Raw genomic sequence first — 57,671 nt, forward strand, 5'->3', positions numbered from 1 at the left:
CGGGGCGGAAGTGATTGCCTTGAGCGACGTCGACGAACGGCTGAAAGAAGCCGACATCATCATTAGTTCTACCGCCAGTCCGCTGCCGATTATTGGCAAAGGCATGGTCGAGCGCGCCCTGAAAGCACGACGTAACCAGCCGATGTTGCTGGTGGATATTGCCGTACCGCGCGACGTTGAACCGGAAGTCGGAAAGCTTGCTAACGCCTACCTGTACAGCGTTGACGACCTGCAAAACATTATTCAGCATAACCTGGCACAGCGAAAAGCTGCCGCAGTGCAGGCTGAAACGATAGTGGAGCAGGAAACCAGTGAATTCATGGCCTGGCTGCGCGCGCAAAGCGCCAGCGATACCATCCGTGAATATCGCTCTCAGGCTGAAACAGTGCGTGAAGAACTTACCGCGAAAGCGATTGCTGCGCTCGAAAACGGCGGCGATCCACAGATCATTATGCAAGATCTGGCGCGCAAGTTAACCAACCGCCTGATCCACACGCCAACCAAATCTCTTCAGCAGGCTGCCCGTGACGGGGATGATGAACGCCTGCATATTCTGCGCAACAGCCTCGGGCTGGAGTAGCACAACTCTATTTATTACAAGGTGCATTTACGCCAATGAAGCCTTCTATTGTTGCTAAACTGGAAGCTCTCTACGAGCGCCATGAAGAAGTTCAGGCGCTGCTTGGAGACGCGGCGACTATCGCCGATCAAGACCGTTTCCGGGCGCTGTCGCGTGAGTACGCGCAGTTGGGCGACGTTTCCCGTTGTTATACCGACTGGCGCCAGGTTCAGGAAGATATTGAAACCGCGCAGATGATGCTCGACGATCCTGAAATGCGCGAAATGGCGCAGGAAGAATTGCAGGAAGCGAAGGCCCGCGAAGAAGAGCTGGAACAACAGCTGCAGGTACTGTTGCTGCCGCGCGATCCGGACGATGAACGCAATGCCTTCGTGGAAGTCCGCGCCGGTACTGGCGGTGATGAAGCCGCGCTGTTTGCCGGCGACCTGTTCCGTATGTATAGCCGTTATGCCGAATCACGCCGCTGGCGTGTGGAAATTATGAGCGCTAACGATGGCGAACATGGTGGTTATAAAGAAGTGATTGCCAAAATCAGCGGCGAAGGTGTTTATGGCCGACTGAAGTTTGAGTCTGGCGGTCATCGCGTGCAGCGTGTTCCGGCTACCGAATCGCAGGGCCGTATCCATACCTCTGCCTGTACAGTCGCGGTACTGCCAGAAGTCCCTGAAGCGGAACTGCCGGATATCAATCCGGCGGATCTGCGCATTGATACCTTCCGCTCCTCGGGCGCGGGCGGTCAGCACGTTAACACCACCGACTCGGCGATTCGTATTACCCACTTGCCTACCGGCATCGTGGTGGAATGCCAGGACGAACGTTCACAGCATAAAAACAAAGCCAAAGCGATGTCGGTGCTGGGTTCGCGTATTCGTGCGGCTGAAATCGCCCGTCGCCAGCAGGCTGAAGCCTCTGAGCGTCGTAACCTGCTGGGCAGCGGCGACCGTAGCGACCGTAACCGTACCTATAACTTCCCGCAGGGGCGTGTTACCGATCACCGCATCAACGTGACGTTGTACCGTCTGGATGAAGTGATGGAAGGCAAGCTCGATATGCTGATCGAGCCTATCGTTCAGGAATATCAGGCCGATCAGCTGGCTGCGCTGTCCGACACGGAATGATGACTTTTCGACAGTGGCTACAGCAGGCAGTATCAGCGCTGGCATCGAGCGAAAGCCCGAAGCGCGATGCTGAAATCTTGCTGCAACATGTGACCGGCAAGGCGCGTACCTATATTCTGGCCTTTGATGAGACTCCTTTGAGTGTTTCACAGTTTGATACGCTGGCGGGGCTGTTAGCTCGCCGCGCCAACGGTGAACCGGTAGCTCATCTGGTGGGGACGCGTGAATTCTGGTCACTGCCGCTGTTTGTCTCTCCCGTGACGCTGATTCCACGTCCGGATACCGAATGCCTGGTTGAGCAGGCGCTGGCGCATTTGCCGTCAGCGCCTTGCCAGATCCTTGATTTAGGCACCGGTACGGGTGCCGTGGCGCTGGCGCTGGCGAGTGAACGTCCTGATTGCCAGCTCACCGCAGTCGATTTTATCGCCGATGCGGTGGTACTGGCTAAGCGCAACGCTGCGAATCTTGGCATCGCCAATATCACGATTTTGCAGAGCGACTGGTTCAGTGCGCTGAACGGGCAACGTTTTACGATGATTGTGAGTAATCCGCCGTATATCGACGAACAAGATGAACATCTCGCCCAGGGCGACGTGCGTTTTGAGCCGAAAACCGCATTGGTTGCGGCCGAGCAAGGTCTGGCTGACCTCGCGCATATCATCAAGTTTGGCCGTCAGCATCTGGAGACGGGGGGATTTATGCTGCTGGAGCACGGCTGGAAGCAGGGCGCTGCAGTGCGTGAATTGTTTCATGCCGCGGGCTATCAGTCTGCTGAAACCTGCCGTGACTACGGTGACAACGATCGCCTGACGCTGGCGCAATGGTTGGGCGAGCCAGAGGTTTGCCAATGAGTTTGTTTTTGTGGGTGCTCTATTTACATATTGGGTCAGCCATTTTTTCCGTGACCTTTTTTGCGTTACGCTTTTGGTGGAAACATCACCAGAATGTATTGCTTGATGCGCGCTGGGTGCGTGTATTACCGCACGCCGTTGACAGCGTTTTGCTGCTAAGCGGTGTCGCGCTGATGGTGATGACGCGCTATTTTCCCTTCACCGAAGGGGGGACATGGCTGACGGAGAAACTGTTTGGCGTTATCATTTACATCTTTTTGGGGTTTGTCGCGTTGGGACGTCGTCGTCCGCGCAGTCAGCAGAGCGGATTTATTGCCTTTCTGCTGGCGTTGGTGGTGTTGTGCATCATCGTTAAACTCGCCATCACTAAAGTTCCGTTGTTGGGGTAAGGTATGAAGTCACTGGCTGATTTTGAATTTAATAAAGCGCCGTTATGCGATGGCATGATCCTTATTTCTGAAATGATACGTGATGATTTCCCGTCGCAAAAGGTGCGTGAGCAGCTTGAGTGCCTGGTGGCACTGGCGCGTGAAGAGATAAGCCCTTCCTGGACGCTGACGCGTCAGATGGAGCGCCTGATTGAGTTGTTCTATCATGAGTGGAAATTTGGCGACTCCTCCGGGGTATACCGTTTATCGGACGCCTTATGGTTGGATCAGGTGCTGAAAAATCGTCAGGGCAGTGCGGTGGCGCTAGGGGCTGTCGTGCTGTGTATTGCCAGCCAACTCGATATTCCCGTCGTGCCGGTGATTTTCCCGACCCAGTTACTGCTGCGTGCCGATGTGGATGACGAAGAGCTGTGGCTCATTAACCCGTTTAATGGCGACACGCTTGACGAGCATACGCTGGAAGTCTGGCTCAAGGGCAACGTTAGCCCGATGGCTGAACTGTTCAATGAAGACCTCGATGAGGCGGATAACGCTGAGGTTATCCGCAAACTGCTCGATACATTGAAATCGGCGCTGATGGAAGAGCGTCAGATGGAGCTGGCGTTAGGTGCAAGCCAGACGCTGTTGCAGTTTAACCCGGAAGATCCGTATGAAATTCGCGATCGTGGGCTTATCTATGCACAGCTGGAATGTGAGCACATTGCCCTGAGTGATTTGAATTATTTCGTTGAACAATGTCCGGAAGATCCGATAAGCGAAATGATCCGTGCGCAAATTAACACTATCTCGCACAAGCAAATTACGCTTCACTAATTGGTCATTATTCCGGTTATAATCGCGGAAATACCTTAACAAGGCTCTCTTATGAAAGAAAAAGTGGTTAGCATTGGTGACATCAAAGTAGCAAACGATCTGCCGTTTGTTTTGTTTGGCGGCATGAACGTGCTGGAGTCTCGCGACCTGGCGATGCGTATTTGCGAGCACTACGTGACCGTGACCCAGAAACTGGGTATTCCATACGTATTCAAAGCTTCATTTGATAAAGCCAACCGTTCCTCTATCCACTCTTACCGTGGCCCAGGCCTGGAAGAAGGGATGAAAATTTTCCAGGAACTGAAGCAGACCTTCGGCGTGAAGATCATCACCGACGTTCACGAAGCAAGCCAGGCGCAGCCGGTTGCCGACGTGGTTGACGTTATCCAGCTTCCCGCGTTCCTGGCTCGCCAGACAGACCTGGTTGAAGCAATGGCGAAAACGGGCGCGGTCATTAACGTGAAGAAGCCGCAGTTTGTGAGCCCGGGCCAGATGGGTAATATCGTCGACAAGTTTATTGAAGGCGGTAACGACCAGATTATCCTGTGTGACCGCGGTGCGAACTTCGGTTATGACAACCTGGTAGTCGACATGCTGGGCTTTGGCGTGATGAAAAAATCCTCCAATAACTCCCCGGTTATCTTCGACGTGACCCACGCATTACAGTGCCGTGACCCGTTTGGCGCAGCGAGCGGCGGTCGTCGTGCGCAGGTGGCTGAATTGGCTCGTGCGGGTATGGCGGTCGGTATTGCCGGTCTGTTTATCGAAGCGCATCCCGATCCGGACAACGCGCGTTGCGATGGCCCGTCCGCGTTGCCGCTGAATAAGCTGGAACCTTTCCTGAAGCAAATGAAAGCTATCGACGACCTGGTTAAAGGCTTCGATGAGCTGGATACCAGCAAATAAGTTTTGCTGATGCGTAAAAAGCCGACCCTTGGGTCGGCTTTTTTGTATGGCGAGGTGACGATATAGCCCGGACGAGGTGCCCAGCACCGACTCCGGGCTACACTGCGAGTCACATCACCTGTACTTAGGCAAATATCGTCATCAGATACGCGGCAAACAGCGCCAGGTGCGCCGCGCCGTTTAGCACGTTGGTTCGTCCGGTCGAGAAGGAGATCTGGCACAGTAGCAGTGAGGCAACCATCACGATCATCTCCGGCATCCCCAGACCAAACATCAATTCATTACCGGTCATATAGGCAATCAGCGTAACCACCGGTACCGTCAGTGAAATGGTCGCCAGCACCGAACCAAAGAACAGGTTCATTGCGCGCTGTACCTGGTTATTCAGTACCGCTTTGAGTGCCCCAAGACCTTCCGGTGACAGAATCAGCAGCGCAACCAGGAAACCGGTAAAGGCCACCGGCGCGTTCATGCTGGTGAGCAACGTTTCTAATGGATTCGCGTTCATCTTGGTGACGGCGATAACTGCAATAAGATGGACAATCAACCACAATGCGTGCCAAAGACTGCTGTGAGCGGACGGTTTACCGTGATGCGGGTCATCATCGTCGCTGTCGTCTTCATGCTCGTAGATGAATAAACTCTGGTGTGTTTTAGTCTGAATCAGCAGGAATACGCCATACATGGCGGCTGAAATAAGGGCAACCAGCAGCGATTGGCCGATGGTAAAGTTTGCGCCCGGCAATGCGGTCGGGAACACCAGCACAATGATGGCCAGGGGAAACAGCGCAATTAAATATTGTTTGATACCGAACAGATTCATATATTGCGTGGCAAATTTACGGCCACCGAGCAATAACGAGAAACCCACTAAACCGCCAGTGACGATCATAATAATGGAGTAGAGCGTATCACGCATCAGGGTAGGGGCGGCATCACCCGTCGCCATTAATGCGGATATCAGGCTAACCTCAAGGATAACCACAGAAAGACTTAGAATTAGAGAACCGTAGGGTTCTCCCAGGCGGTGTGCTAATACATCCGCGTGTCGTACAACGCTAAAGGCACTGCTGAGAATACCGACGAGCGCCATTGCGTTTATCGCAATAACCACTGGCAATGACGCACTGTTCCCCCAGAAGAACAGGATTGCCAGGGCCACTATCGGGAAAATAAGCGACGACTCCTTATGGCGAGTTTTCACCGCCTCATGTGCGTGGGTCATGTTTGTCTCCATTAATGCAGGTATTTATAATTATAGAAAAAAAGAAGCAGTATAAATTAACAAATTTTTCCATGCACAAGGTAATCTTTTACTGAAATTTACCCATATCACCATTTTTTCTTTTAGATGGCTATAATAAAAATTATCAGGAAAATATTTTTTAAATAACAGCGTATTGTGGCAGTGGATTTATGCAGTTTTGTTGCAAGGCTGGGCGTGGAATATCGACGGTGGCGATTCAGACAAATTGCATCTTGCGGGATAAATCTGGATAATATTTCATCAATGACAGCTCCGGAGGTCACCATTCGTTCCCTTAAGGGCGTATGTGTTGCAGGGAAGAGAAGTGGTGGTGGAGGTTTAGAGTGTTAACGCGTGATTTCTTAATGAGGGCGGATTGTACAACGGCATTTGGTGCCATTGAAGAGTCGCTCCTCTGGTCTGCTGAACAACGTGCGGCGTCGCAGGCAGCCATGCTGGCCTGTCGGCCAGATAATGGCCCAGTGTGGATTTTTGGTTATGGTTCGCTGATGTGGAACCCGGCGCTTAATTTTTGCGAATCGGTGACCGGTACGCTGATGGGCTGGCATCGTGCCTTCTGTTTGCGTCTGACGGCCGGGCGCGGAAGCGCTTGCCAGCCAGGGCGAATGCTGGCGCTGAAAGAGGGCGGACGCACCACAGGGGTTGCCTACCGTCTTCCAGATGACGAAATCGAAAATGAGCTGTCGCTACTTTGGAAACGCGAGATGATCACCGGCTGCTACTTGCCGACCTGGTGCCAGTTGAGTCTGGACGATGGGCGCACGGTGACCGCGCTGGTGTTTATTATGGATCCGCGTCATCCCCTTTATGAATCCGATACCAGCGTGCAGGTGATTGCCCCACTTATTGCACGTGCCAGCGGCCCGTTGGGTACCAATGCGCAATACCTGTTCTCACTAGAGCAGGAGCTTGATAAGTTGGGAATGCCGGACGATGGGCTCAATGAACTGATTGGTAAAGTGCGTCATCTGGTGGGTGGAATAAATCCGCCGGGCGTAGCGTAAGCGATGGCTGAAAATCCCCGGAAGTGCGTGCTTCCGGGGGAGAACATTATGCAGCCACGTAGCTGATAGAATGTTCAAGAGACTGGCTGTGGCTATCAATCAACACGTTCCACGTCCCGCTGTAGGGTACGGTGAGATAGGCTTTTTCTTCGTTCTGAACGCTCAAAATATCGGTATTGTGACTCCCGGTGTTCTTTTGCGTACTCATTAAATGAATATGGCAACGCTCTGAGCAACGTACCACCACCGTATCCCCACCAAATAATGTCAAACTTGCCTTAACCATCGCCAATCTACCCCGCTGCCAATGAATCAACCCGCTCCCTGCGACCGAATCCTGATGTCTGCCTGTGATATTGTTCACAAATCACTCATGGCATAACACCAAACACTGTGATCGCGGATGCTGATTTTGATCAAAAAAAGCCGCAACGCTTCAACAAAAATGACAATATCCCTGAATCCATTCAGCGTTCGTGAGATTGCTGCGAAGAATGGCTTAAGGGTGAAACAATATCCTTAAAAGAGCGGGGGTTGCAGTTTGCTCGGCTAATACGGGTGAAATTAGAAGGTCAGCACCTTGTCTGCCGCCAGCGTCCACTGCGCCAGTTCAACCAGCGTGCCAATTTCCACACCTTCAATCAGCGGCAATGCGCTAATGCCGCGCCCATCGGTACAGGTTTTGCACAGTTTCACTGCAACGCCCTGGGCTACGAGTATCTCCAGCATCTGTTGAATGTTGTAGCCTTCGGCCGGTTTTTGCCCGCGTAGACCGGCGGTGACCGCGTCAGACATTAAAAAAAGCTGCAATTGAAGGTCGTCTTGTTGCTCCCGCAAAGCGATAGCCAACCGAAGGCTGTTAAACAGAGATTCGCTGCCGTAAGCAGCCCCGTTGGCGATAATGACGATACGTTGCATCTGAACTCCTTTAAGGCACGATTATTGCTAGACGTTAGGACTATCGGTAAGAAAATCCTATAACGGGGGAGCGCATGATAAACCGTGAAGATGAGACACCCGGCGCTATCGAGTGGTTTCGTTATGCGCGTCAGGTGCAGAAAGAGCAACTCAGGCAACTGGCGCAGCAGGGGCAACTGGTTAGCCAGTTAAGCCACATCGTGCATATGGTACAGTGTGAACGAGGTGCATCCAACATCTGGTTATGCTCGCAGGGGCGATTATATGCCGCAGAGCGTCGAGCCAGCGCGGCATTAGTGGATGAGCAGACGCGCAAATTGCTTGTCCGGCTCCTGCCTGAACATTTGCCCACGTCTGGTGGCCTGTGCCAGCGTATCGCCCGCGCGGTGTGGTCGCTGGAGCAATTGCCCGCGCTTCGTCAAAAGGTGATGGTGTGCCAGATGACGCCGGAAGCGGCAACCGATCAGTTCAGCCGCACTATCCGGCATCTGCTCGATATTATTCCCCAGCTTAATGACAGCATCGACGAACCCATGCTCGCCGGTCGACTGGTCGCGCTCTACAGCTTTATGCAGGGCAAAGAGCTGGTGGGCCAGGAGCGGGCGCTGGGCGCGCAGGGATTTGCGCAGGGTAATTTTAGCGATGAACTGCGCCAGCGGTTGGTTGACCGTATTGACGGTCAACAACCCTGTTTTGACAGCTTTTTATCACTCGCTCCAGGCCCATTAAAGATGTTGTTTTTGACCGAGTGTCAGGCCGGTATTGCCGTTGAACAGATGCGGCGTATTGCCTGTACTCGCCAGCCTTCTGAGGACGGCGGCGAGAGCGCGCTGCACTGGTTTACCCTGCAAACACAGCGGCTTGAGCCAATGCGTGGTCTCGAAGAGTTGTTAATTGCTGAACTGATGTCTGCGGTTGATGAACTCCTTTTGGGAGAAGATGCGCCTGAACCGACCTTTGACGATCCGGCAAGCGACAATCTGGTGCTACACCTCGACCGCCAGCTTTTACCACTGGTACGCCAACAAGCCCGCGAACTTGAGCAACTCTCCGGGCAGTTGGCTTCTCTGAAAGATACGTTATCCGAGCGTCAGATCATTGATAAAGCCAAAAGCGTGTTAATGACCCACCGGCAAATGAACGAGGAGCAGGCTTGGCACTGCTTGCGCAAAATGGCGATGGATAAGAACCAGCGAATGGTCGAGATCGCCCGTGCGCTGCTGGCGGTGAAGTCGCTTTGGCAGAGTGAAACGGAGGCAACGTTGCACAATCACCGGGCATGAGTGCATTTATCCGGTGCATAAACGCGCTCGCGTGTTGAGATATCCCCGGGAAATGCGCGATTTCATACCTGGCATCTGAATTGCATTATCTCTACAAACAGTCGGTTGTGCGCCAATGGCGGCGTGCAGACCACGAGGATAAAGGCGTCCTGCAATGCGTAAGCATTGCCGGGCGCTTTTTTTTTGCATTCGGGAGTGAGTCATGGGCGAGACGTTTTCACTATCACGGCGACGATTATTACAGGCGGGAGCGGCGCTGGGTGGCGCGATGTTGCTGCCGGGCATCATGCAATCGGCATGGGCGGCAGGTTCGGATAAGCCGGAGCTTCAGACAGTCAACGTGGGCTTTATCCCGCTGACCGACTGCGCGCCGCTGGCTATCGCCTCGCTTAAAGGGTTCGATAAAAAGTACGGTATCACGTTGGTGCCGAGTAAAGAGGCCAGCTGGGCGGCGGTACGCGACAAGCTGGTCAACGGTGAACTGGATGCCGCGCATATTCTTTATGGTCTGCTTTACGGGCTGGAACTGGGCATTGCCGGTAAACCGCAAGCGATGGCAAACCTGCTCACCCTGAACCGTAACGGGCAGGGGATCACCTTATCCGCCGATTTGCAGGAGAAAGGTGTCACTGACCTTGGTGGTTTAAAGACGCTGGTGGGTAACAGCGAACCGGGTGCCTACACCTTCGCGCATACCTTCCCAACCGGTACCCACGCCATGTGGCTCTATTACTGGCTGGCGAGCGGCGGTATCCATCCGTTTAACGATGTACGCACAGTGGTGGTGCCGCCGCCGCAAATGGTGATGAACATGCGCATTGGCAACATGGTCGGCTTCTGTGTCGGTGAGCCGTGGAATGCCCGCGCCATCAATGACCGCATTGGTTTTACCGCCGCGACCAGCCAGGAGATCTGGCCGGAGCACCCGGAGAAAGTTCTCGGTACCCGCCGCGACTGGGTTCAGCAAAACCCTAATACCAGCCGTGCTCTGGTGGCAGCGCTGATGGACGCCGCGCGCTGGATTGATGCTTCCGACGATAACAAACGCGAAACCGCCAGAATCCTTGCTCAGCGCGGCTGGCTAAATACCAAAGAACAGTATCTGACCGGTCGCATGCTCGGGGCTTATGACAACGGCATGGGTCGCCAGTGGCAGGATACGCATCCGATTCGCTTCTTCGACCAGGGCGAAGTGAGCTTCCCATGGTTGTCGGATGGCATGTGGTTCCTGACCCAATTCCGCCGCTGGGGGCTACTGAAAAACGATCCCGACTATCTGGCCATCGCCCAACGTATTAACCGCATTGATGTGTGGAAAGAGGCCGCTCAGGCGGTGGGTGGGATAAATGTCCCGACGCAAACCTTACGCAGCAGCAAATTGATGGATGGCTCTATCTGGAACGGGAGCGATCCCGCTGGATACGCCCGGAGTTTCGCTATTAATCGCCTGGGGGCATGAGATGAATACCAACACAAAAACGGTCGATAAGCCTGCACCCGCAGGGGAAGTGATTACGCTACCACCAGTACAGGTGCGCCGACAACTGCCTGCGTTCAGACGCCACCTGCGTGATTTGGCTGAGCGTACCATCCCGGCACTGTTAGGTCTGGGCTTGCTGGTACTGGTGTGGCAACTGGCGGCAGTCAACAGCAAAGGTTTCCCGACACCACTTAGTACGCTGGATTCTGCGCTGACGTTGTTTTCTGACCCGTTCTACAACAATGGCCCGAATGATGTTGGTGTCGGCTGGAACGTACTGGCCTCGTTGCAGCGCGTGGCGGTGGGCTTCGGCCTGGCTGCGCTGGCGGGGATCCCGCTGGGTTTCCTGATCGGACGTTTTACTTTTGCTTCACGCATGTTTACCCCGTTGATTGCGCTGCTGCGCCCGGTCAGCCCGCTGGCCTGGTTGCCGATTGGCCTGCTGTTGTTCCAGAAAGCGGAACCGGCTTCAAGCTGGACCATATTTATCTGTTCTATCTGGCCGATGGTGATTAACACCGCCGAAGGCGTGCGCCGCATTCCGCAGGACTACCTTAACGTGGCGCGCGTTTTACAACTCTCCGAATGGACGGTGATGCGCAAAATTCTCTTCCCGGCGGTCCTGCCCGCGGTGCTCACCGGTGTGAGGTTGTCTATTGGCATCGCCTGGCTGGTGATTGTGGCGGCGGAAATGCTCACCGGCGGGCTGGGTATTGGTTTTTGGATCTGGAATGAGTGGAACAACCTGAACGTCGAAAACATCCTCATCGCCATTGTCATTATCGGCGTGGTGGGTCTGCTGCTGGAGCAGGGATTGATGTTGATTGCGCGTCGTTTTAGCTGGCAAGAAAAGTGAGGAGAAAATCATGAGACCCTTAATTCAAGTACAGGCTGTGAGCCAGCGTTTTCATACCGCCAGCGGCGAGTTTCTGGCGCTGCAAAACGTCTCCTTTGACATTCACGAAGGGGAAACCGTCAGCCTGATAGGTCACTCCGGCTGCGGTAAATCCACGCTGCTGAACCTGATTGCTGGGATCACGCTGCCGACCGAAGGCGGGCTTATCTGTGACAACCGCGAAATCGCTGGCCCCGGCCCGGAACGCGCGGTGGTGTTTCAGAACCACTCGTTGCTGCCGTGGCTAACCTGCTTTGACAACGTCGCGCTGGCGGTGGACCACGTGTTCCGCCGCACCATGAGTAAAGCTGAACGGCGTGAGTGGATTGAGCACAACCTTGATCGCGTGCAGATGGGCCATGCCATGCACAAACGTCCGGGTGAAATCTCCGGCGGCATGAAACAGCGTGTTGGCATTGCCCGCGCGCTGGCGATGAAACCCAAAGTTCTGCTGATGGATGAACCGTTCGGCGCGCTGGATGCCTTGACCCGCGCCCATTTACAGGACTCGGTGATGAAGATTCAGCAAGCGCTGAACACCACCATTGTGCTGATTACCCACGACGTGGATGAGGCGGTGCTGCTCTCTGACCGGGTGATGATGATGACCAACGGCCCGGCGGCCACCGTCGGTGAGATTCTGGAGGTGAATTTGCCGCGCCCGCGCAATCGGGTGCAACTGGCGGATGACAGCCGTTATCACCATCTGCGTCAGCAGATCCTCCACTTCCTCTATGAAAAACAGCCGAAAGCGGCGTAAGGGGTAGGCGAATGCGGAAACTGGTAATGATCGGCAATGGGATGGCGGCAACCCGACTGGCACAAACGCTCGTTGCTGCCGCGCCTGGAGCATTTGCGATAACCATTATCGGCGATGAGCCGCATCCGGCCTATAACCGCATTCAGCTCTCTCCAGTGCTGAGCGGTGAGAAGAATTTTAGCCAGACGCTGCTGCAACCGGCGCAGTGGTACACCGACCACGGTATCGAATTATGTTGCGGCGAAACTGCGTTGTCGGTGGATACCGTGGCCCGCCAGGTCACAACGACCCACCGCGACCTAGCATGGGATGAACTGGTGTTTACTTGTGGTTCCTCGGCCTTTTTACCCCCGCTGCCGGGTATCAGTCTGCCGCATGTTTTTGCCTTTCGCACTGTGAAGGACGTAGAGGCTATCCTGGCGCTTCCCGGTGATGCGGTGGTGATTGGCGGCGGCGTGCTGGGCGTGGAAGCGGCGGCGGCATTATGTCATAGAGGTGACAACGTCACGTTAGTTCATCGCAGCGATCGTCTGATGGAGCAACAACTGGACGAACAGGCAGGAGCGCTTCTGGCGCAACGGTTGGCAGAACGCGGCATTCACTGCGAACTCAACGCCGGCATTGCCCGAATCACGCCTGACGCTGTGGTATTGAGCGACGGGCGAAAAATTGTCGCTAGCCGGGTGGTGATGGCGACCGGCGTGCGGCCGAATATTGCCTTAGCCCAGCGTTCAGGCATTGCCTGCCAGCGCGGTATCGTGGTCGACCGCCAGCTTGCCACCGCAATCTCTGGCGTCAGCGCGATTGGCGAATGTTGTGAAATCGACGGACAAACCTTTGGTCTGGTTGCGCCCTGTATGCAACAGGCTGACGTCCTGGCCGCAAGGCTCATTGGAAAGCCGGGCGCAGATTTTGACTGGCAGGACAGCGGTACGCGCCTGAAGGTCACCGGAATTGATCTGTTCAGCGCAGGTCTGGTTCAGGCCGAACCCCAGGATCAGCAATGGTGCTCCATTGACCCGCAGACCGGGCACTATCGTCGCCTGCTGGTCAGGGACGGTCAACTCATCGGCGTGCTGCTGCTTGGCGACTGTACCAGCGCCGCACGCTTCACCGATTTACTGCACACCAAGCAGCCCGCGCTTGCGGGTTGGATCTTCGACCCCTTCATGTCGCAGCCGTCGGCTGCAGGAACGCAAACAATGACGAAATTAACCTTAGCGGTGGTCGGGCACGGCATGGTCGGCCACCATTTTCTTGAGCAGTGTGTCAGCCGTAATTTGCATCAGCGTTACCAGATAGTGGTCTTTGGCGAAGAGCGTTATGCCGCTTACGACCGCGTACATTTATCCGAATATTTTGGCGGGCGTAGTGCAGAGTCACTGTCGCTGGTGGAAGGGGATTTTTTCGCTGACCACGGCATTGAACTGCGTTTGTCGCAGTCGGTGACAGAGATTGACACCGATGCGCACCTGATTCGGGATGCCAGAGGTCACGAACTGCATTGGGATAAACTGGTGCTGGCGACCGGTTCTTACCCGTTTGTCCCACCGATCCCCGGCAACGATTTACCTGGCTGCTTTGTTTACCGTACGCTCGATGATCTCGATGCTATTGCGGCGAGGGCGAAAACGGCGACGCGCGGCGTGGTGATTGGCGGCGGCCTGCTCGGGCTGGAAGCGGCCAATGCGCTGCGTCAGCTAGGGCTGGAAACGCACGTGGTCGAGTTCGCCCCAAACCTGATGGCGGTGCAACTGGATAACGGCGGCGCGGCGATGCTGCGCGAGAAAATCAGCGAACTGGGCGTCAGCGTCCACACCAGTAAAGCCACTACCGCTATTACGCCAGTGGAACATGGGTTGATGCTGAATTTTGCCGACGGTAGCAATTTGATGACTGATATGGTGGTCTTCTCCGCCGGAATCCGCCCGCAGGATGCACTGGCACGCACTAGCGGCATTGGTCTTGGCGAACGCGGCGGGATTGTCATTGATAACCAGTGTCGTACCTCGGCAAACGATATCTACGCTATCGGTGAATGCGCGCTGTGGGATAACAAAATTTACGGTCTGGTAGCGCCGGGCTACCAGATGGCACGCGTCACGGCAGCCGCGCTGGCAGGAGAAGCGAGTGAATTTAGCGGTGCGGACATGAGCACCAAACTCAAACTTCTGGGCGTGGATGTTGCTTCGTTTGGCGATGCGCAGGGCCGCACCCCGGGCAGTCAGAGCTATCAGTGGATCCACGGGCCGGAACAGGTCTATAAAAAAATCGTGGTCAGCGCTGACGGTAAAAAGCTGCTCGGCGGCGTATTGGTGGGAGATGCCAGCGATTACGCCACGCTGTTGCAGATGATGCTCAACGACATGGCCCTGCCTTCGCGCCCGGAATCGCTGATCTTGCCTGCAATGGAAGGCAGCGCGCCAAAAGCGCTCGGCGTGGCGGCGCTACCGGATAGCGCGCAAATTTGCTCATGCCACAACGTTAGCAAGGGCGATATTTGCCAGGCGGTCAGCGGTGGGGCGACCAGTATCGGTGCCATTAAGAGCTGCACCAAAGCGGCGACCGGCTGCGGTGGTTGTAGTGCACTGGTCAAACAGGTGATGGAGTATCAGTTAGAACAACAGGGCGTGGAGGTGAAAAAAGATATCTGTGAACACTTCGCCTATTCGCGTCAGGAAATTTATCACCTGGTACGCGTTAATCGCATCCACACTTTCGAGCAGTTGATTGCCCGTCACGGGCAGGGCGACGGCTGCGAAATCTGTAAACCGCTGGTTGGTTCGGTGCTGGCTTCCTGCTGGAATGAATATCTGCTAAAGCCTGCGCATCTTCCGCTACAGGACACCAACGATCGCTACTTTGCCAATATCCAGAAAGATGGGAGCTATTCGATTGTGCCGCGTATGCCAGCCGGTGAAGTGACACCGGACGGACTGATTGCTATCGGTCACATCGCCAAACGCTACGATCTGTACAGCAAAATTACCGGCGGCCAGCGTATCGACCTGTTTGGCGCAAGGCTCGAGCAGTTACCGGAAATTTGGCGTGAGCTGCTGGCTGCGGGCTTTGAAACCGGTCATGCCTATGGGAAATCGCTGCGTACGGTGAAATCCTGCGTCGGTTCGACCTGGTGTCGCTACGGCGTGCAGGACTCTACCGGGCTGGCGGTGACGCTGGAGCATCGTTACAAAGGGCTGCGCGCACCGCATAAAATCAAAATGGCGGTGTCAGGCTGTACCCGTGAATGTGCGGAAGCGCAGGGCAAGGACGTTGGGGTGATTGCCACCGATAAGGGCTGGAATCTGTATCTTTGCGGTAACGGTGGGATGAAACCGCGTCATGCCGATCTGTTCGCCAGCGACCTGGACGATGCCACACTGCTGCGTACCGTCGACCGTTTCCTGATGTTTTACATCCGTACCGCAGACCGCCTCCAGCGCACCAGCACCTGGATGGACAATCTGGAAGGGGGGATCGACTATCTGAGAAGCGTCATTCTTGACGATTCACTGGGTATTGGTGAGGAGTTGGAACAGGAGATGGCGCGGGTTATCGACAGCTACCAGTGCGAATGGCAAACCACCCTTAACGAACCGCAGCGGCTGGCGCTGTTCCGCTCATTTGTAAACAGCGATACGCCGGATGAAGCGCTGGTTCGCCAGTCGGTGCGCGGTCAATCGCAGCTGGCGGCGGTGACAGAACTGCCGATGCTAACGGGCAGCCGCAAGCCGTGGCAGGCGGTCTGCTCGCTTGATGAGATCCCACCGCAGGCCGGAATTGGCGCGCGTCTTGGCGAGATGCAAATTGCGTTGTTCCGTCTTAATGACAAAGTGTATGCGCTGGATAATCAGGAGCCGGGCAGCCAGGCCAACGTGCTGTCGCGCGGGTTGCTGGGCGATGCGAGCGGCGAACCGATGGTGATTTCTCCGCTGTATAAACAGCGCATTCGCCTACGCGATGGGCGTTCGTGTGAAAACGGCGAGCAGGTGGTGCGAGCGTGGCCGGTGAAAATTGAAGACGGCAAGGTATGGGTGGGTAACCAGGCGCTGGTGATGCGCGCGGAGGCCTCATGAGCGAAACAAAAACGACCTGTCCTTATTGCGGCGTGGGCTGCGGGGTGCTGGCGCGTGTTGAGGATGGCGTGGTCAGCGTGCAAGGCGATGAACAGCATCCGGCAAATTTTGGCCGATTGTGCGTGAAGGGGGCGTCGCTTGCGCAAACCACCGGGCTGGAAGAGCGGCTGTTATCGCCACAGCTTGATGGCGAGCAAGTCAGTTGGACGCAGGCGCTGACGGCAGCAGGCGAACGTCTGCAAACCATTATTGCTGAACATGGCCCGCAGGCCGTGGCCATTTACGCTTCTGGCCAACTGCTCACCGAGGATTATTACGCCGCCAATAAGCTGATGAAAGGCTTTATCGGCGCGGGTAATATCGATACCAACTCGCGGCTATGTATGTCGTCAGCGGTAACGGGCTATAAGCGAGCGCTGGGTGCCGACGTAGTGCCGTGTTGCTATGAAGATGTGGAGTCCAGCGATCTGGTCGTGCTGGTGGGATCGAATGCGGCGTGGGCGCACCCGGTGTTGTATCAGCGGCTGGTGCAGGCAAAGCAGAATAACCCGCAGATGAAGGTGGTGGTAATTGATCCAAGACAGACTGCCACTTGCGATATTGCTGATGCGCATTTAGCCATAGCTCCCGGTACCGACGCGGGACTGTTTGTCGGGCTATTGCATGTGATTCACCAGACGGGTGAAGCGGTGGTGGATTATGCTGATGCGTCCGCCGCATTCGCCATGGCGGCTGACTGGTCTGTGGCGAAGGTTGCTGATTTTTGCGGTCTTCAACAGGCAGATGTTCAGGCGTTTTATGATGACTTTATCGCCGCGCCGCGCGCCATCACCCTCTACACCATGGGAATTAACCAATCTTCCAGCGGCAGCGATAAATGCAACGCCATTATCAACGTCCACTTGGCCTGCGGCAAATTTGCCCGTACCGGCTGCGGGCCGTTTTCGCTGACCGGACAGCCAAATGCGATGGGTGGGCGTGAGGTCGGTGGACTGGCGACCATGTTGGCGGCGCATATGAATTTCGAACCTGCAGATCTCGCACGCGTCGCCCGTTTTTGGGGAACTGAACGGCTGGCGCAAACGCCGGGGTTGATGGCGGTGGATCTGTTTGCCGCTATCGGGCGCGGTGAGGTGAAGGCGGTGTGGATTATGGGGACTAACCCGGCGGTGTCGTTGCCGGACAGTCATGCGGTCAGCCAGGCGCTGGCAGCTTGTCCGCTGGTGATTATCTCGGAAGTGGCGGCGGATACCGAAACCTCTCGCTATGCGCACATCCGCTTTCCCGCACTGAGTTGGGGTGAGAAGAGCGGGACGGTCACCAACTCTGAACGGCGGATTTCACGCCAGCGGCCATTTTTACCACCCCCCGGTGAGGCTCGCGCCGACTGGTGGATTATCGCGCAGGTCGCAAAAGAGCTCGGGTTTGCACACGCATTCGCCTGGCAGCATCCGCACGAAGTCTTTAGTGAACATGCGGCGCTCTCCGGTTTTGAGAACGAGGGACAGCGAGCGTTCGATATCAGCGGGCTCGCCGATCTCAGCCGCGAGCAGTGGGACGTGCTAGAGCCGATTCGATGGCCGGTGAGCCGTAGCGGTAGCGCGCTGGACCTTCAGCGTGGCTGGCGTGCGGAAGGGCAGTTGCGCATGGTGCCGATAACGCCTGAGGTTATGCAGGCGCGTCGCCAGCCGCTCTATCCGTTGGTGTTGAACAGCGGACGTATTCGCGATCAGTGGCATACCATGACACGTACCGGCAGCGTACCGCGTCTGATGCAGCACATCGACCAGCCAATGGTTGAGATTGCGCCGCAGGATGCCGCGCATTTTGGCGTCGAGAACGGTGGCCTTGCTCGCATTAGCTCGCCGCGAGGTGTGATGGTGGCGCGCGTCGTGGTGACGGGATCCCAGCGTCCTGGCTCGTTGTTTACCCCGATGCACTGGAATGACTGCTTCGCCCGCCAGGGTAAAATTAACAGTCTGGTCGCGCCGGTGGTGGATCCTCATTCCGGTCAACCCGAAAGTAAGCAGACGGCGGTGCGCATTGCCCCCTGGCAACCGCAGTGGCAAGGCGAATTTTTTTCCCGCGCACCGGTTGAATTGCCGCGTCATTTGCACTGGTGGCGTAAAGCAGCGCCGGGTTTACACCATCTTACGCTGGCTGGTGACGGTACTATTCAGGCTGAACTGCTGGCCGTATGTCAACGCGGCAGCTGGCAGATTCAGGTTGCCAGTCTTGGAGAAACATGGCACTTGCTGGCGTGGGATAACGGGCGGCTGATGCTGGGATTCTGGAGCGCTCGCAGCCTGCCTGACATCGATAGCGGGCTGATTTTGCGCGCATTTGCCCAATCACCGCAAACGCTGGCAGATCGCCATGCGTTGCTGGGCGGTCAGGACCTCACGCGGCCATCGGTGGGGAAAATTGTTTGTAGCTGTTACAGCGTTGGTGAAAAAAACATCACTGAAGCCATTGAAAAACAAGGCTGTTCTACCACAGACGAACTCGGGCGGATGTTGAAATGCGGCACCAACTGCGGCTCTTGCCTTCCTGAACTGAAAGCGCTGCTGGGGTGTGCTGAACGTAAGGCGATGATTTTATAACCTATCAGTCTATTCCTGAAATCGCCCCGGATGGCTGAAGCCTGTGCCTAAAGACGTTAGACTAGTCATTCTGGGGCGGCAATTTCCGACCTTCTTGTTTTCGTTGGCTATGAGGTCGCAGGTGGTGTCTTCGAATTTTTACCGATTTTATGTGGTGCTGATCATACTGGTTGGCGGCAGTGCGCGCGCGCAGTCGTCGTTAATCGAAGAGGCGGAGCATCCTTTCGATAACTTACCGGATCTCGACATTGCACCGGAAAGTCATGATTCGGAAAAACACTTTGCTGAGATGGTGAAGTCGTTCGGTGAAGCCAGCATGACCGATAATGGCCTTGATACCGGTGAGCAGGCGCGGTTGTTTGCCCTGACGCAACTCCAGGATCGGCTGAACGGGCAAATGAACAGGCAGCTTGATAGCTGGTTTTCTCCGTGGGGCAATACCAATATCCAGTTCCTGGTGGACGGTGAAGGTAAATTCACCGGTAGCCACGGTAGCTGGTTTATCCCCCTAGAGGACAACACGGATTACCTCACCTGGAGTCAGTTGGGGGTTACCCAGCAAGACGAAGGTCTGGTGGGGAATCTGGGGGTTGGACAGCGCTGGGTCGCCGGGCATTGGTTATTGGGATATAACACGTTTTATGACAGCTTGCTGACCGACAATCTCAATCGTGGCGGACTCGGTGCGGAAGCCTGGGGCGAGAACTTACGTTTTTCTGCGAATTACTATCAGCCGCTTCACGACTGGAAAAACACCGGCACCACTCTACAACAGCGGATGGCGCGCGGTTACGATATTACTGCGCAGGCCTGGATCCCAGCCTATGACCATATCAACACCAGCCTGAGCGTTGAGCAGTATTTCGGTGAGAGTGTCGATCTGTTCCGCAGCGGTACTGGCTACCATAACCCGGTGGCGGTATCGCTGGGTCTCAATTACACCCCGGTGCCGTTGCTGACTTTTAGCGCTCAGCATAAGCAGGGCGAGAGCGGGGTAAACCAGAATAACCTTGGGATGAAGGTTAACTACCGTTTTGGGGTACCGTTGAAGAAACAGCTCGCGGCCGATGAAGTGGCCAGGACGCGCACTTTACGCGGTAGCCGTTATGATGCGCCGGAGCGTAATAATCTGCCGGTGATGGAGAAGCGACAACGTAAAAACCTGACGGTTTATCTGGCGACGCCACCGTGGGATTTGACCAGCAATGAAACGGTTGAGTTGAAAATCCAGGTGCGCGATGAGCACGGGGTGAAATCGATTAACTGGCAGGGGGATACGACGGCATTGAGCCTGACACCACCGTCATCTAACGACATGACGGAAGGCTGGAGCATCATCATGCCTGCCTGGGATTACAGTGAAGGGGCCAGCAATATGTGGCATTTGTCGGTCATTGTTGAAGATAAGAAAGGGCAGCGCGCCACTTCGAATGAGATAACTCTGGCGCTGACCGAGCCGGTCGTCAGCTTCGCGCCAAACCAATATGGATGGTCAGATCTTACGCCTTAATTGTGCGCGACGGCCCTGTCACGACAATTAAGTTTGGTCTATCAGAAAATACGATCCTGATGTACCCATACCGCCGCTTCGACGCGGGATTTCAGCTTCATTTTCTTAAGCATGTGTTTAACGTGAACTTTCACCGTGCTTTCAGTGATGTCGAGACGGCGAGCGATCATTTTGTTCGGCAGACCTTGCGCAATCAGTTTCAGAATATCGCGCTCACGCGGCGTTAACTGATTGATATCACGGTCGGAGGTCGCACGGTTAGCACGTAGACTGGCGGCCAGAACCGGCGTTAATGCCTCACTCAGTACCATTTCACCGGCTGCGGCTTGTTGCAGTGCTTTCAGCAGATCTTCTGGCTCCATATCCTTTAACAGATAGCCGTCAGCCCCGCGCTTAAGCGCCGTGACCACATCTTCTTCATGATTAGAAACGCTAAAGACCACCACGCGCCCGGAGAGGGATTTTTCACGCAGTTTGTCCAGCGTTTCCAGGCCGTTCATACCGGGCATATTGAGGTCAAGCAGGATCAGGTCGGGATCGAGCGATTCTGCTAGCTCAATACCTTGCTCACCGTTGCTGGCTTCGCCCACGACCTGAATATCCGATGCCATGCTAACCAGCTGTTTGACGCCAGTGCGTAGCATAGGATGATCGTCAATTAGCAGGATAGTAGCCCGTTCCTGATTACTCATGGATTTCTCCTTGGGGAGTTGAAAGCGATTTTTCGGGGACAAACGTAACCACGACTTCAGTACCGCCGACTTCACGGCGTCGAACCTGGCAATCGCCACGCAGGCTCTGCGCGCGGTCACGCATAATAATAAGACCATAGTGGTTGCTGCGTTCAGCATGCTGCGGTACGCCACAACCGTTATCCGCCACCACCATTTTTACCTGGCTACCCTGTTGGGTCACGCTCACCTTCACTTCGGTTGCCTGGGAATGTTTTAAGGCATTGCTTAACGCTTCCCGGGCAATTTGCAGGACATGAATCGCCTGATGCGAGGGTACATGGCGTGGCGGCAACTGATAATCCAGTTGAACCGGGAAGCCAAAGTGGCTGCTGTATTCCTGACAGCTTGACTCCAGTGCCGGACGCAGCCCGGATTCGGTCAACCGCAGGCGGAACGTGGTGAGAAGCTCACGCAGTTGCGCCCACGAAGTGTTTAATTCATTACGTACCTGACCCAACAGTTCGCGGCTTTCCGCTGAAGAGTGCTCATTTTGCATCATCTGCAAGCAACTGACCTGCATCTTCATGCATGACAGCGACTGAGCTATGGAGTCGTGTAGCTCGCGGGCAATGGTGGCGCGTTCCTCCATCACGATAAGCTGCTGCTGACGCTCTAGCTGTTTGTCTAGCGCCAGCGTTGAGGTGAGCTGTTCGAGCAGCGTGTCGACCAATTGTTGCTGGTCATGGCTTAACTCCCGACCCAGCGGCAGCGTCGCGAGCAGAATGCCATATTGGTTACGCGGATCGGTCAGGCGCCATTTCAGGGTTACGCCGTCTGGCGCGCTCATATCGATATCGCGCGGGCAAAGATAGCAGCCCTTATCATCGCATTCCCAACCGGAATGGCAGCTAAATTCCTGATGATTATCTTCATCTTCGATGTCGTACACCCGTACTTCAATTTCACGCAGTGGGGTAAGTTCTTGCAGTCCATTTAGTACCGGGGAGATGCGCTCACACAATGGTGCGCTGGAATGCAGGCGACGGTTGGCTTGCCACAAGAAGGAGAGGATGGCATTTTTTTGCTCTAATCCGGCGGTTTTTTCCTGCACCCGACGCTCAAGCGAAGCGTAGCTTTCCGCTAATTCGGCAGACATATTGTTCAGTGCCATACCCAGCGTCGCCATTTCGTTACGGCCGCTGATTTGCGCCCGGTAGGTGAAATCACGATGACTAATGGCTTCCGCCATTCTCAGCAGTTGTCGCCAGGGGTGCAGCAGACGGGTGCGTAGCCAGAATACGGTGAAGATAAACAGCAGTGCCATGAACACGGCCATCAGCCTGTGCATCCACACAACATGAGAGATACGTTCTTCCGTTGTGTGATCGAAAACGGTCACAAGCTGATTAATGCGGCTAACAAAACCGGTAAGATCATTGACGACGGCATTCTGATTCTGCGCGTTGTGAATGTCGGGGGCCAGATGCGTCAGCCAATACTGTTGCAACGAGGCGAGCTGCTTAACCTGTCCGTCGCGTTCAGCAGCAAGTTGCAATTCGGGGCTGAAGACGGTTTCCTGCATTTCATCAAACAACGGTTGGTCGCTTTCTTTCACCGGAATGGCCGCCAGCAAACGGTAGCTTTGCATTCGCAGTGAACCTGCCTGGTTAATGGCGTGCGCGCTCCCCTGGACACCGTTAATCAGGCGTGCAGAAATCATCATACTTGCCACCCCGATGAGGGTAGACAGTAGTACGATCAGCGCCAGTTGATTCACCAGCGTCAGTGGTGTAAAAAAACGTCTAAACATTATTCGATGTGGCTCCTGGCGGAGGACTCTCCGGTGAGTGGCGTTATTTTCGGCTATCGTCTGGAGTATACCCATACCCCTAAAGGGTTGCTCCTTTATTTCCATAATAGTAAAGTGGTAGGGAGTAGAGGGGTAGCATCGTAACAGCCACGTGATAAAACAGGTTTTTTTATAGATAAAAGTCTACCCACAAAGAGTCATGATGTTTTTTTAAACAAGATATAGCCGACTTTTCCTTTGATTTATATCAACTTACTACGCTGTGTAAACCCTACTGTGGCAGGGTTAATATCAATAATCAGAGGTGTCTATGAGTCACTCCACTGCCCCCGAAAGGGCAACCGGCGCTGTCATTACTGACTGGCGTCCGGAAGATCCGGCATTCTGGCAGGAGCGCGGTCATCACGTTGCAAGCCGGAACCTGTGGATTTCAGTACCGTGTTTGCTGCTGGCATTCTGCGTTTGGATGCTGTTCAGCGCCGTAGCGGTCAACTTACCAAAAGTGGGCTTCCAGTTTACTACCGATCAACTCTTTATGCTGACCGCATTGCCGTCGGTATCAGGGGCTCTGTTGCGCGTACCGTATTCCTTTATGGTGCCATTGGTTGGCGGTCGTCGTTGGACGGCGTTCAGCACCGGGATCCTCATCATTCCGTGCGTCTGGTTAGGTTTTGCCGTTCAGGACACCACCACGCCGTTTAGCACCTTCATCATTATTTCACTGCTGTGCGGCTTTGCCGGTGCGAACTTTGCCTCCAGCATGGCGAACATCAGCTTCTTCTTCCCAAAACAGAAGCAGGGCGGTGCACTGGGCTTAAACGGTGGCCTGGGTAACATGGGCGTGAGCGTGATGCAGCTGGTGGCTCCACTGGCTGTGTCGCTGTCTATTTTCGCGGTCTTCGGTAGCCATGGCGTGACTCAGCCAGACGGTACTGAACTGTATCTGGCAAACGCTGCGTGGATTTGGGTGCCGTTCCTGGCTATCTTCACTGTCGCTGCCTGGTTTGGTATGAACGAGCTGGCAACCTCTAAAGCTTCATTAAAAGAGCAGCTGCCGGTCCTTAAACGTGGTCACCTGTGGATCATGAGCCTGCTGTATCTGGCAACGTTCGGTTCGTTTATCGGTTTCTCTGCCGGTTTTGCAATGCTGTCGAAAACCCAGTTCCCGGATATTCAGATCCTGCATTACGCTTTCTTCGGGCCGTTTGTCGGCGCACTGGCGCGTTCTGCGGGCGGTGCGATTTCCGACCGTCTGGGTGGGACCCGCGTCACGCTGGTTAACTTCATTCTGATGGCGCTGTTTAGCGCACTGCTGTTCATGACCCTGCCAACCAATGGCGTAGGCGGCAGCTTTATCGCTTTCTACGTGGTCTTCCTGGCACTGTTCATGACGGCCGGTTTGGGTAGCGGTTCAACCTTCCAGATGATCTCGGTGATTTTCCGTAAATTAACCATGGATCGTGTGAAAGCCGAAGGCGGTACTGAAGAGAAAGCGATGCGTGAAGCGGCAACCGATACGGCAGCGGCGCTGGGCTTTATTTCAGCGATCGGTGCTATTGGCGGCTTCTTCATTCCGAAAGCATTCGGGACATCCCTGGAATTAACCGGTTCTCCGGCTGGGGCAATGAAAGTGTTCCTCGTGTTCTATATTGTCTGCGTGGTAGTGACGTGGGTGGTATACGGACGTAAAGCGAAAAAATAACGCAGGTCGTTATTTCTAAAATAAAGGCGCGAGGGTTTGCGCCTTTATTTTTTCATTCTCTTAGTTACAACATACTTTAGGAGCTGCGACACCCTGCTGGCAGCGAGCACGTAGGGGCTTAGTAGTAGAAGAAAAATCTCTACCCCTTAATACCGTCAGCGGTTTTTTTTACAGTTTGAAATATGAAATTTAATATAAAAACCTTTTATTTACAGTGAGTTAAAAAATAAAAAATACTACCACTAAGTGGGTAGTGTGATTTTTAGAAGTGATTTTTAAGACCGACCATCTTGATCGTTATCAATTCCCCCCATCTTTCAGCGCGTTACCTTCTGTGCAAATTCAGCAATGTCGATTTATCAGAGAGCCGTAAGGCTCCAAACAGGAGAGACCCGATGAGTAAATTCCTGGACCGGTTTCGCTACTTTAAACAAAAGGGTGAAACATTTGCCGATGGGCACGGACAGATTCTAGATACCAACCGGGATTGGGAAGATGGATACCGCCAACGCTGGCAGCACGATAAAGTCGTGCGTTCTACGCACGGCGTTAACTGCACCGGTTCTTGCAGCTGGAAGATTTATGTCAAAAATGGTCTGGTCACCTGGGAAACCCAGCAGACTGACTACCCGCGTACCCGCCCGGATCTACCAAACCACGAACCACGTGGCTGCCCACGCGGCGCAAGCTATTCCTGGTACCTCTATAGCGCCAACCGTCTGAAATATCCGCTGATGCGCAAACGCCTGATGAAAATGTGGCGTGAAGCGAAAAAACTGCACAGCGATCCGGTTGATGCCTGGGCCTCTATTATTGAAGACGCTGACAAAGCCAAGAGCTTCAAACAAGCTCGTGGTCGCGGCGGCTTCGTTCGTTCTTCCTGGCAGGAAGTGAACGAACTGATTGCAGCCTCTAACGTCTATACCGTTAAAACCTACGGCCCTGACCGTGTCGCTGGCTTCTCGCCAATTCCGGCAATGTCGATGGTTTCTTACGCATCCGGCGCACGTTATCTGTCGCTGATTGGCGGCACTTGCCTGAGCTTCTACGATTGGTACTGTGACTTACCTCCTGCGTCTCCGCAGACCTGGGGTGAGCAGACCGACGTTCCAGAATCCGCTGACTGGTACAACTCCAGCTACATCATCGCCTGGGGCTCTAACGTTCCACAGACCCGTACGCCAGATGCGCACTTCTTTACTGAAGTTCGTTATAAAGGCACCAAAACCGTTGCAATCACCCCGGACTACGCCGAAATCGCCAAACTGTGCGATCTGTGGCTGGCACCGAAACAGGGTACCGATGCGGCAATGGCGCTGGCAATGGGTCACGTGATGTTGCGTGAATTCCACCTCGACAAACCAAGCCAGTACTTCACCGACTACGTGCGTCGCTACACCGACTTCCCGATGCTGGTCATGCTCGAAGAGCGCGAAGGTTATTACGCTGCGGGCCGTATGCTGCGTGCTGCTGACTTGGTTGACTCTCTGGGTCAGGAAAATAATCCAGAATGGAAAACCGTCGCGGTCAATACCGATGGCGATATGGTGGCACCGAACGGTTCTATCGGTTTCCGTTGGGGCGAAAAAGGCAAATGGAACCTTGAGCAACGCGACGGCAAATCCGGTGATGAAACCGAACTGCAGCTGAGCCTGCTGGGCAGCCAGGATGAGATTGCTCAGGTTGGTTTCCCGTACTTTGGCGGCGAAGGCACCGAGCACTTCACAAGCGTAGAGCTGGAAAACATCCTGCTGCACAAACTGCCGGTAAAACGCCTGCAATTGGCAGACGGGACGACCGCGCTGGTTACCACCGTTTACGATCTGACCATGGCCAACTACGGCCTGGAACGCGGTCTGAACGATGAAAACTGTGCAACCAGCTACGATGACATGAAGGCGTATACGCCAGCGTGGGCTGAGAAAATTACCGGTGTTCCACGTGCGCAGATGATTCGTACCGCGCGTGAATTTGCCGATAACGCGGATAAAACGCACGGTCGCTCGATGATTATCGTCGGTGCCGGTCTGAACCACTGGTATCACCTCGATATGAACTATCGTGGTCTTATCAATATGCTGGTGTTCTGCGGTTGTATCGGTCAGAGCGGCGGCGGCTGGGCACACTATGTCGGCCAGGAAAAACTGCGTCCACAGACCGGTTGGCAGCCACTGGCGTTCGGCCTTGACTGGCAGCGTCCAGCACGTCACATGAACAGTACGTCCTACTTCTATAACCACTCAAGCCAATGGCGTTATGAGTCGGTTACCGCGCAGGAACTGCTGTCACCGATGGCGGATAAATCCCGCTACACCGGTCACCTGCTGGACTTTAACGTCCGCGCAGAACGTATGGGCTGGCTGCCATCTGCACCGCAGTTAGGTACTAACCCACTGCGTATTGCTGATGACGCGAAGAAAGCCGGGATGGATCCGGTTGACTATACCGTTAAGGCGCTGAAAGAAGGCACCATTCGTTTCGCGGCTGAACAGCCGGAAAACGGCAAAAACCATCCACGTAACCTGTTCATCTGGCGTTCTAACCTGCTGGGTTCTTCCGGTAAAGGCCATGAATACATGCTCAAATATCTGCTGGGTACCGAACACGGTATTCAGGGGATGGATCTGGGCAAGCAGGGCGGTCTGAAGCCTGAAGAAGTGGAATGGCAGGATAACGGTCTCGACGGTAAGTTGGATCTGGTGGTCACGCTGGACTTCCGTCTGTCGAGCACCTGTCTGTATTCCGATATCGTGCTGCCAACGGCAACCTGGTATGAAAAAGACGACATGAATACTTCGGATATGCATCCGTTTATTCACCCGCTGTCTGCTGCTGTTGACCCAGCATGGGAATCGAAAAGCGACTGGGAAATTTACAAAGGCATCGCGAAGAAATTCTCTGAAGTCTGCGTGGGCCACCTTGGTCAGGAAACGGACATTGTTACGCTGCCAATCCAGCACGACTCTGCGGCCGAACTGGCACAGCCGTTAGACGTGAAGGACTGGAAAAAAGGCGAATGTGATCTGATCCCAGGTAAAACCGCACCGCACATTATTCCGGTTCAACGTGATTATCCGGCAACCTATGAACGCTTTACCTCCATCGGACCATTGATGGAAAAAATCGGTAACGGTGGTAAAGGGATTGCCTGGAATACACAGAGCGAAATGGACCTGCTGCGTAAGCTCAACTACACCAAGGCAGAAGGCCCTGCGAAAGGCCAGCCGATGCTGGATACCGCGATTGACGCAGCCGAGATGATCCTCACCCTGGCACCGGAAACCAACGGTCAGGTGGCGGTGAAAGCTTGGGCGGCACTGAGCGAGTTTACCGGTCGTGACCACACGCACCTGGCGCTCAATAAAGAAGACGAGAAAATTCGCTTCCGTGATATTCAGGCGCAGCCGCGCAAGATTATCTCAAGCCCAACCTGGTCAGGCCTGGAAGATGAACATGTCTCTTACAACGCCGGTTATACCAACGTTCACGAGCTGATCCCTTGGCGTACGCTGTCTGGTCGTCAGTCCTTGTATCAGGACCACCAGTGGATGCGTGATTTTGGTGAAAGCCTGCTGGTCTACCGTCCGCCGATCGATACCCGTTCGGTGAAAGAGGTGATGGGCAAGAAATCAAACGGCAACCCAGAGAAGGCGCTGAACTTCCTGACGCCGCACCAGAAATGGGGTATTCACTCAACCTACAGCGACAACCTGCTGATGCTGACCTTAGGTCGCGGTGGTCCGGTGGTGTGGATGAGCGAAGAAGATGCCAAAGACATCGGTATTGAAGATAACGACTGGATTGAAGTCTTCAACAACAACGGTGCTCTGACCGCGCGTGCGGTCGTGAGCCAGCGTGTACCGGCTGGGATGACCATGATGTACCACGCGCAGGAACGTATTGTTAACCTGCCGGGTTCAGAAATTACCGGTCAACGCGGCGGTATCCATAACTCGGTGACCCGCATCACGCCAAAACCGACTCATATGATCGGCGGCTATGCGCACCTGGCTTACAGCTTTAACTACTACGGTACCGTGGGTTCGAACCGTGATGAGTTTGTGGTGGTACGTAAGATGAAGAACATTGACTGGTTGGACGGCGAAGGTAATGACCAGGTACAGGAGAGCGTAAAATGAAAATTCGTTCACAAGTCGGCATGGTGCTGAATCTCGATAAATGCATCGGTTGCCACACCTGCTCGGTCACCTGTAAAAACGTCTGGACTAGCCGTGAAGGCACCGAGTACGCATGGTTCAACAACGTTGAAACCAAGCCGGGTACCGGTTTCCCGACCGATTGGGAAAACCAGGAAAAATACAAAGGCGGTTGGATCCGTAAGATCAACGGCAAACTGGTGCCGCGCATGGGTAACAAAGCGCTGCTGCTGGGTAAAATCTTCGCTAACCCGCATCTGCCGGGTCTGGATGATTATTACGAGCCGTTTGACTTTGACTATCAGACGTTGCACAACGCACCGGCTGATAGCAAAGCACAGCCGATTGCCCGTCCACGCTCGCTGATTACCGGCAAGCGTATGGACAAAATCACCAAGGGCCCGAACTGGGAAGATGACCTTGGCGGCGAGTTCGAGAAGCTGTCAAAAGACAAAAACTTCGAGAACATGCAGAAGGCGATGTACGGCCAGTTCGAGAACACCTTCATGATGTACCTGCCGCGCCTTTGCGAGCACTGTCTGAACCCGGCGTGCGTTGCAACGTGCCCGAGCGGTGCCATCTACAAGCGTGAAGAAGACGGTATTGTGCTGATCGACCAGGACAAATGTCGTGGCTGGCGTATGTGTATTACCGGTTGCCCGTACAAAAAAATCTACTTCAACTGGAAGAGCGGCAAGTCTGAAAAATGCATCTTCTGCTATCCGCGTATTGAAGCGGGTCAGCCGACCGTGTGTTCCGAGACCTGCGTAGGTCGTATCCGTTACCTCGGCGTGCTGCTGTATGACGCAGATGCGATTGAAACCGCAGCAAGCACTGAGAACGAGAAAGATCTGTATCAGCGCCAACTGGACGTATTCCTCGATCCAAACGATCCGAAAGTGATTGAGCAGGCGCAGAAAGACGGTATTCCGTTGAGTGTCATTGACGCCGCCCAGAAATCGCCGGTCTACAAAATGGCGATGGACTGGAAGCTGGCGCTGCCGTTGCACCCGGAATATCGTACGCTGCCAATGGTCTGGTACGTGCCACCGCTGTCTCCAATTCAGTCCGCAGCCGATGCGGGTGAACTGGGCAGCAACGGTATCCTGCCTGACGTTGAAAGCCTGCGTATCCCGGTTCAGTACCTGGCGAACCTGCTGACCGCGGGTGACACTCAGCCGGTACTGCTGGCGCTGAAACGTATGCTGGCAATGCGTCACTTTAAACGTACGGAAACCGTAGATGGCGTTATCGATACCCGTGCGCTGGAAGAAGTTGGTCTGACTGAAGCGCAGGCACAGGAAATGTATCGCTATCTGGCGATTGCCAACTACGAAGATCGTTTCGTCGTGCCAAGCAGCCACCGCGAACAGGCTCGTGATGCGTTCCCGGAGAAAAACGGTTGTGGCTTTAGCTTCGGCGATGGCTGCCACGGTTCTGACACCAAGTTTAATCTGTTCAACAGCCGCCGTATTGATTCTGTGGATGTGAGCAGCAAAACGGAGCCGCACGCATGATTGAACTCGTGATTGTGTCACGTCTGCTCGAGTACCCGGATGCTGCCTTATGGCAGCATCAGGACGAACTCTTCGACGTTCTGGCCTCATCAGAGAAACTGGATAAAGGGGATGCCCAGATGCTGGGCATGTTCCTGCGCGAGTTAACCGCGCAGGATCCGTTGGATGCGCAGGCCGCTTACAGCGAACTGTTTGACCGTGGCCGCGCAACCTCGCTGCTGTTGTTCGAACACGTTCACGGCGAGTCTCGTGACCGTGGCCAGGCGATGGTGGATCTGCTGAATCAGTATGAGCAGCACGGTCTGGTGCTTGATAGCCGCGAGCTGCCGGATCACCTGCCGCTATATCTGGAATATCTGGCGCAGCTGCCAGAGAGCGAAGCGATTGGAGGTTTGCAGGATATCGCACCGATTCTGGCGCTGCTCTGCGCCCGTCTTCAGCAGCGTGAAAGCCGTTATGCGGTGCTGTTCGAACAGTTGTTGAAACTGGCAAACAGTGCGGTAGATGAAGCGAAAGTGGCGGAAAAAATTGCGGATGAAGCCCGTGATGATACGCCACAAGCGCTTGATGCGGTCTGGGAAGAAGAGCAGGTCAAATTCTTTGCTGACCAGGGCTGCGGTGAGTCGGAGATTTCCAATCACCAGCGTCGTTTTGCCGGAGCCGTTGCCCCGCAATATTTGAATATCTCTAACGGAGGACAGCAATAATGCACTTCCTGAATATGTTCTTCTTCGACATCTATCCGTATATTGCGGGTGCTGTCTTCCTGATTGGCAGCTGGTTGCGTTACGACTACGGTCAGTACACCTGGCGCGCGGCATCCAGCCAGATGCTGGATCGTAAGGGGATGAACCTGGCGTCTAACCTGTTCCACATTGGGATTCTGGGGATTTTTGCCGGTCACTTCCTGGGTATGCTTACACCACACTGGATGTATGAAGCGTGGCTGCCGTTGGAAGTGAAACAGAAGATGGCGATGTTTGCTGGTGGCGCATCCGGCGTGATGTGTCTGGTAGGCGGTGTATTGTTGCTGAAACGCCGTCTGTTCAGCCCACGCGTGCGTGCGACCACGACCGGTGCCGATATTCTGGTGCTGTCGATTCTGGTTATCCAGTGTGCTCTGGGTCTGTTGACTATTCCGTTCTCTGCCCAGCATATGGACGGTAGCGAGATGATGAAACTGGTGAACTGGGCGCAGTCCGTGGTGACCTTCCACGGCGGTGCTTCTCAATACCTGGACGGTGTAGCGTTTATTTTCCGTATGCACCTGGTGCTGGGGATGACGTTGTTCCTGCTGTTCCCGTTCTCGCGCCTGGTACACATTTGGAGCGTGCCGGTGGAGTATCTGACCCGCAAGTATCAGATTGTCCGTGCTCGTCACTAAAACAGCGCTGTAACGCACTAAACCCTGCTTCGGCGGGGTTTTTTTATATCTGAGTATTGGTGCTTTCCCGGCGGCGCTGCGCTTGGCCGGGCTACAATCGTGCGTTATCTGTAGCCCGGCCAAGCGCAGCGCCGCCGGGGCACATATGGCAGAAATATAGAATCAGCTCTAAAGAATTATAAGAGATAACAAAGATGTTTTTGATTGTTTGATTTGAGAAGGTGCTATCAGGAAGTGATGGTGGTGGGGGAAGGATTACTCGTCGCGATGCTCCTCGCCCTTCTGGTCGTTGCCTGCGGCAACGCTTTCTCGCTAGCGCTCGAATCGAACCTTGGTCGAAGCTTCTCATCCTTCCCCGCATGGGCAGAATATAGAATTTCAGTGTTTTGATTTAGTGAGGTGCTATCAGGAAGTGATGGTGGTGGGGGAAGGATTCGAACCTTCGAAGTCGATGACGGCAGATTTACAGTCTGCTCCCTTTGGCCGCTCGGGAACCCCACCAGGGGTAATTCAAATTGTAGGTAATGCTATGAGGATGGTGGTGGGGGAAGGATTCGAACCTTCGAAGTCGATGACGGCAGATTTACAGTCTGCTCCCTTTGGCCGCTCGGGAACCCCACCACGGGGTAAAGCTTGGTTTTACTGGCTTGCTTCCTTCTGGGGAAGCGGGGCGCATCATATCAAATGACGCGCCGCTGTAAAGCTTTCCTTTGACCAAAATGAACTGTTTGCGTAATTTTCGTCCGTAACGGATTAAAGCTAATCAATTCATTTCGCTAGCGATTAAAGAATAATCGTCCGATTGCCGTAAACAAATACGCGTTGGGCTAACACCTGGTAAAGTGCGCGGCTCAGGACATTTTTCTCAACGTCACGCCCGGCACGCATCATATCTTCAGCCGTGTAGGTATGGTCGACGTGAATCACGTCCTGCATGATGATTGGACCTTCATCCAGGTTATCGTTCACGTAGTGTGCCGTTGCACCCACAATCTTCACGCCGCGTTCGTAAGCCTGATGGTATGGACGTGCACCGATAAATGCTGGCAGGAACGAGTGGTGAATATTGATAATTTTATTCGGGAAACGACCGACAAATTCAGGCGTCAATACGCGCATGTATTTCGCCAGTACGACGTAATCGGGCTGCAGCGCTTCAATGGCATCGGCCATCTGCTTATCGTGCTCTTCACGCGCCAGGCCTTCATGGCTGACTAACTGGAATGGAATATCGAAACGTTCAACCAGTGAACGCAGCGTTTCATGGTTACCAATGACGGCTGCGATCTCAACGTCCAGCCCACCGTAGTTGGCTTTCATCAACAGATCGCCCAGACAGTGTGCCTCTTTGGTCACCAGAATCACGATACGGCGGCGCCCAGCTGGGTTCAGTTCACGCACAGAACCTTCCGGTAGCGCGCTGTCTAAATCTGCGAGCAGGGTGGTGTCATTGAAGATCCCCTCAAGCTCGGTACGCATAAAGAAACGGCCGGTACGGTGATCGACAAACTCATTGTTCTGCACAATATTGAGTTCATGTTTGTAGCAGATGTTGGTGATACGCGCGATCAGGCCTTTTTGGTCAGGGCAGATGGTACGTAGAACTTTTCGTTGAATGGAGTGCATTGCCGGGTGAATCCTGTTGATAATGTTTGCGAAGCTACCGGGTCTATTGCCCGCAGCATTTTTTAAATTTCTTACCTGAGCCGCATGGGCAGAGATCATTTCTGCCAATCAATGGCCGCGTGCCGTCGATATAATACCACTGTCCGTTTTCTTTTAAGAATCGTGAACGCTCAATGATGGCGCCATTCTTGTTATTTTCATTATAACGGGCAACAAAACTGACAAAGCCTTCGTCGGGATTGCGGCCATCTTCGGTGGCGAAGACGGTAAGTCCAAGCCATTGAGTATGCGCAAATCCGCTCTGGATATTGTCACGGAATGTGTCAGCCTGGCAGGAGGAATGCCAGGTTTTCACCAGATAATCAACATCCTTCCTGACGAAGGCGCAGTAGCGTGAACGCATAAGATGTGACGGGTCTGGGGCACATTCGTTGCCTGACAGATAACGCTGGCAACATAGGCTATACTCCAGAGCGCTGCCACAAGGGCAAAGTTCTGACAAAGACGTCTCCCTGAGTCGACATATTGATGGCGACGTAGCGCCTGATAGCACTATGGTAACCGAGCAGTGGCAATGATGCCACGCCAGAAACAAGAGGATGTCTTTCGGTAATAATGAGAAAAATTAAAATTGGCCTGGCGTTGGGTTCAGGGGCCGCGCGAGGTTGGTCGCATATTGGCGTGATAAAAGCACTTCAAAAGATGGGTATAGAAGTCGACATCGTGGCGGGATGTTCAATCGGATCGCTGGTCGGTGCCGCCTATGCCAGTAATCGTCTTCCGCAGCTGGAAAAGTGGGTGTGTTCCTTTAGCTATTGGGACGTTTTGCGCCTGATGGACCTCTCATGGCGTCGAGGCGGCCTGCTGCGCGGCGAGCGGGTGTTTAACCAGTATCGACAGATTATGCCTGTTGAGAAGATTGAACACTGCGAGCGTCGTTTTGCCACGGTAGCGACTAATCTCAGTACCGGCCGTGAACTGTGGTTTACCGACGGCGATCTGCACATGGCGGTCCGTGCATCCTGTAGCATTCCTGGCCTGATGGCGCCCGTATTGCATAATGGCTATTGGTTGGTTGATGGTGCAGTAGTGAATCCGGTGCCGGTTTCACTCACACGAGCACTGGGTGCTGACATTGTTATTGCTGTCGATTTGCAACATGACGCACATCTCATGCAGCAGGATCTCCTGTCCGTCAATATTCAGCCTGATGACGAGATAAATGCAACGCCTGATGCATTATCATGGCGTGAACGCCTGCGCACGCGTCTGGGCCGTGTGGCGAGCCGTCGTTCGGTGGTGGCACCGACGGCGATGGAAATTATGACCACGTCAATACAAGTTCTGGAAAACCGGCTTAAGCGTAACCGTATGGCGGGCGATCCACCGGACATTTTATTACAGCCGTTCTGTCCCCAGATTTCGACTCTGGATTTTCATCGGGCTTCATCTGCAATCGCCGCTGGTCAACAAGCGGTTGAAAAAAAGACAGATGAGCTTTTGCCTTTGGTTCAAAGTTCGATTTAAGGCATTTTTTTCGACTACTTCAGCAAAATCTGAAAGGCGATTATCACAATAGCATGCCACTATTTACTTATCGTCGGGCAGGGGAGATATCATGACGCAGCCATTGGCGGGAAAACAAATTTTGATTGTCGAAGACGAACCTGTTTTCCGCTCACTTATGGATTCATGGCTTTCGTCACTTGGCGCAACCACTCTGCTGGCCCAGGATGGGGTTGAAGCGCTAACGCAAATGGCGAACCAATCCCCAGATTTGATGATCTGCGATCTCGCTATGCCGCGTATGAACGGCTTACAACTGGTTGAACATGTCCGTAATGCCGGCCATTCATTACCTATTCTCGTCATATCAGCAACCGAAAATATGGCTGATATCGCCAAAGCGCTCCGTCTTGGGGTGCAGGATGTATTATTAAAACCGGTTAAGGATCTTAACCGTCTTCGGGAAACCGTGCTGGCTTGCCTCTACCCCAATATGTTTAATTCGCGGGTTGAGGAAGAGGAGCGTTTATTTGAAGACTGGGATGCGCTGGTAAACAATCCCGCCGCTGCCGCTAAGCTGTTACAAGAGTTACAGCCACCAGTTCAGCAACACATCTCACATTGTCGAATAAATTATCGCCAACTTATGTCCGTGGATGCGCCAGGGCTGGTTTTGGATATTGCGCCATTATCGGAGCACGATCTGGCCTTTTATTGTCTGGATGTGACTCGGGCAGGAGATAATGGCGTATTAGCCGCGGGTAATGACTCCAACTTATTGATAGTGTTTTATGTTCAGATAATGCCCGATGACTTTGTCATGCAGCTCCACCGATTTTGAGAACGACAGCGACTTCCGTCCCAGCCGTGCCAGGTGCTGCCTCAGATTCAGGTTATGCCGCTCAATTCGCTGCGTATATCGCTTGCTGATTATGTGCAGCTTTCCCTTCAGGCGGGATTCATACAGCGGCCAGCCATCCGTCATCCATATCACCACGTCAAAGGGTGACAGCAGGCTCATAAGACGCCCCAGCGTCGCCATAGTGCGTTCACCGAATACGTGCGCAACAACCGTCTTCCGGAGCCTGTCATACGCGTAAAACAGCCAGCGCTGGCGCGATTTAGCCCCGACGTATCCCCACTGTTCGTCCATTTCCGCGCAGACGATGACGTCACTGCCCGGCTGTATGCGCGAGGTTACCGACTGCGGCCTGAGTTTTTTAAATGGCGGAAAATCGTGTTGAGGCCAACGCCCATAATGCGGGCAGTTGCCCGGCATCCAACGCCATTCATGGCCATATCAATGATTTTCTGGTGCGTACCGGGTTGAGAAGCGGTGTAAGTGAACTGCAGTTGCCATGTTTTACGGCAGTGAGAGCAGAGATAGCGCTGATGTCCGGCGGTGCTTTTGCCGTTACGCACCACCCCGTCAGTAGCTGAACAGGAGGGACAGCTGATAGAAACAGAAGCCACTGGAGCACCTCAAAAACACCATCATACACTAAATCAGTAAGTTGGCAGCATCACCTTAGCCGCGTTGTTATTACGTGTGCTATTTAACGGCCTATTGCAAGAACAGCTTTCCCATCAGGGGCAGCGTCTCCCCGAATTAGGTGCTCTGTTAAAGCAGGTGAATCAACTACTGCGCCAGGCTAATCTTCCTGGCCAGTTTCCATTACTGGTTGGTTATTATCACAGTGGCTTAAACAACCTTATCCTGGTGTCCGCGGGTTTGAACGGGACATTAAATACCGGCGATCATCAGATTCAAATAAGTAATGGCGTACCGCTAGGCACGCTAGGCAGTGCCTATCTCAATCAAATAAGTCAACGCTGTACTTCCTGGCAGTGCCAGATTTGGGGTAATGGCGGTCGATTACGCTTAATGTTGTCTGCGGAATGAGCAAACGCATTTTTTTACAGGGATAGTTTTAACGGCTTATCTTTCGCAGTGATACTATCTGCAAATTGATATGGATATACTCGTCGGGTACCCCGGGCTAACCTATTATCTTTGGTAGTCGTGCTCAGCATCAGGCTTAGGTATCGGGTAAGTTCATTGTCATCAGTACCATGGCTTACGGTATTAATCTTAATTCAAGGTCAACGCGTCCTTTTCAGAGCAGCCTTATGAGCCTGTGATGATATACTCAACGCGTAATTAATTAACGAGCAAGTTCAAAGTTTGAACAGTTCAGGAGATTTGAATGGCTGCCCTAAATTCGAAAGTAACAAAGGCTGTGATCCCGGTTGCGGGATTAGGGACAAGGATGTTGCCAGCAACAAAAGCAATTCCTAAAGAAATGCTGCCGCTGGTTGATAAGCCTTTAATTCAGTATGTTGTGAACGAGTGTATTGCAGCTGGTATCACTGAAATTGTACTGGTTACCCATTCTTCCAAGAATTCCATCGAAAACCACTTTGATACCAGCTTTGAGCTTGAAGCCATGCTGGAGAAGCGCGTAAAACGTCAGCTTCTTGAAGAGGTTCAGTCTATTTGCCCGCCGCACGTGACTATCATGCAGGTACGTCAGGGTCTGGCTAAAGGTCTGGGACACGCTGTATTGTGCGCGCATCCTGTCGTCGGTGACGAACCGGTTGCCGTCATTTTGCCGGACGTGATCCTTGATGAATATGAGTCCGATCTGAGCCGCGATAACCTGGCTGAAATGATTGCTCGCTTCGACGAGACCGGTGCTAGCCAAATCATGGTTGAGCCTGTCGCTGATGTGACCGCTTATGGCGTTGTAGACTGCAAAGGTGCGGCGCTGAGCCCTGGCGACAGCGTACCGATGGTAGGTGTGGTTGAGAAACCAAAAGCCGATGTTGCACCGTCTAATCTCGCCGTAGTCGGTCGTTATGTTCTGAGCGCAGAAATCTGGCCACTGCTGGCGAAAACCCCTCCAGGAGCAGGTGATGAAATTCAGCTAACCGACGGCATTGACATGCTTATCGAAAAAGAAACGGTTGAAGCGTACCACATGAAAGGCAAGAGCCATGATTGCGGTAATAAGCTGGGTTATATGCAGGCGTTTGTTGAATACGGCATTCGTCACAATACGCTGGGTGAAGATTTTAAAGCCTGGCTGCAAGATACGCTGGACGTCGCTAAGTAATTTTACGCTGACTGCTAAAACCGGGGAAACCCGGTTTTTTTATATCCAAATATTACCAACGGATAAAAATCAGATATGTCAGGTGGGTTATCATGAGGGCGTTGGCGACTGAATATAAAAAATCCCGCAGGAGCGGGATTTTTACAAAGCGTAAGGATTAATCCTTGATCAGGAAATCGTCCAGAGATTTACCCTGTTCGTCCATTGCTTTTTTGATTACTGCTGGAGTACGGCCCTGGCCAGTCCAGGTTTTGGTTTCGCCGTTCTCGTCAACGTAGCTGTATTTAGCCGGACGTGCAGCACGTTTAGCTTTGGTGCCAGTTTTAGCCGCAGCCATGCTATTCAGCAGTTCGTTAGGATCAATACCATCAGCAATCAGCATTTCACGATATTGTTGCAGTTTACGAGTACGCTCTTCGATTTCTGCAGCTGCAGCGTTATCTTCTTCGCGACGTTCGTTAACTACAACTTCTAATTTTTCCAGCATTTCTTCAAGCGTTTCAAGGGTGCATTCTCTTGCCTGCGCACGAAGAGTACGGATGTTGTTCAAAATTTTAAGTGCTTCGCTCATTGTAGTAATCTCAAACTTATATTGTGGGGTGGTTTGTTGAAGTAATAATAGAGTGATAAATTGAGTTGTGCAATAGGTAAGAATGTAAGGAATTCAAAATAACGTGTTATTTGGTGCTGTATTTAATATTTATAAGTTAAATTGCCCTTAGGCATACACACTATGGCGGTACTTATTGTTCAACAGTGCAACGGGATAACATGCGGGATGCAGGCGATTTCCTCCCAGAAATATACTCCGTATGGATAAATATCAACCTTATGTATTACTCGGCATGCATCAATTTTGTGCATTAATTTTTAGTCGCAGAATGGTTACATTGCTTAACCACTTCCTGTCTCGCCGGCGGTTCTGCTGGACTTATCACGATAACCATAAGGCTATTAGTCTGGCTAGTGTATGAGGACATTGTTTCCTATGATAACAATGTTCAATGTACCTAGAAGGCAATACCGTTCATACATGGTAGGGGGATGGGGGAAAGCCCTAGTTATGGCGATGTTATTTCAACTTCGAGCGGTTTAATTTACAGATAACAGTGGATAGTCTTTCAGCATACAAATTGCGGTGAGTCACATTTTCATGGCTGACTCATTAATTGTATCAACTATTAACCCTGCTACCTATTCTCATATTTGAGTCCCAGAAGTCGGGCATTCCAGTCGATGAAAGTAAAAAATAACTCAGTATTATGATGGTGTTACCCATTCCTGGTGGATAAATAACCCTATCCACATAATGATAGTGTTTATTATCGTTAACCTATGGTTAACAGATTCTCACCCTGTCTGGTTATCGATATGTGCGCTGATACAAATTGGCAGGATGGTGCTGAGAGCTTGTGGGCGAAATATGTTACACTGCGGCCCGTTTGGAAAACGCATCGATTAGGAACCTTTGGCCCATGGCACAACTATATTTCTACTACTCGGCGATGAATGCGGGGAAGTCGACGGCGCTGTTGCAGTCGTCATACAATTACCAGGAACGCGGTATGCGTACTGTCGTTTATACCGCTGAAATAGACGATCGTTTTGGCGCTGGTAAGGTTAGCTCCCGTATTGGCCTCTCTTCCCCAGCTAAACTGTTTAATCAAAGCAGCAATTTATTCGCTGAAATTAGCGCTGAGAACGCACGAGAGCCTGTTAACTGTGTTCTGGTTGATGAATGCCAGTTCCTGACTCGTGAGCAGGTTTACGCGTTGTCTGACGTGGTTGATAATCTCGATATCCCGGTATTGTGCTATGGGCTGAGAACGGATTTCCGAGGTGAATTATTTGGCGGTAGTCAGTATTTATTGGCACTGTCGGACAAGCTGGTGGAATTAAAAACGATTTGTTTCTGTGGGCGTAAAGCCAGCATGGTACTGCGTCTCGATCAGGGAGGACGCCCGTACAATGAAGGTGAGCAGGTCGTTATTGGCGGAAATGAGCGTTATGTCTCCGTGTGCCGTAAACATTACAAAGAAGCGCTCGAAAAGGGCTCGCTGGCCGTTATTCAGGATAAACACAGCCATAACCGTCATTCTGTCTAATCCCCTTCAGCTGTTTTTCCTGCCCTTGTAGAGGGTAGGGATATCTTATGTACTCTCCATCGTTTTTATAAGATACAAAAAAAGCCCCATCATTGATGGGGCTTTCATTTTCGCTTTTCAGGCGGAGTTAAAACGAATTATTTCTTCGCTTTTTTCTCAGCTTTAGCGGGAGCTGCTTCTTTCTTCTCTTCAACGGCACCTTCAACGTAGTTACGACCGTAGAAGGTATCCAGCAGAATCTGCTTCAGTTCAGCAATCAGTGGGTAGCGCGGGTTAGCACCGGTACACTGGTCATCAAACGCATCTTCAGAGAGTTTGTCGACATGGGCCAGGAAGTCAGATTCCTGTACGCCAGCTTCACGGATAGACTTAGGAATACCCAGGTCCGCTTTGATTTCATCCAACCAGCCCAGCAGTTTCTCGATTTTCGCTGCAGTACGGTCGCCCGGTGCAGACAGACCCAGATGGTCTGCAATTTCAGCGTAGCGACGACGAGCTTGTGGACGGTCGTACTGGCTGAATGCAGTCTGTTTAGTAGGGTTGTCGTTCGCGTTATAACGAATAACGTTGCTAATAAGCAGGGCGTTCGCCAGACCGTGAGGAATGTGGAACTGAGAACCCAGCTTGTGCGCCATAGAGTGACAAACACCCAAGAAGGCGTTAGCAAACGCAATACCCGCGATGGTTGCTGCACTGTGAACGCGTTCACGTGCTACCGGGTTTTTAGACCCTTCATGGTAGGACGCTGGCAGGTTTTCTTTCAGCAGTTTCAGAGCTTGCAGTGCCTGACCGTCGGAGAACTCAGACGCCAGTACGGAAACGTAAGCTTCCAGGGCGTGAGTCACGGCATCCAGACCACCGAATGCACACAGTGACTTCGGCATATCCATAACCAGGTTGGCATCAACAATAGCCATATCTGGAGTCAGCGCGTAGTCAGCCAGCGGGTATTTCTGACCCGTAGCATCGTCGGTCACAACCGCAAATGGAGTCACTTCAGAACCGGTACCGGAAGTGGTGGTGATCGCAACCATTTTTGCTTTCACGCCCATTTTCGGGAACTTGTAGATACGTTTACGGATGTCCATAAAGCGCAGTGCCAGTTCTTCGAAGTGAGTTTCTGGGTGCTCGTACATAACCCACATGATTTTTGCTGCGTCCATCGGGGAACCGCCGCCCAGCGCGATGATCACGTCTGGTTTGAAGGAGTTCGCCAGCTCAGCGCCCTTACGAACGATGGTCAGCGTTGGGTCTGCTTCAACTTCGAAGAACACGTCTGTTTCAACGCCAGCAGCTTTCAGTACAGAAGTGATTTGGTCTGCGTAGCCGTTGTTGAACAGGAAGCGGTCGGTCACGATCAGCGCACGTTTGTGACCATCAGTAATCAACTCATCTAACGCGATAGGCAGTGAGCCACGACGGAAGTAGATAGATTTCGGAAGTTTATGCCACAACATGTTTTCAGCTCGCTTAGCAACGGTTTTTTTGTTGATCAGGTGCTTAGGACCAACGTTTTCAGAGATGGAGTTACCACCCCATGAACCACAACCCAGAGTCAGGGAAGGTGCGAGTTTGAAGTTATACAGGTCACCGATACCACCCTGAGAAGCAGGGGTGTTGATCAGGATACGCGCGGTTTTCATCAGCTGACCGAAGTAAGCTACGCGTTCTGGCTGGTTGTCCTGGTCGGTGTACAGGCAAGAGGTGTGACCGATACCGCCCATTGCAACCAGTTTTTCAGCTTTATCAACAGCATCTTCGAAATCTTTTGCACGATACATCGCCAGAGTTGGAGACAGTTTTTCGTGTGCAAATGGTTCAGTTTCGTCAACAACCTTCACTTCACCAATCAGAATCTTGGTGGTGGTTGGTACGGTGAAGCCTGCCAGTTCAGCAATTTTATGTGCAGGCTGACCCACGATAGCGGCGTTCAGACCGCCATTTTTCAGGATGATGTCCTGAACGGCTTTCAGCTCTTTGCCCTGCAGCATGTAGCCGCCGTGGCTTGCAAAACGCTCGCGAACGGCGTCGTATACAGAATCAACGACAACAACAGACTGTTCAGAAGCACAGATTACGCCGTTATCGAAAGTTTTAGACATCAGAACAGAAGCAACGGCACGTTTGATATCAGCGGTTTCGTCGATAACAACAGGGGTGTTACCTGCGCCAACGCCGATTGCTGGTTTACCGGAGCTGTATGCTGCTTTAACCATGCCTGGACCACCGGTCGCAAGAATCAGGTTGATGTCCGGGTGATGCATCAGAGCGTTAGACAGTTCAACAGACGGTTGGTCAATCCAGCCAATCAGATCTTTTGGTGCGCCAGCGGCGATAGCAGCCTGCAGAACGATATCTGCTGCTTTATTGGTTGCATCTTTAGCACGCGGATGCGGAGAGAAGATGATGGCGTTACGCGTCTTCAGGCTGATCAGCGATTTGAAGATAGCGGTAGACGTTGGGTTAGTGGTTGGAACGATACCGCAGATGATACCGATAGGTTCAGCAATAGTGATGGTACCAAAGGTGTGGTCTTCAGCCAGGACACCACAGGTCTTTTCATCTTTATAGGCGTTGTAGATATATTCAGACGCGAAGTGGTTTTTGATCACTTTGTCTTCAACAATACCCATGCCTGATTCGGCAACGGCCATTTTTGCGAGAGGGATTCGAGCATCTGCTGCGGCCAGAGCGGCGGCGCGGAAGATTTTGTCAACTTGCTCTTGAGTGAAACCGGCATATTCACGCTGGGCTTTTTTTACGCGCTCTACAAGTGCGTTAAGTTCAGCGACATTAGTAACAGCCATAATGCTCTCCTGATAATGTTAAACTTTTTTAGTGAATCATCTGCTCGACAAGTCATTATAGACAAATCACCTGCAGCTGGTGAAAGAGTTAAGAAAACAATAAGTTATCCACGAACTGATTCACTGATTTACTAAAAGAGCTTCGATTTAGCCAAGGAGCTTACCGTCAGGAGTACGACTTTTTTGGTAAGTCGTTTCTCTTTCGGTGTAAGCAGATTACCCACTTCTGAGTACGATTTACGTGATCTAAATCAAGTTTAAGCGAAGCTGACACCTTTCAGCAGGGCGCCTTTAGTAAAACACAGAAACTGTTAATCAATCGTGAGTCGTGATAGTGGAGACATTAGCATAGTTTATACAAATACATAACACTCTGTTTTATCCCTGCTTTTATGGATAATTCTAATGAACGCTGCTAATAAAAAGGGTATTGTCAGCGCATCTCACGGTTTGCTGTTCGTCAACTACAACTTTTAATGGTCCTCTGGGGTAAATGTGACTCAAACGCTGTTTGATTTTCCTATCTTCTTTAAGTTCTTTGTCGGACTGTTTGCGTTAGTCAACCCGGTGGGGTTGATCCCCGTCTTTATCAGCCTGACAAGCTATCAGACGGCGGTTGCGCGAAATAAAACGAATACGACGGCCAGTCTGTCGGTTGCCATTATTCTGCTGACCTCTCTGTTCCTTGGCGATTTGATCTTACAATTGTTTGGCATTTCTATTGACTCGTTCCGTATCGCCGGTGGCATCCTCGTCGTGACGATTGCGATGTCGATGATCAGCGGTAAGCTGGGCGAAGATAAACAGAATAAGCAGGAAAAATCAGAAACAGCGGTACGTGAAAGTCTCGGCGTGGTGCCGTTAGCACTGCCGTTGATGGCAGGGCCGGGTGCGATAAGTTCAACCATTGTCTGGGGTTCGCGTTATCACTCCCTTCCTTATCTATTAGGTTTTTCACTTTCTATTGCCCTGTTTGCCGCCTGTTGTTGGGGGATTTTCCGTATTGCACCATGGCTTGTGCGTATGTTGGGACAGACAGGCATTAACGTTGTGACTCGTATCATGGGGCTTTTATTAATGGCGCTGGGTATCGAATTTATTGTCACCGGTATCAAATCTATTTTCCCCGGTCTGGTCGGTTAATTATTCTGCGGCAGCAAGAGATAATTTTATCTATTGCTGCCGTTAATATCAGAAAAAACTATCTCTGTGTTGCTGCAACGGCTTAACGATAACCAATTCCAATGATTCTAAAAAATCTATTTTAATCAGGCTTATACAGCATTTCTTGGTTCTTCTCCTCCGCGCTCAAAATGTTATTTCCCTCACACGATACTCTGGGGCTTGCCGTTAGATAATCGAAATGATATTAGTAATTTCAGTTTTCTCGCAGAGTTATGTGCTAAAAAATGAACAAGTGTTAATTTTTTGTGCAAAAAACGAGCGGTGATAAGCAGGGCTGTCAGTTAACGAACCTGTTTTTCATATCTAATTGATAAATATTGATTTAACGTACTTTCTTAATGCGATTATCCTATCGCTCTAAGGCTGAATTGTTGATCAAAAGAGAATTGCTTAACAAATTTACAAATTATATTGGCGGCAGTGCCAGCCATTTGGTACTTTCCGGCCTAAGTTATTCGCAAGATAAAGTTTTGTAAATTACAACCATTTCAAGTTGTAAATGGTTGTAATCAGAATATTCAAAGACTCCCGACAGGGGGGAGCCTTTACAAGAATCGACGTCAGGTTGCCATAGAGCGGCCGTAATAAAAAAGTCGGTGATAGCAAGCAGTAAATGACCTGGCAGACGCAAAAATCTCCTGCGCTGCACAGGAACCCGTAAGGGGACTAAACAGCTGACACAAGTCAGTAATAATAATGAACGGAGTATCAACACAATGTCCATCATCACAAAAAAAAGCCTGGTTGCGGCTGGGATCCTTACCGCACTGATTGCAGGGAACGCACTGGCTGCAGACGTTCCTGCAGGTACTGAGTTGGCAAGCAAACAAACGCTGGTACGTAACAGCGGGGCAGAACCACAATCTCTTGATCCGAATAAAATTGAAGGGGTTCCCGAGGCGAATATTAGCCGTGACCTGTTTGAAGGTCTGCTGAATACCTCACCGAAAGATGGTCACCCGATCCCGGGCGTAGCGGAGAGTTGGGATAATAAAGACTTCAAGGTCTGGACATTCCACCTGCGTAAAGACGCCAAATGGTCCAACGGTGAGCCCGTTACCGCACAAGATTTTGTTTATAGCTGGCAGCGCCTGGTTGATCCGAAAACCGCATCTCCTTATGCCAGTTATCCGCAGTATGGCCACATTGTTAACGTTGATGAAATTATCGACGGTAAAAAGGCCCCAAGTGAGCTGGGCGTGAAAGCGCTGGATGATCACACTCTGGAAGTGACTCTCAGCGAGCCAGTACCGTATTTCTACAAACTGCTGGTTAACCCGGCGATGTCCCCGGTTTACAAGCAGGCTATTGATAAGTTCGGCGAGAAGTGGACCCAGCCGGGTAATATCGTCACCAACGGTGCATACACCCTGAAAGATTGGGTCGTCAACGAACGTATCGTGATGGCGCGTAACCCGCAGTATTGGGATAACAAAAAAACCGTTGTTGATGAAGTCACCTGGCTGCCAACTTCGTCTGAAGTGACTTACGTTAACCGCTACCGCAGCGGTGAGCTGGACATGACCTATAACCAGCTGCCAATTGAACTGTTCCAGAAGCTCAAAAAAGAGATCCCGAACGAAGTTCACGTTGACCCGTATCTGTGTACCTATTACTACGAAATTAACAACCAGAAAGCTCCGTTCACCGATGCCCGCGTGCGTACTGCACTGAAATTGGGTCTGGATCGCGATATCATCGCTAATAAAGTGAAGGGTCAGGGCGATCTCCCGGCTTATGGTTATACCCCGCCGTACACCGATGGCGCCAAGTTGACCGAGCCAGAATGGTTTAAGTGGTCACAAGATAAACGTAATGAAGAAGGTAAAAAACTGTTGGCTGAAGCGGGCTATACCGCAGATAAGCCACTGACCTTCAACTTGCTGTATAACACCTCCGATCTGCACAAAAAGCTGGCTATTGCCGCGGCATCGCTGTGGCGTAAAAACCTGGGAGTTGAAGTCAAGTTGGTGAACCAGGAGTGGAAAACCTTCCTCGATACCCGTCATCAGGGTACCTACGACGTGGCGCGTGCTGGCTGGTGTGCGGACTACAACGAACCGACCTCTTTCCTGAATACCATGCTGTCAGGTAGCTCAATGAACACCGCACACTATAAGAGTGAAGCGTTTGACAAAATCATGGCTGAGTCGGTGAAAGCGTCTAATGAAGCGGAACGTACTGCTGCGTATGCGAAGGCTGAACAACAGCTGGATAAAGATACGGCGATCGTACCGGTTTATTACTACGTTAACGCCCGCCTGGTGAAACCATGGGTTGGCGGTTATACCGGTAAAGACCCGATGGATAACGTTTATACTAAAGACCTTTACGTTATCAAGCATTAATGGCAATACGTGGGGCGAACGTTGATTCGCCCCATCGTGTCTTATTTTGAGAGCAGTGCAAAGGCACATGCCAGAAGGTACGGGCAATGTTAAAATTTATACTACGTCGCTGTCTGGAAGCGATTCCGACGCTATTTATTCTTATTACGATTTCTTTCTTTATGATGCGCCTTGCGCCAGGAAGCCCGTTCACCAGTGAGCGTGCGCTGCCGCCGGAAGTCATGGCGAATATCGAAGCGAAATATCATTTAAACGATCCTATATTGCTTCAATACGGAAATTACCTTAAGCAATTAGCGCACGGTGATTTCGGTCCTTCCTTTAAATATAAAGATTATACGGTTAACGATCTGGTCGCCGTTAGCTTCCCGGTATCGGCCAAACTGGGAGCGGCAGCCTTTTTCCTTGCGGTAATTTTGGGTGTGACGGCCGGTGTGATTGCGGCATTAAAACAAAATACCAAGTGGGATTATGCGGTCATGGGGGTGGCAATGACCGGTGTCGTCATACCCAGCTTCGTCGTTGCGCCGTTGTTGGTGATGATTTTCGCCATTACGTTGCATTGGTTACCCGGAGGTGGCTGGAACGGCGGGGCTATCCAATTCATGATCCTGCCGATGGTGGCGCTCTCTTTGGCTTATATTGCCAGCATTGCGCGTATTACCCGCGGCTCGATGATTGAAGTTCTACACTCCAACTTCATCCGTACCGCACGGGCGAAAGGGTTGCCGATGCGCCGGATTATTTTCCGTCACGCGTTAAAACCTGCGCTGTTGCCAGTGCTTTCTTATATGGGGCCTGCCTTCGTCGGTATTATTACCGGTTCGATGGTCATTGAAACGATCTACGGTTTGCCGGGGATTGGACAGTTGTTCGTCAACGGGGCGCTTAATCGCGACTATTCCCTGGTGCTGAGCCTGACGATTCTGGTTGGTGCGCTGACGATCCTGTTTAACGCGGTAGTAGACGTACTTTACGCCGTGATTGACCCGAAAATTCGATACTAAGGCTGGAGCTCGCCATGATGTTAAGTAAGAAAAATAGCGAGGCGCTGGAAAACTTCAGCGAGAAGCTAGAAGTCGAAGGGCGTAGCCTCTGGCAGGATGCCCGTCGACGCTTTATGCATAACCGTGCGGCGGTCGCCAGTTTAATCGTTCTGGTACTGATTGCGTTGTTTGTCACCCTGGCACCGATGGTGTCGCAGTTCTCCTACTTCGATACCGACTGGGGCATGATGTCCAATCCACCGGATATGGCGTCCGGGCACTATTTCGGGACTGACTCCTCGGGCCGCGACCTGCTGGTTCGCGTCGCGATTGGTGGACGTATCTCCCTGATGGTTGGGGTTGCGGCGGCGCTGGTGGCCGTGGTGCTGGGGACATTGTATGGCTCACTTTCCGGTTATCTGGGCGGTAAAGTCGACTCAGTAATGATGCGTATTCTGGAAATCCTCAACTCCTTCCCGTTTATGTTCTTCGTTATTCTGCTGGTGACCTTCTTTGGCCAAAACATCCTGCTGATTTTTGTGGCTATCGGGATGGTGTCATGGCTGGATATGGCCCGTATCGTACGCGGCCAGACGTTGAGCCTGAAGCGTAAAGAGTTTATCGAAGCCGCGCAGGTTGGTGGTGTCTCCACCTTCAACATTGTGGTTCGTCATATTGTGCCAAATGTCCTGGGTGTGGTGGTGGTGTACGCCTCGCTGTTAGTGCCAAGCATGATTTTATTTGAATCCTTCCTGAGTTTCCTGGGGCTGGGCACGCAAGAGCCGCTCAGTAGTTGGGGCGCGCTGTTAAGTGATGGTGCTAACTCGATGGAAGTGTCTGCGTGGCTGCTGCTGTTCCCGGCCGGGTTCCTGGTCGTGACGCTGTTTTGTTTTAACTTTATCGGCGATGGCTTGCGTGATGCCCTCGACCCGAAAGACCGTTAAGGAGTGTTGCCATGAGCATAATTGAAACGGCAACAGCATCGCAGCGACTGCTGGACGTAAAAGATCTGCGCGTGACCTTTAAAACGCCAGATGGTGATGTCACCGCCGTCAATGATCTTAACTTTAGCCTGCGCGCGGGCGAAACATTAGGGATTGTCGGTGAGTCGGGCTCCGGTAAGTCGCAGACCGCATTTGCACTGATGGGCCTGTTGGCTAGCAATGGACGGATTGGTGGTTCGGCGCTGTTTAATGGCAAACAGATCCTAAACCTGCCTGAGCGCGAGCTGAACACATTGCGCGCTGAACAGATTTCGATGATTTTCCAGGACCCGATGACCTCGCTCAACCCGTATATGCGGGTCGGCGAGCAACTGATGGAAGTCCTGATGTTGCATAAAGGCATGGGGAAAGCCGAAGCATTTGAAGAGTCAGTCAGAATGCTGGATGCGGTCAAAATGCCTGAAGCGCGCAAACGTATGAAGATGTATCCGCATGAATTCTCCGGCGGTATGCGCCAGCGTGTGATGATTGCGATGGCACTTATGTGCCGTCCGAAACTGTTGATTGCTGATGAACCGACGACAGCGCTTGATGTGACCGTACAGGCACAGATTATGACGCTTCTGAACGAACTTAAACGCGAGTTCAATACCGCCATTATCATGATTACCCACGATCTCGGTGTTGTTGCCGGTATCTGCGACAAAGTGCTGGTCATGTATGCAGGACGGACAATGGAATACGGAAACGCACGGGATGTGTTCTATCATCCCGCTCACCCTTATTCCATCGGCTTGCTCAATGCGGTACCGCGTCTTGATGCGGAAGGTGAATCTCTGCTGACGATCCCCGGTAATCCACCAAACTTACTGCGCTTGCCCGCGGGTTGCCCCTTCCAACCTCGTTGTCCGCATGCGATGGAAGCGTGTAACAGCGCACCGCCGCTGGAAGAGTTTGCGCCAGGCCGCTTGCGAGCCTGCTTTAGAACCGTGGGGGAGCTGGTATGAGCGCTGTGACTGACGAAAGAAAAATTCTGCTTGAGATTGCAGATTTAAAAGTCCACTTCGAGATTAAAGATGGCAAACAGTGGTTCTGGCAGCCGCCAAAATCGCTTAAAGCAGTCGATGGTGTGACGCTTCGCCTGTATGAAGGTGAAACGCTGGGCGTAGTGGGCGAGTCAGGTTGTGGGAAATCGACCTTTGCCCGCGCGATTATTGGCCTGGTCAAAGCCACTGAAGGGAAAGTTGCCTGGCTGGGCAAAGATTTACTGGGGATGAAGCCAAGCGAATGGCGTGAAGTACGCAGCGATATCCAGATGATTTTTCAGGATCCGCTGGCATCACTAAACCCGCGTATGACCATCGGTGAAATTATTGCTGAGCCGTTGCGGACTTATTACCCAAAAATGTCACGCCAGGAAGTCCGCGACAAAGTGAAAACCATGATGATGAAGGTGGGGTTGCTGCCCAATCTCGTCAACCGTTACCCGCATGAGTTTTCTGGCGGCCAGTGTCAGCGTATCGGGATTGCCCGGGCACTTATCCTTGAACCGAAGCTGATTATCTGTGATGAACCTGTTTCGGCGCTGGACGTTTCTATCCAGGCTCAGGTCGTCAACTTACTCCAGCAATTGCAGCGTGAGATGGGTTTATCGCTTATCTTTATCGCCCACGACCTGGCGGTGGTAAAACACATTTCTGACCGTGTACTGGTGATGTATTTGGGACATGCGGTTGAACTCGGCACTTATGATGAGGTGTACAACAACCCGTTGCACCCTTACACCAAAGCGCTGATGTCCGCCGTACCGGTTCCTGATCCCGATCTGGAGCAGAATAAAACCATTCAACTGCTGGAAGGGGAACTCCCTTCACCAATCAACCCACCGTCTGGATGTGTATTTCGAACCCGCTGTCCGTTGGCTGGGCCGGAATGTGCAAAAACGCGTCCTCTCCTTGAGGGCAGTTTCCGTCACGCGGTTTCCTGTCTGAAGGTTGACCCGTTATAATCGTCAGGGCTGGCATGTTGCCGGCCCTTTTTTATTACGAGGTTACAACGAGTGACTATTAGCGCTCTGCGCCAACGTCTTTATCATCTTTTATTTGATCAGCGCACCCATTCCAGCCGCCGTTTTGAAGCGCTGTGCGGCCTGTTTGCCCTATTAAGCGTGATCGTCATCTTTATTGAGTCAGGCATCGGTACAACTTATCACCTGACTTACGATCAATGGCACGCTTTTGTCTGGCTGGAAGTTGCCTTTACGCTGGTCTTTACCCTGGAATATTGTCTGCGGGTGTTTTGCTGGCCGCAGCCTGCACGCTATGTTTTTAGTTTCTGGGGATTTATAGACCTGGCGACGATATTGCCGTTTTACGTCATTATGCTGTGGCCGCAAATTGGGGTGGAATACCTCTTTGCCTGGCGAGCAATGCGCGTGATCCGCGTTCTGCGTATTCTGAAAATATTGCGCTTAATGCCAGCGCTCAATAGCCTGTGGGGTGCCATTGTTAATTCCCGCCATCAGCTAATTATCTTCTATGCGTTTATCAGTATCGTGATGATTGTGGCAGGCGCACTGATGTATGGCATTGAAGGGCCGGTAAATGGATTTACTACGCTCAGTACTTCAGTCTATTGGGCTATAGTGACGGTGACAACGGTGGGCTATGGCGATATTACACCGCATACCGCTCCGGGCAGGATGGTGGCGTCGTTGCTGATATTAATTGGTTACTCGGTTATCGCGATCCCAACGGGAATTATTAGCGCGCAGATGACAAGTGAGTTTCAAAAGCGGCGTCAGGAGCGGGTATGTCCACATTGTAAGCAGCGAGATCATGAACCTCGTGCGCATTATTGCAATGCGTGTGGTACTGCACTACCGAATCAAAAGTGAAGTCGCTCGGTGAAGCGCTCACTGGAAAAGGGCAGCTTCGCTGCCCTTAATCTCGCTACTCGCGCCAGAGAATATGGCAGAGTTTGTGATCTTTTTCGCGGCACAGCAAAACGCGCGCGAAAACATCATTAAGTTCGCCACCATCAGTCTCAGCCAGACCAATGACCACTTCAGCGAAGAAATCTGGATTCAGGTCGAAATCGACGTGTTCCTGCCAGTCTTCTGCTGGATCGAAAAGCTCAGCGCCGCCGCGTTCTTCAAACTGCAGGTTGAACAGAATAATATCAGCAGGGTCGAGGTTATCGCCCGCCAGCTCGAGAAAAATGTCATAAGCCTGCTCGAGTGTTTCGTCTTCGGTCAGGCGATTATTTAAATCCATATCCATGATGACTACCTGTTAAATACTGTTGGGCACGTTTTACAGCAACGGACTGAAGAAGTAAAACAGTCGCTCGGCAAGACGATGCCAGAACGGGCGTTTTACCCACAGACGCGCATCGAGTAAGCGAGAACGGGAAATATAATCGTCTTGTACAGCGGCGAGATCGGCACCAAACCCGGCATCATCGATAACCAGGGTAATTTCAAAGTTGAGCCACAAACTACGCATATCGAGGTTTACCGTGCCGACAAGACTCAGTTCGCCGTCAACCAGCACGCTCTTGGTGTGCAACAGGCCGCCTTCAAATTGGTAAATTTTGACCCCTGCCTCTAGCAGCTCAGTAAAGAACGCACGGCTTGCCCAACCCACCAACACGGAGTCATTTTTACGCGGCATGATAATACTCACATCAACACCGCGTTGAGCTGCGGTGCAGATAGCGTGCAGCAGATCATCGCTCGGAACGAAGTAGGGGGTGGTCATGATCAGGTATTCGCGGGCGGAATAGGCAGCGGTCAGCAAAGCCTGATGAATCAAATCTTCCGGGAAACCGGGACCTGAGGCGATAGTCTGAATGGTGTGTCCGCTGGCTTCTTCAAACGGCATAATATTGAGATCGGGTGTGGGCGGTAAAATACGTTTACCGGTTTCAATTTCCCAATCACAGGAATACACAATCCCCATGCCAGTAGCGATAGGGCCTTCCATACGCGCCATCAGATCAATCCACTGACCCACACCGGAATCTTGTTTAAAGAAGCGTGGGTCGACCATATTCATACTGCCCGTGTAGGCAATGTAATTATCCACCATGATCATTTTACGGTGCTGGCGTAAATCCATGCGTCGTAAAAACACACGCATTAAATTAACTTTGAGCGCCTCAACAACCTCAACACCCGCATTGCGCATCATGGCGGCCCATGGGCTGCGGAAAAAGGCCACGCTGCCGGCTGAATCGAGCATCAAACGACAATGTACACCTCGGCGAGCAGCGGCCATCAGCGATTCCGCGACCTGATCGGCCATCCCGCCGGGTTGCCAGATATAGAAGACCATCTCAATATTGTGCCGCGCCAGTTGGATATCACGAATGATAGCCTGCATAACGTCATCGGTTTCTGTGAGCAACTGCAATTGATTGCCTTTCAACCCGGCAATGCCCTGTCGACGTTCGCATAGCTTAAAGAGAGAGGAGGCAACCTGACTGTTGTCTTGTGCGAAAATATGTTCACAGGATTTAAGGTCGTTAAGCCATTTTGCCGTTGAGGGCCACATGGCGCGAGCACGCTCGGCGCGCCGTTTTCCTAAGTGAAGTTCGCCCAGAGAAAGATAGGCGATGATGCCGACCAGCGGCAGAATATAGATGATAAGCAACCAGGCCATGGCAGACGGTACGGCACGGCGTTTCATCAAGATGCGTAATGTTACCCCGGCGATTAACAACCAATACCCCAGAATAGCCATCCAACTTACTACGGTGTAGACGGTTGTCATATTTCGAAAATCCTTTTGAAAGCCAGTTGTTATGAGTTTACGCATCAAGCGGCATCTGGCAAATAAAAACGCAATGAGAAAGCACTGGTCAGCCTAAAGCAAGAAGCTATAATGAGGCGTCTTTTTTTTGAAAGAGCATTAGAAATGAAGCGTAGTAGACCCGAAGTGGGGCGCTGGCGGATGCTGAGACAGGCAAGCCGCCGTAAATCGCGTTGGCTGGAATCTCAGTCTCGTCGAAATATGCGCATCCATTCTATCAGAAAGTATCTTGGCAGCCGGCAGCGCAATTGCCTGCTTTTTGCTATCTACGATCTCTGATAATGAAAAAGGGCACCGTTAATGGTGCCCTCAGTTTTTCTGCCAGGCTTATACCTGCGCGAATCAGAATACTTTTTTATACGGTTTAACCGCCACCTGCTGGTAAACCCCCGCCGCGACATACGGATCGTCCTGAGCCCATGACTGAGCTGCTTCCAGAGATTCAAACTCAGCAATCACCGTCGAACCACTAAAACCAGCGGCACCCGGATCGTTGCTGTCTACAGCAGGCATCGGGCCTGCGGTAAGCAGTCGACCTTCATCATGCAGTAATTGCAGACGGGCCAGATGGGCAGGACGAACGGAGAGACGTTTTTCAAGAGAGTCGGCGATATCCTGGGCATAAATGACATAAAGCACGGGCGGAACTCCTGTTTAAATAATTTGCGGATCACGGTAAGGCAAAGCGGCATTGACTGCAATGCAAAGTTTTCTTGAGCCCTAAAGTCGCGATCCTGCGCGTTTTTTTTGGTCAACTACGGGATAAAGTTGACCCAAGATAAGATGTCTTATTGAATATGATTGCTATTTGCATTTAAAATCGAGTTCTCATTTTTCAACTGTAACGACTATGACTGCAATGACCCTTGATTTACCTCGCCGCTTTCCGTGGCCGACGTTACTCTCTGTTGGTATCCACGTTGCCGTTGTGGCCGGTCTACTTTATACCTCGGTACATCAGGTTATTGAACTGCCCGCACCTGCTCAACCCATCACTATCACGATGGTTGCGCCTGCAGATTTAGAGCCGCCTCAGGCAGTGGTTCAGCCACAACCTATCGTCGAGCCTGAACCAGAACCTGAGCCGGAACCGATTCCTGAAGTACCGCAGGCGCCGGTTGTTATCCATAAGCCGAAACCTAAGCCGAAGCCAAAACCAAAACCGGTGAAGAAAGTAGAGCAGCCGAAACCAGAAGTGAAACCGGTTGAACAACGTCCTTTGTCGACAGTTAATCGTGATGCACCGCCAGCACGCTCTGTGGCGAACAACCTGCCGGATGCCAGTGCACCATCGGTGAATGCACCTACCGGGCCACGAGCGCTAAATCGCCAGCAACCAGGCTACCCAACGCGCGCGCAAGCATTGCGTATTGAAGGGAAAGTGCGGGTGAAATTTGATGTGACGGCCGATGGTCGTGTTGATAACGTTGAAATTCTCTCGGCGCAACCGTCGAACATGTTTGAACGTGATGTCAAAACGGCGATGCGCAAATGGCGCTATGAAGCGGGTAAACCCGGTACCGGGCTTATCATGAATATTGAATTCCGCCTGAAAGGCGTGCAGATGAACTAAAAGAAGCCCCGAAAGGGGCTTTCTTTTTATGCCGCTAACATCTTATCCAGCGCTTTCTGCGCCTCAACCAAATGTTGTCCCCCAAACAGGATCGCGCGGTTAATCAACGTGTAAAGCTGGTAAACCGGTTGGCGGTCGAGGAAATCGGCCGGGAGGGGCGATACGGATTGATAGCCATCGTATATCTGCGGGGGTTGATCAGGATGCAGTGGCAGCATCGCCAGATCGCATTCTCGATCGCCCCAATAGCAGGCAGGATCAAAAATGTATGGGCCATTCGGCCCGAGAGCACAGTTGTTAGACCACAGGTCGCCGTGCAGCAAAGAAGGCTGCGGCTGATGTGAGCTTAGGCGCTGCTGCACATGTTCAACAATAGAATCTATCTCACCAAATTTCATACCTTTTTCGGCGGCAAGCTCAAGCTGCCAACCAATTCGCTGTTCGGCAAAGAAATTAGACCAACGGCGTTGCCAGGCGTTAGGTTGTGGCGTCGTTGAGAGATCGTTGTCGAAGTCGAGGCCAAACTGCGGCTGATCGCTCCATTGGTGGAGATGTGCGAGCTGTTGCCCCAATAAAAAAGCGTTATGTGCATCGAGTGGGCGCGGCGGCAGGTATTCCATGACCAGGAAACTGTAGTCGCGGTCCGTTCCGACAACGAAAACTTCCGGAACGGTTACGGTATGGCTGCGGGAGAGTAGTTCAAGCTGGTCGGCCTCCGCAGTAAAAATAGGCAGTAATTCTCGTTCATCGCACTTCACGAAAAAATTTCGACCTGCGAACTTGAGGTGCCACGCGGCATGAATCTCTCCGCCTGGCAATTCAGTGCGCTGTTCGATTTCGCCACGTCCAAGTTGCTCACTTAACAGGCTACCGATCGTTTGCCACATGATATCTCTCCCCATGTTTTTCGCCATATCATCAGGTTAGCGCACAAATACTGGGTAAAAATACGAGCTACACCGCACAACGGATAAAAAGAGTATACAAAACAGAGGTAAAGGCGCTGGTCCTCTAAGCTACTTCTATGGCCGCTCACCCATAGCGATGATGCATCAACGGCCACCTTGCACCCCATTGTTAACAATGGAGTTTTGTTAGCATAGTCGATTACGCTAATTTCGCGACTCACGGACAGGCCATGAGCCGCATATCATGAACATTTAGTGCTGTTGCAAATAATCGAATATTTTTTGGGTGTTTTCACGAGAGCACAGTCGGGTACCCTGATTGATGGTGGCCGCGCTCCCGGCAGCGACGCCATAGCGTACCAGTGTCTCAAGGCTCGCATTTTCCGCCAGTTTCAGCGTCATTGCGCCGACCATACTATCGCCCGCGCCGACGGTACTCTGACTTTTGATCGGTGGTGGGACAACCTGCACGCAGTTCTGTGCATCAACTGCCAGTGCCCCCTGAGCCCCTAATGAAATCACAACGCGGCGTGCCTTCCCACTGCGCACGATTTCCTCGGCTGCTTTACGCACATCGTCAGGCTGGATAAGTTCGCGTGATACCAGAGCACTGAGCTCTTTCTGATTTGGTTTCACCAGTTCAATCTGACCAATATCCAGTGCGGCCGTCAGAGCGTCGCCGGAGCTATCAATGACGCAACGCAGACCTTTTGCCTGAGCTGCTTTGATAAGGGAAGTAAATGCATTGAGTGCAACACCTGGCGGAAGGCTACCACTGATAACCAGCAACGATCCTGATTCAATCTGGAGTACTTTTTCCTGCAAGCGTTGCAGTTCATCAGCATGGAGCGTCGCGCCAGGCATAACGAAACGATACTGCTCGCCGCTGGCGTCTACGTGAACATGGAGATTCTGGCGTGTCCACTCGCGGGTCTCGACATTTTCAACGGGAACATTTTCCGCTCGAAGTAGGGCGACCAGGTGCTCTCCTGTCGCACCACCCGATGGAAATATCGCGCTGGCAGTCCCGCCAAGAAATGTGATGGCGCGGGCTACATTAATACCACCACCGCCGGGTTCGAACACTGGGGCGCTACAGCGGAGTTTCCCTTCGGGATAGATTTGCGGTGTCTGGGTGGCGCTGTCGAGAGAAGGGGCAAGCGTAAGCGTATATATTTTAACCATATCGATAACCTCCCTTTATGAACAGATGATTGTTCGAAAAATAATCATATCTAGTCTGGCACTAACGAGGTGATAATTAAAGGAACAACGACATGATTTTTATAGGGAAATGTAAATAACCTTCTGTTTCTCTTTTGTAATATTGATTATCGACGATGAGGTAAGAAAGCATTTCGCGCATGCGCCCAGCCAGTGATTTCGACGGTACCGTTTCAAATAAATCCTAAAATAAGCTGATGTAGTCAACTCTGACTGGATTGGCCGCTAAGTAATGATTTAAGTTAGGGTCTGTGATGGATGATGCAACATCACGCAAAGACATTACCAACCGTAAGGTTGTGTGAAATATTTCCTCATTTACCCCTCAACATCTATTGAAGTTTTCAACTTGTGAGAGTCTAATCGCACTCTTAAAAAACACCACGTGAAACCATGCATTTTAGAGAAACGAAATGAAGCTTTTGAAGACAGTACCGGTAGCGGTTGTGCTGCTGGGGGGCGTGTTTGCGTCTACGTTTGCCACCGCCAGTGATACCGTTTTTACTGTCATGGATGACCCAAGCACCGCGAAGAAGCCATTTGAAGGTAGCGTCAATGCGGGCTATCTCTCGCAAGCAGGGAATACGAAAAGTACATCGGCTACCGCTGATTCCACGCTTACCTGGTATGGCGATACTACTGCCTGGTCTTTATGGGGCGCCGCCAGTAATACTTCTGCTAATGATGAACGTTCTTCGGAAAAATATTCAGTAGGCGGACGTAGTCGTTACAATATGACCAGTGTTGACTACCTGTTTGGACAGGCTAGTTGGTTAACTGACCGTTATAATGGTTACCACGAACGTGATGTGTTTACCGCAGGTTACGGTCA

At 52.2% G+C, this 57,671-nt stretch carries 47 protein-coding genes, 2 tRNA genes, 1 other RNA gene and 2 pseudogenes (2 of these 52 only partly in view); 34 read left to right on the forward strand and 18 right to left on the reverse strand.

Translation table 11 applies throughout. The annotated features are described in order from the left end of the window. The 6 genes in view from hemA to kdsA are tightly spaced (at most 51 nt apart) and all read left to right on the forward strand, a layout consistent with a single transcriptional unit that may run on beyond the window. Window positions 1-580, forward strand: partial view of a glutamyl-tRNA reductase gene (hemA, locus tag U0026_RS10610; RefSeq protein ID WP_062778735.1) — the 3' end only. The gene continues 677 nt to the left of window position 1, outside the view; only the last 580 of its 1,257 coding nucleotides appear in the window; the start codon falls outside the window, past its left edge; the stop codon is at window positions 578-580. A gap of 35 nt (window positions 581-615) precedes the next feature. After that, window positions 616-1,698 carry a peptide chain release factor 1 gene (prfA, locus tag U0026_RS10615; RefSeq protein WP_062778737.1) on the forward strand — a complete coding sequence of 361 codons (1,083 nt, stop codon included), beginning with the start codon at window positions 616-618 and terminating at the stop codon, window positions 1,696-1,698. Then, complete coding sequence (gene prmC / locus U0026_RS10620; protein WP_062778739.1) at window positions 1,698-2,549, forward strand: peptide chain release factor N(5)-glutamine methyltransferase; 852 nt, start codon at window positions 1,698-1,700, stop codon at window positions 2,547-2,549. Before prfA ends, prmC begins: the two co-directional genes overlap by 1 nt. Next, a complete protein-coding gene (locus tag U0026_RS10625; protein WP_062778741.1) occupies window positions 2,546-2,938 on the forward strand; it encodes a SirB2 family protein in 393 nt (130 codons plus the stop codon). The genes prmC and U0026_RS10625 overlap by 4 nt, the downstream gene beginning before the upstream one ends. Before the next feature lie 3 nt (window positions 2,939-2,941). Further along, window positions 2,942-3,751, forward strand: a complete 810-nt coding sequence (sirB1, locus tag U0026_RS10630; protein ID WP_062778743.1) for an invasion regulator SirB1 — start codon at window positions 2,942-2,944, stop codon at window positions 3,749-3,751. 51 nt (window positions 3,752-3,802) lie between these two features. Next, entirely contained in the window at window positions 3,803-4,657 is an 855-nt protein-coding gene (kdsA, locus tag U0026_RS10635) for a 3-deoxy-8-phosphooctulonate synthase (protein WP_062778744.1), read from the forward strand. A gap of 124 nt (window positions 4,658-4,781) precedes the next feature. Here the strand turns inward: kdsA and chaA are convergent, their stop codons facing one another. Continuing rightward, complete coding sequence (gene chaA, locus U0026_RS10640) at window positions 4,782-5,882, reverse strand: sodium-potassium/proton antiporter ChaA (RefSeq protein ID WP_062778746.1); 1,101 nt, start codon at window positions 5,880-5,882, stop codon at window positions 4,782-4,784. A gap of 365 nt (window positions 5,883-6,247) precedes the next feature. On the opposite strand from chaA, the gene U0026_RS10645 reads away from it, so the two are divergent. Then, a complete protein-coding gene (locus U0026_RS10645; protein ID WP_062778748.1) occupies window positions 6,248-6,928 on the forward strand; it encodes a gamma-glutamylcyclotransferase in 681 nt (226 codons plus the stop codon). Between the two features lie 46 nt (window positions 6,929-6,974). On the opposite strand, the gene U0026_RS10650 is transcribed toward U0026_RS10645, so the two are convergent. Next, window positions 6,975-7,220: a DUF1883 domain-containing protein gene (locus U0026_RS10650; RefSeq protein WP_062778750.1), complete on the reverse strand. Its 246-nt coding sequence runs from the start codon at window positions 7,218-7,220 to the stop codon at window positions 6,975-6,977. Between the two features lie 272 nt (window positions 7,221-7,492). Beyond that, entirely contained in the window at window positions 7,493-7,846 is a 354-nt protein-coding gene (locus U0026_RS10655) for a DsrE/DsrF/TusD sulfur relay family protein (RefSeq protein ID WP_062778751.1), read from the reverse strand. A gap of 74 nt (window positions 7,847-7,920) precedes the next feature. On the opposite strand from U0026_RS10655, the gene nasR reads away from it, so the two are divergent. The 7 genes from nasR to U0026_RS10690 all read left to right on the forward strand — a co-directional run bounded on the left by nasR (window position 7,921) and on the right by U0026_RS10690 (window position 20,453). Then, window positions 7,921-9,129 (forward strand): nitrate regulatory protein NasR, encoded by a 1,209-nt coding sequence (gene nasR, locus U0026_RS10660; RefSeq protein WP_062778753.1) that lies wholly within the window; start codon window positions 7,921-7,923, stop codon window positions 9,127-9,129. A 202-nt stretch (window positions 9,130-9,331) separates the two neighbouring features. Then, on the forward strand, window positions 9,332-10,588 hold the full coding sequence (locus tag U0026_RS10665; RefSeq protein WP_062778755.1) for a CmpA/NrtA family ABC transporter substrate-binding protein: 1,257 nt from the start codon (window positions 9,332-9,334) through the stop codon (window positions 10,586-10,588). A 1-nt stretch (window position 10,589) separates the two neighbouring features. Then, the gene (ntrB, locus tag U0026_RS10670; protein ID WP_062778757.1) at window positions 10,590-11,465 is read left to right on the forward strand and encodes a nitrate ABC transporter permease; all 876 of its coding nucleotides are present in this window, start codon (window positions 10,590-10,592) and stop codon (window positions 11,463-11,465) included. Between the two features lie 10 nt (window positions 11,466-11,475). Then, complete coding sequence (locus tag U0026_RS10675; protein ID WP_062778759.1) at window positions 11,476-12,264, forward strand: ABC transporter ATP-binding protein; 789 nt, start codon at window positions 11,476-11,478, stop codon at window positions 12,262-12,264. A gap of 11 nt (window positions 12,265-12,275) precedes the next feature. Further along, window positions 12,276-16,340, forward strand: coding sequence for a nitrite reductase large subunit NirB (gene nirB / locus U0026_RS10680; protein ID WP_073971222.1), 4,065 nt, complete (start codon window positions 12,276-12,278; stop codon window positions 16,338-16,340). After that, window positions 16,337-18,943, forward strand: coding sequence for a nitrate reductase (locus tag U0026_RS10685; RefSeq protein WP_062778761.1), 2,607 nt, complete (start codon window positions 16,337-16,339; stop codon window positions 18,941-18,943). The genes nirB and U0026_RS10685 overlap by 4 nt, the downstream gene beginning before the upstream one ends. Before the next feature lie 109 nt (window positions 18,944-19,052). Continuing rightward, complete coding sequence (locus U0026_RS10690) at window positions 19,053-20,453, forward strand: YchO/YchP family invasin (protein WP_062778763.1); 1,401 nt, start codon at window positions 19,053-19,055, stop codon at window positions 20,451-20,453. 41 nt (window positions 20,454-20,494) lie between these two features. On the opposite strand, the gene narL is transcribed toward U0026_RS10690, so the two are convergent. Next, window positions 20,495-21,145: a two-component system response regulator NarL gene (gene narL, locus U0026_RS10695; protein ID WP_062778765.1), complete on the reverse strand. Its 651-nt coding sequence runs from the start codon at window positions 21,143-21,145 to the stop codon at window positions 20,495-20,497. Then, window positions 21,138-22,937 (reverse strand): nitrate/nitrite two-component system sensor histidine kinase NarX, encoded by a 1,800-nt coding sequence (gene narX, locus U0026_RS10700; protein ID WP_062778766.1) that lies wholly within the window; start codon window positions 22,935-22,937, stop codon window positions 21,138-21,140. The genes narL and narX overlap by 8 nt, the downstream gene beginning before the upstream one ends. A 310-nt stretch (window positions 22,938-23,247) precedes the next feature. On the opposite strand from narX, the gene U0026_RS10705 reads away from it, so the two are divergent. The 5 genes from U0026_RS10705 to narI all read left to right on the forward strand — a co-directional run bounded on the left by U0026_RS10705 (window position 23,248) and on the right by narI (window position 31,697). After that, the gene (locus tag U0026_RS10705; protein ID WP_062778767.1) at window positions 23,248-24,639 is read left to right on the forward strand and encodes a NarK family nitrate/nitrite MFS transporter; all 1,392 of its coding nucleotides are present in this window, start codon (window positions 23,248-23,250) and stop codon (window positions 24,637-24,639) included. 395 nt (window positions 24,640-25,034) lie between these two features. Next, window positions 25,035-28,778 carry a nitrate reductase subunit alpha gene (locus tag U0026_RS10710; RefSeq protein ID WP_062778769.1) on the forward strand — a complete coding sequence of 1,248 codons (3,744 nt, stop codon included), beginning with the start codon at window positions 25,035-25,037 and terminating at the stop codon, window positions 28,776-28,778. Next, a complete protein-coding gene (narH, locus tag U0026_RS10715) occupies window positions 28,775-30,313 on the forward strand; it encodes a nitrate reductase subunit beta (protein ID WP_062778771.1) in 1,539 nt (512 codons plus the stop codon). The genes U0026_RS10710 and narH overlap by 4 nt, the downstream gene beginning before the upstream one ends. Beyond that, window positions 30,310-31,020, forward strand: coding sequence for a nitrate reductase molybdenum cofactor assembly chaperone (narJ, locus tag U0026_RS10720; protein ID WP_062778773.1), 711 nt, complete (start codon window positions 30,310-30,312; stop codon window positions 31,018-31,020). Before narH ends, narJ begins: the two co-directional genes overlap by 4 nt. Continuing rightward, the gene (gene narI / locus U0026_RS10725) at window positions 31,020-31,697 is read left to right on the forward strand and encodes a respiratory nitrate reductase subunit gamma (RefSeq protein WP_062778775.1); all 678 of its coding nucleotides are present in this window, start codon (window positions 31,020-31,022) and stop codon (window positions 31,695-31,697) included. Before narJ ends, narI begins: the two co-directional genes overlap by 1 nt. A gap of 238 nt (window positions 31,698-31,935) precedes the next feature. Here the strand turns inward: narI and U0026_RS10730 are convergent. The 5 genes from U0026_RS10730 to U0026_RS10750 form a co-directional block, all read right to left on the reverse strand. Further along, a non-coding RNA gene (locus U0026_RS10730) (RtT sRNA) lies at window positions 31,936-32,067 on the reverse strand. 46 nt (window positions 32,068-32,113) lie between these two features. Next, window positions 32,114-32,198: transfer RNA gene (locus U0026_RS10735), tRNA-Tyr, on the reverse strand. A gap of 35 nt (window positions 32,199-32,233) precedes the next feature. Further along, a tRNA-Tyr gene (locus U0026_RS10740) sits at window positions 32,234-32,318 on the reverse strand. A 162-nt stretch (window positions 32,319-32,480) separates the two neighbouring features. Continuing rightward, window positions 32,481-33,323: a formyltetrahydrofolate deformylase gene (gene purU / locus U0026_RS10745; RefSeq protein WP_062779891.1), complete on the reverse strand. Its 843-nt coding sequence runs from the start codon at window positions 33,321-33,323 to the stop codon at window positions 32,481-32,483. Window positions 33,324-33,366: 43 nt separating this feature from the next. Then, entirely contained in the window at window positions 33,367-33,825 is a 459-nt protein-coding gene (locus U0026_RS10750) for a YchJ family protein (protein ID WP_062779889.1), read from the reverse strand. A 113-nt stretch (window positions 33,826-33,938) separates the two neighbouring features. Between U0026_RS10750 and rssA the strand changes: the two genes are divergently transcribed. Together rssA and rssB are read left to right on the forward strand one after the other, a co-directional pair. Further along, entirely contained in the window at window positions 33,939-34,850 is a 912-nt protein-coding gene (gene rssA / locus U0026_RS10755) for a patatin-like phospholipase RssA (RefSeq protein WP_062779887.1), read from the forward strand. Window positions 34,851-34,941: 91 nt separating this feature from the next. Next, window positions 34,942-35,589: pseudogene (gene rssB / locus U0026_RS10760) on the forward strand (two-component system response regulator RssB); the annotation flags it as partial. 15 nt (window positions 35,590-35,604) lie between these two features. On the opposite strand, the gene U0026_RS10765 reads toward rssB, so the two are convergent. Continuing rightward, a protein-coding gene (locus U0026_RS10765; protein ID WP_241973917.1) for an IS1-like element IS1B family transposase occupies window positions 35,605-36,302 on the reverse strand; the annotation gives its coding sequence in 2 pieces (ribosomal slippage) (window positions 35,605-36,053 and window positions 36,053-36,302; 699 coding nt in all). 55 nt (window positions 36,303-36,357) lie between these two features. Between U0026_RS10765 and U0026_RS10770 the strand changes: the two are divergent. Together U0026_RS10770 and galU are read left to right on the forward strand one after the other, a co-directional pair. After that, a pseudogene (locus U0026_RS10770) lies at window positions 36,358-36,732 on the forward strand (two-component system response regulator RssB); the annotation flags it as partial. Window positions 36,733-37,036: 304 nt separating this feature from the next. Further along, complete coding sequence (gene galU, locus U0026_RS10775; RefSeq protein WP_062778932.1) at window positions 37,037-37,945, forward strand: UTP--glucose-1-phosphate uridylyltransferase GalU; 909 nt, start codon at window positions 37,037-37,039, stop codon at window positions 37,943-37,945. A 157-nt stretch (window positions 37,946-38,102) separates the two neighbouring features. On the opposite strand, the gene hns is transcribed toward galU, so the two are convergent. Beyond that, window positions 38,103-38,516, reverse strand: coding sequence for a histone-like nucleoid-structuring protein H-NS (gene hns / locus U0026_RS10780; protein ID WP_052284405.1), 414 nt, complete (start codon window positions 38,514-38,516; stop codon window positions 38,103-38,105). A gap of 904 nt (window positions 38,517-39,420) precedes the next feature. On the opposite strand from hns, the gene tdk reads away from it, so the two are divergent. Further along, window positions 39,421-40,050: a thymidine kinase gene (gene tdk / locus U0026_RS10785; RefSeq protein ID WP_062778935.1), complete on the forward strand. Its 630-nt coding sequence runs from the start codon at window positions 39,421-39,423 to the stop codon at window positions 40,048-40,050. A gap of 137 nt (window positions 40,051-40,187) precedes the next feature. Here tdk and adhE read toward each other — a convergent pair whose 3' ends face one another. Continuing rightward, complete coding sequence (gene adhE, locus U0026_RS10790) at window positions 40,188-42,857, reverse strand: bifunctional acetaldehyde-CoA/alcohol dehydrogenase (RefSeq protein ID WP_062778938.1); 2,670 nt, start codon at window positions 42,855-42,857, stop codon at window positions 40,188-40,190. Window positions 42,858-43,352: 495 nt separating this feature from the next. Here adhE and U0026_RS10795 point away from each other — a divergent pair, with 495 nt between their 5' ends. From U0026_RS10795 to U0026_RS10825, 7 genes are all read left to right on the forward strand, one after another. Then, entirely contained in the window at window positions 43,353-44,000 is a 648-nt protein-coding gene (locus tag U0026_RS10795) for a YchE family NAAT transporter (RefSeq protein ID WP_062778941.1), read from the forward strand. A gap of 758 nt (window positions 44,001-44,758) precedes the next feature. Further along, window positions 44,759-46,390, forward strand: coding sequence for an oligopeptide ABC transporter substrate-binding protein OppA (gene oppA, locus U0026_RS10800; protein WP_062778944.1), 1,632 nt, complete (start codon window positions 44,759-44,761; stop codon window positions 46,388-46,390). A gap of 86 nt (window positions 46,391-46,476) precedes the next feature. Continuing rightward, window positions 46,477-47,397: an oligopeptide ABC transporter permease OppB gene (gene oppB, locus U0026_RS10805; protein WP_062778947.1), complete on the forward strand. Its 921-nt coding sequence runs from the start codon at window positions 46,477-46,479 to the stop codon at window positions 47,395-47,397. A 14-nt stretch (window positions 47,398-47,411) separates the two neighbouring features. Beyond that, the gene (oppC, locus tag U0026_RS10810) at window positions 47,412-48,320 is read left to right on the forward strand and encodes an oligopeptide ABC transporter permease OppC (RefSeq protein ID WP_062778950.1); all 909 of its coding nucleotides are present in this window, start codon (window positions 47,412-47,414) and stop codon (window positions 48,318-48,320) included. 11 nt (window positions 48,321-48,331) lie between these two features. Continuing rightward, complete coding sequence (gene oppD, locus U0026_RS10815) at window positions 48,332-49,327, forward strand: ABC transporter ATP-binding protein (protein ID WP_062778953.1); 996 nt, start codon at window positions 48,332-48,334, stop codon at window positions 49,325-49,327. Further along, a complete protein-coding gene (oppF, locus tag U0026_RS10820; RefSeq protein WP_062778956.1) occupies window positions 49,324-50,328 on the forward strand; it encodes a murein tripeptide/oligopeptide ABC transporter ATP binding protein OppF in 1,005 nt (334 codons plus the stop codon). The genes oppD and oppF overlap by 4 nt, the downstream gene beginning before the upstream one ends. Window positions 50,329-50,379: 51 nt before the next feature. After that, the gene (locus U0026_RS10825; RefSeq protein ID WP_062778959.1) at window positions 50,380-51,216 is read left to right on the forward strand and encodes an ion transporter; all 837 of its coding nucleotides are present in this window, start codon (window positions 50,380-50,382) and stop codon (window positions 51,214-51,216) included. Window positions 51,217-51,271: 55 nt separating this feature from the next. Here the strand turns inward: U0026_RS10825 and U0026_RS10830 are convergent, their stop codons facing one another. Together U0026_RS10830 and cls are read right to left on the reverse strand one after the other, a co-directional pair. Then, complete coding sequence (locus U0026_RS10830; RefSeq protein WP_062778962.1) at window positions 51,272-51,601, reverse strand: HI1450 family dsDNA-mimic protein; 330 nt, start codon at window positions 51,599-51,601, stop codon at window positions 51,272-51,274. A 33-nt stretch (window positions 51,602-51,634) separates the two neighbouring features. Further along, window positions 51,635-53,095 (reverse strand): cardiolipin synthase, encoded by a 1,461-nt coding sequence (gene cls / locus U0026_RS10835; RefSeq protein WP_062778965.1) that lies wholly within the window; start codon window positions 53,093-53,095, stop codon window positions 51,635-51,637. A 144-nt stretch (window positions 53,096-53,239) separates the two neighbouring features. On the opposite strand from cls, the gene U0026_RS10840 reads away from it, so the two are divergent. Then, on the forward strand, window positions 53,240-53,413 hold the full coding sequence (locus U0026_RS10840) for a YciY family protein (protein ID WP_126440730.1): 174 nt from the start codon (window positions 53,240-53,242) through the stop codon (window positions 53,411-53,413). Between the two features lie 63 nt (window positions 53,414-53,476). Here the strand turns inward: U0026_RS10840 and U0026_RS10845 are convergent, their stop codons facing one another. Next, window positions 53,477-53,773: a YciI family protein gene (locus tag U0026_RS10845; RefSeq protein WP_062778968.1), complete on the reverse strand. Its 297-nt coding sequence runs from the start codon at window positions 53,771-53,773 to the stop codon at window positions 53,477-53,479. Window positions 53,774-53,993: 220 nt separating this feature from the next. On the opposite strand from U0026_RS10845, the gene tonB reads away from it, so the two are divergent. Next, window positions 53,994-54,707 (forward strand): TonB system transport protein TonB, encoded by a 714-nt coding sequence (gene tonB / locus U0026_RS10850; protein ID WP_062778971.1) that lies wholly within the window; start codon window positions 53,994-53,996, stop codon window positions 54,705-54,707. 26 nt (window positions 54,708-54,733) lie between these two features. On the opposite strand, the gene U0026_RS10855 is transcribed toward tonB, so the two are convergent. Continuing rightward, window positions 54,734-55,594: a fructosamine kinase family protein gene (locus U0026_RS10855; RefSeq protein ID WP_062778975.1), complete on the reverse strand. Its 861-nt coding sequence runs from the start codon at window positions 55,592-55,594 to the stop codon at window positions 54,734-54,736. A 273-nt stretch (window positions 55,595-55,867) separates the two neighbouring features. Further along, window positions 55,868-56,800, reverse strand: coding sequence for a 6-phosphofructokinase II (pfkB, locus tag U0026_RS10860; RefSeq protein ID WP_062778978.1), 933 nt, complete (start codon window positions 56,798-56,800; stop codon window positions 55,868-55,870). Between the two features lie 452 nt (window positions 56,801-57,252). Between pfkB and U0026_RS10865 the strand changes: the two genes are divergently transcribed. Continuing rightward, window positions 57,253-57,671 carry the 5' portion of a DUF481 domain-containing protein gene (locus U0026_RS10865; protein WP_062778983.1) on the forward strand. 340 nt of this gene lie beyond the right edge of the window, so only the first 419 of its 759 coding nucleotides appear in the window; its start codon is at window positions 57,253-57,255; the stop codon falls past the right edge of the window.

Origin of the sequence: Kluyvera intermedia (genome assembly GCF_034424175.1) — a bacterium.
GTDB lineage: Bacteria > Pseudomonadota > Gammaproteobacteria > Enterobacterales > Enterobacteriaceae > Kluyvera > Kluyvera intermedia.

Excerpts from the sequence above, each read along its gene's own strand:
- prfA (WP_062778737.1), top strand. The coding sequence starts at position 616 with ATGAAGCCTTCTATTGTTGCTAAACTGGAAGCTCTCTACGAGCGCCAT.
- prmC (WP_062778739.1), top strand. The coding sequence starts at position 1,698 with ATGACTTTTCGACAGTGGCTACAGCAGGCAGTATCAGCGCTGGCATCG.
- U0026_RS10625 (WP_062778741.1), top strand. The coding sequence starts at position 2,546 with ATGAGTTTGTTTTTGTGGGTGCTCTATTTACATATTGGGTCAGCCATT.
- sirB1 (WP_062778743.1), top strand. The coding sequence starts at position 2,942 with ATGAAGTCACTGGCTGATTTTGAATTTAATAAAGCGCCGTTATGCGAT.
- kdsA (WP_062778744.1), top strand. The coding sequence starts at position 3,803 with ATGAAAGAAAAAGTGGTTAGCATTGGTGACATCAAAGTAGCAAACGAT.
- chaA (WP_062778746.1), bottom strand. The coding sequence starts at position 5,882 with ATGACCCACGCACATGAGGCGGTGAAAACTCGCCATAAGGAGTCGTCG.
- U0026_RS10655 (WP_062778751.1), bottom strand. The coding sequence starts at position 7,846 with ATGCAACGTATCGTCATTATCGCCAACGGGGCTGCTTACGGCAGCGAA.
- nasR (WP_062778753.1), top strand. The coding sequence starts at position 7,921 with ATGATAAACCGTGAAGATGAGACACCCGGCGCTATCGAGTGGTTTCGT.
- U0026_RS10665 (WP_062778755.1), top strand. The coding sequence starts at position 9,332 with ATGGGCGAGACGTTTTCACTATCACGGCGACGATTATTACAGGCGGGA.
- ntrB (WP_062778757.1), top strand. The coding sequence starts at position 10,590 with ATGAATACCAACACAAAAACGGTCGATAAGCCTGCACCCGCAGGGGAA.
- U0026_RS10675 (WP_062778759.1), top strand. The coding sequence starts at position 11,476 with ATGAGACCCTTAATTCAAGTACAGGCTGTGAGCCAGCGTTTTCATACC.
- nirB (WP_073971222.1), top strand. The coding sequence starts at position 12,276 with ATGCGGAAACTGGTAATGATCGGCAATGGGATGGCGGCAACCCGACTG.
- U0026_RS10685 (WP_062778761.1), top strand. The coding sequence starts at position 16,337 with ATGAGCGAAACAAAAACGACCTGTCCTTATTGCGGCGTGGGCTGCGGG.
- U0026_RS10690 (WP_062778763.1), top strand. The coding sequence starts at position 19,053 with ATGAGGTCGCAGGTGGTGTCTTCGAATTTTTACCGATTTTATGTGGTG.
- narL (WP_062778765.1), bottom strand. The coding sequence starts at position 21,145 with ATGAGTAATCAGGAACGGGCTACTATCCTGCTAATTGACGATCATCCT.
- narX (WP_062778766.1), bottom strand. The coding sequence starts at position 22,937 with ATGTTTAGACGTTTTTTTACACCACTGACGCTGGTGAATCAACTGGCG.
- U0026_RS10705 (WP_062778767.1), top strand. The coding sequence starts at position 23,248 with ATGAGTCACTCCACTGCCCCCGAAAGGGCAACCGGCGCTGTCATTACT.
- U0026_RS10710 (WP_062778769.1), top strand. The coding sequence starts at position 25,035 with ATGAGTAAATTCCTGGACCGGTTTCGCTACTTTAAACAAAAGGGTGAA.
- narH (WP_062778771.1), top strand. The coding sequence starts at position 28,775 with ATGAAAATTCGTTCACAAGTCGGCATGGTGCTGAATCTCGATAAATGC.
- narJ (WP_062778773.1), top strand. The coding sequence starts at position 30,310 with ATGATTGAACTCGTGATTGTGTCACGTCTGCTCGAGTACCCGGATGCT.
- narI (WP_062778775.1), top strand. The coding sequence starts at position 31,020 with ATGCACTTCCTGAATATGTTCTTCTTCGACATCTATCCGTATATTGCG.
- purU (WP_062779891.1), bottom strand. The coding sequence starts at position 33,323 with ATGCACTCCATTCAACGAAAAGTTCTACGTACCATCTGCCCTGACCAA.
- rssA (WP_062779887.1), top strand. The coding sequence starts at position 33,939 with ATGAGAAAAATTAAAATTGGCCTGGCGTTGGGTTCAGGGGCCGCGCGA.
- galU (WP_062778932.1), top strand. The coding sequence starts at position 37,037 with ATGGCTGCCCTAAATTCGAAAGTAACAAAGGCTGTGATCCCGGTTGCG.
- hns (WP_052284405.1), bottom strand. The coding sequence starts at position 38,516 with ATGAGCGAAGCACTTAAAATTTTGAACAACATCCGTACTCTTCGTGCG.
- tdk (WP_062778935.1), top strand. The coding sequence starts at position 39,421 with ATGGCACAACTATATTTCTACTACTCGGCGATGAATGCGGGGAAGTCG.
- adhE (WP_062778938.1), bottom strand. The coding sequence starts at position 42,857 with ATGGCTGTTACTAATGTCGCTGAACTTAACGCACTTGTAGAGCGCGTA.
- oppA (WP_062778944.1), top strand. The coding sequence starts at position 44,759 with ATGTCCATCATCACAAAAAAAAGCCTGGTTGCGGCTGGGATCCTTACC.
- oppB (WP_062778947.1), top strand. The coding sequence starts at position 46,477 with ATGTTAAAATTTATACTACGTCGCTGTCTGGAAGCGATTCCGACGCTA.
- oppC (WP_062778950.1), top strand. The coding sequence starts at position 47,412 with ATGATGTTAAGTAAGAAAAATAGCGAGGCGCTGGAAAACTTCAGCGAG.
- oppD (WP_062778953.1), top strand. The coding sequence starts at position 48,332 with ATGAGCATAATTGAAACGGCAACAGCATCGCAGCGACTGCTGGACGTA.
- oppF (WP_062778956.1), top strand. The coding sequence starts at position 49,324 with ATGAGCGCTGTGACTGACGAAAGAAAAATTCTGCTTGAGATTGCAGAT.
- U0026_RS10830 (WP_062778962.1), bottom strand. The coding sequence starts at position 51,601 with ATGGATATGGATTTAAATAATCGCCTGACCGAAGACGAAACACTCGAG.
- cls (WP_062778965.1), bottom strand. The coding sequence starts at position 53,095 with ATGACAACCGTCTACACCGTAGTAAGTTGGATGGCTATTCTGGGGTAT.
- U0026_RS10840 (WP_126440730.1), top strand. The coding sequence starts at position 53,240 with ATGAAGCGTAGTAGACCCGAAGTGGGGCGCTGGCGGATGCTGAGACAG.
- tonB (WP_062778971.1), top strand. The coding sequence starts at position 53,994 with ATGACCCTTGATTTACCTCGCCGCTTTCCGTGGCCGACGTTACTCTCT.
- U0026_RS10855 (WP_062778975.1), bottom strand. The coding sequence starts at position 55,594 with ATGTGGCAAACGATCGGTAGCCTGTTAAGTGAGCAACTTGGACGTGGC.
- pfkB (WP_062778978.1), bottom strand. The coding sequence starts at position 56,800 with ATGGTTAAAATATATACGCTTACGCTTGCCCCTTCTCTCGACAGCGCC.